The 57,671-nt window shown below is 51.6% G+C and carries 49 protein-coding genes (2 of these 49 cut by a window edge); 11 read left to right on the forward strand and 38 right to left on the reverse strand.

The window, feature by feature from the left end; genetic code table 11:
* The 13 genes from gmd to ABEW34_RS22840 all read right to left on the reverse strand — a co-directional run.
* Window positions 1–970: the 5' portion of a GDP-mannose 4,6-dehydratase gene (gmd, locus tag ABEW34_RS22780; RefSeq protein WP_430161666.1), read on the reverse strand. 38 nt of this gene lie to the left of the window's left edge; only the first 970 of its 1,008 coding nucleotides appear in the window; the start codon lies at window positions 968–970; its stop codon lies off the left edge, out of view.
* A 221-nt stretch (window positions 971–1,191) separates the two neighbouring features.
* The gene (locus ABEW34_RS22785; RefSeq protein ID WP_430161668.1) at window positions 1,192–2,130 is read right to left on the reverse strand and encodes a GDP-L-fucose synthase family protein; all 939 of its coding nucleotides are present in this window, start codon (window positions 2,128–2,130) and stop codon (window positions 1,192–1,194) included.
* 256 nt (window positions 2,131–2,386) lie between these two features.
* Window positions 2,387–3,076 carry a sugar transferase gene (locus tag ABEW34_RS22790; RefSeq protein ID WP_430161670.1) on the reverse strand — a complete coding sequence of 230 codons (690 nt, stop codon included), beginning with the start codon at window positions 3,074–3,076 and terminating at the stop codon, window positions 2,387–2,389.
* 166 nt (window positions 3,077–3,242) lie between these two features.
* Complete coding sequence (gene galU, locus ABEW34_RS22795) at window positions 3,243–4,130, reverse strand: UTP--glucose-1-phosphate uridylyltransferase GalU (protein WP_430161672.1); 888 nt, start codon at window positions 4,128–4,130, stop codon at window positions 3,243–3,245.
* Window positions 4,131–4,413: 283 nt separating this feature from the next.
* On the reverse strand, window positions 4,414–5,106 hold the full coding sequence (locus tag ABEW34_RS22800) for a CpsD/CapB family tyrosine-protein kinase (RefSeq protein WP_338552660.1): 693 nt from the start codon (window positions 5,104–5,106) through the stop codon (window positions 4,414–4,416).
* The gene (locus tag ABEW34_RS22805) at window positions 5,087–5,839 is read right to left on the reverse strand and encodes a YveK family protein (protein WP_430161674.1); all 753 of its coding nucleotides are present in this window, start codon (window positions 5,837–5,839) and stop codon (window positions 5,087–5,089) included. The genes ABEW34_RS22800 and ABEW34_RS22805 overlap by 20 nt, the downstream gene beginning before the upstream one ends.
* Window positions 5,840–6,602: 763 nt before the next feature.
* Window positions 6,603–7,799 (reverse strand): GNAT family N-acetyltransferase, encoded by a 1,197-nt coding sequence (locus tag ABEW34_RS22810; RefSeq protein ID WP_430161676.1) that lies wholly within the window; start codon window positions 7,797–7,799, stop codon window positions 6,603–6,605.
* 230 nt (window positions 7,800–8,029) lie between these two features.
* Window positions 8,030–8,431 carry a nucleoside-diphosphate kinase gene (gene ndk / locus ABEW34_RS22815; protein ID WP_430161678.1) on the reverse strand — a complete coding sequence of 134 codons (402 nt, stop codon included), beginning with the start codon at window positions 8,429–8,431 and terminating at the stop codon, window positions 8,030–8,032.
* Window positions 8,432–8,501: 70 nt separating this feature from the next.
* A complete protein-coding gene (locus ABEW34_RS22820) occupies window positions 8,502–9,095 on the reverse strand; it encodes a suppressor of fused domain protein (protein ID WP_430161680.1) in 594 nt (197 codons plus the stop codon).
* A gap of 15 nt (window positions 9,096–9,110) precedes the next feature.
* Window positions 9,111–10,073 (reverse strand): class II fructose-bisphosphatase, encoded by a 963-nt coding sequence (glpX, locus tag ABEW34_RS22825; RefSeq protein WP_056041492.1) that lies wholly within the window; start codon window positions 10,071–10,073, stop codon window positions 9,111–9,113.
* A gap of 97 nt (window positions 10,074–10,170) precedes the next feature.
* Window positions 10,171–10,971: a pyruvate, water dikinase regulatory protein gene (locus ABEW34_RS22830; protein ID WP_430161682.1), complete on the reverse strand. Its 801-nt coding sequence runs from the start codon at window positions 10,969–10,971 to the stop codon at window positions 10,171–10,173.
* Window positions 10,968–11,693 (reverse strand): helix-turn-helix transcriptional regulator, encoded by a 726-nt coding sequence (locus ABEW34_RS22835; RefSeq protein WP_430161684.1) that lies wholly within the window; start codon window positions 11,691–11,693, stop codon window positions 10,968–10,970. The genes ABEW34_RS22830 and ABEW34_RS22835 overlap by 4 nt, the downstream gene beginning before the upstream one ends.
* A gap of 256 nt (window positions 11,694–11,949) precedes the next feature.
* The gene (locus ABEW34_RS22840; protein ID WP_430161686.1) at window positions 11,950–13,734 is read right to left on the reverse strand and encodes a M3 family oligoendopeptidase; all 1,785 of its coding nucleotides are present in this window, start codon (window positions 13,732–13,734) and stop codon (window positions 11,950–11,952) included.
* Window positions 13,735–14,075: 341 nt separating this feature from the next.
* Between ABEW34_RS22840 and ABEW34_RS22845 the strand changes: the two genes are divergently transcribed.
* Both ABEW34_RS22845 and ABEW34_RS22850 read left to right on the forward strand, forming a co-directional pair.
* The gene (locus ABEW34_RS22845; protein WP_430161688.1) at window positions 14,076–14,276 is read left to right on the forward strand and encodes a YycC family protein; all 201 of its coding nucleotides are present in this window, start codon (window positions 14,076–14,078) and stop codon (window positions 14,274–14,276) included.
* On the forward strand, window positions 14,273–14,515 hold the full coding sequence (locus tag ABEW34_RS22850; RefSeq protein WP_099519088.1) for a hypothetical protein: 243 nt from the start codon (window positions 14,273–14,275) through the stop codon (window positions 14,513–14,515). The genes ABEW34_RS22845 and ABEW34_RS22850 overlap by 4 nt, the downstream gene beginning before the upstream one ends.
* 187 nt (window positions 14,516–14,702) lie before the next feature.
* Here the strand turns inward: ABEW34_RS22850 and ABEW34_RS22855 are convergent, their stop codons facing one another.
* From ABEW34_RS22855 to ABEW34_RS22865, 3 genes are all read right to left on the reverse strand, one after another.
* The gene (locus ABEW34_RS22855; RefSeq protein WP_430161690.1) at window positions 14,703–15,410 is read right to left on the reverse strand and encodes a DUF2225 domain-containing protein; all 708 of its coding nucleotides are present in this window, start codon (window positions 15,408–15,410) and stop codon (window positions 14,703–14,705) included.
* Window positions 15,411–15,424: 14 nt separating this feature from the next.
* Window positions 15,425–15,805 (reverse strand): globin, encoded by a 381-nt coding sequence (locus tag ABEW34_RS22860; RefSeq protein WP_430161692.1) that lies wholly within the window; start codon window positions 15,803–15,805, stop codon window positions 15,425–15,427.
* 205 nt (window positions 15,806–16,010) lie between these two features.
* Window positions 16,011–16,898, reverse strand: a complete 888-nt coding sequence (locus ABEW34_RS22865) for a LysR family transcriptional regulator (RefSeq protein ID WP_430161694.1) — start codon at window positions 16,896–16,898, stop codon at window positions 16,011–16,013.
* 120 nt (window positions 16,899–17,018) lie between these two features.
* Here ABEW34_RS22865 and ABEW34_RS22870 point away from each other — a divergent pair, with 120 nt between their 5' ends.
* Window positions 17,019–18,404, forward strand: a complete 1,386-nt coding sequence (locus ABEW34_RS22870) for an MFS transporter (protein ID WP_430161696.1) — start codon at window positions 17,019–17,021, stop codon at window positions 18,402–18,404.
* 111 nt (window positions 18,405–18,515) lie between these two features.
* On the opposite strand, the gene ABEW34_RS22875 is transcribed toward ABEW34_RS22870, so the two are convergent.
* The 4 genes from ABEW34_RS22875 to ABEW34_RS22890 form a co-directional block, all read right to left on the reverse strand.
* Window positions 18,516–20,030: a DUF3502 domain-containing protein gene (locus ABEW34_RS22875; RefSeq protein ID WP_430161698.1), complete on the reverse strand. Its 1,515-nt coding sequence runs from the start codon at window positions 20,028–20,030 to the stop codon at window positions 18,516–18,518.
* A 115-nt stretch (window positions 20,031–20,145) separates the two neighbouring features.
* Window positions 20,146–21,030, reverse strand: a complete 885-nt coding sequence (locus ABEW34_RS22880; protein ID WP_430161700.1) for a carbohydrate ABC transporter permease — start codon at window positions 21,028–21,030, stop codon at window positions 20,146–20,148.
* 12 nt (window positions 21,031–21,042) lie between these two features.
* Window positions 21,043–21,999 carry an ABC transporter permease gene (locus tag ABEW34_RS22885; RefSeq protein WP_056041257.1) on the reverse strand — a complete coding sequence of 319 codons (957 nt, stop codon included), beginning with the start codon at window positions 21,997–21,999 and terminating at the stop codon, window positions 21,043–21,045.
* Window positions 22,000–22,275: 276 nt separating this feature from the next.
* Window positions 22,276–24,534, reverse strand: coding sequence for a helix-turn-helix domain-containing protein (locus tag ABEW34_RS22890; RefSeq protein ID WP_430161702.1), 2,259 nt, complete (start codon window positions 24,532–24,534; stop codon window positions 22,276–22,278).
* Window positions 24,535–24,732: 198 nt separating this feature from the next.
* Between ABEW34_RS22890 and ABEW34_RS22895 the strand changes: the two genes are divergently transcribed.
* A complete protein-coding gene (locus ABEW34_RS22895) occupies window positions 24,733–26,301 on the forward strand; it encodes a glycoside hydrolase family 43 protein (protein ID WP_430161704.1) in 1,569 nt (522 codons plus the stop codon).
* A 16-nt stretch (window positions 26,302–26,317) separates the two neighbouring features.
* Window positions 26,318–27,739 carry a glycoside hydrolase family 28 protein gene (locus ABEW34_RS22900; RefSeq protein ID WP_430161706.1) on the forward strand — a complete coding sequence of 474 codons (1,422 nt, stop codon included), beginning with the start codon at window positions 26,318–26,320 and terminating at the stop codon, window positions 27,737–27,739.
* Between the two features lie 50 nt (window positions 27,740–27,789).
* On the opposite strand, the gene ABEW34_RS22905 is transcribed toward ABEW34_RS22900, so the two are convergent.
* The gene (locus ABEW34_RS22905; RefSeq protein ID WP_430161708.1) at window positions 27,790–28,671 is read right to left on the reverse strand and encodes an AraC family transcriptional regulator; all 882 of its coding nucleotides are present in this window, start codon (window positions 28,669–28,671) and stop codon (window positions 27,790–27,792) included.
* An 85-nt stretch (window positions 28,672–28,756) separates the two neighbouring features.
* On the opposite strand from ABEW34_RS22905, the gene ABEW34_RS22910 reads away from it, so the two are divergent.
* The 5 genes from ABEW34_RS22910 (at window position 28,757) to ABEW34_RS22930 (ending at window position 34,514) form a co-directional block, all read left to right on the forward strand.
* Window positions 28,757–29,647: a pectinesterase family protein gene (locus tag ABEW34_RS22910; RefSeq protein WP_430161710.1), complete on the forward strand. Its 891-nt coding sequence runs from the start codon at window positions 28,757–28,759 to the stop codon at window positions 29,645–29,647.
* 33 nt (window positions 29,648–29,680) lie between these two features.
* Entirely contained in the window at window positions 29,681–30,787 is a 1,107-nt protein-coding gene (locus ABEW34_RS22915) for a dienelactone hydrolase family protein (protein ID WP_430161712.1), read from the forward strand.
* Window positions 30,744–31,868, forward strand: coding sequence for a glycoside hydrolase family 88/105 protein (locus tag ABEW34_RS22920; protein WP_430161714.1), 1,125 nt, complete (start codon window positions 30,744–30,746; stop codon window positions 31,866–31,868). The genes ABEW34_RS22915 and ABEW34_RS22920 overlap by 44 nt, the downstream gene beginning before the upstream one ends.
* A 481-nt stretch (window positions 31,869–32,349) precedes the next feature.
* Window positions 32,350–33,609: a nucleoside recognition domain-containing protein gene (locus ABEW34_RS22925; protein ID WP_430161716.1), complete on the forward strand. Its 1,260-nt coding sequence runs from the start codon at window positions 32,350–32,352 to the stop codon at window positions 33,607–33,609.
* 107 nt (window positions 33,610–33,716) lie between these two features.
* Window positions 33,717–34,514, forward strand: coding sequence for an NAD kinase (locus ABEW34_RS22930; RefSeq protein ID WP_430161718.1), 798 nt, complete (start codon window positions 33,717–33,719; stop codon window positions 34,512–34,514).
* Window positions 34,515–34,583: 69 nt separating this feature from the next.
* Here ABEW34_RS22930 and ABEW34_RS22935 read toward each other — a convergent pair whose 3' ends face one another.
* The 10 genes from ABEW34_RS22935 to ABEW34_RS22980 form a co-directional block, all read right to left on the reverse strand.
* On the reverse strand, window positions 34,584–34,976 hold the full coding sequence (locus ABEW34_RS22935; RefSeq protein WP_430161720.1) for a helix-turn-helix domain-containing protein: 393 nt from the start codon (window positions 34,974–34,976) through the stop codon (window positions 34,584–34,586).
* A 27-nt stretch (window positions 34,977–35,003) separates the two neighbouring features.
* On the reverse strand, window positions 35,004–36,287 hold the full coding sequence (locus tag ABEW34_RS22940; RefSeq protein WP_430161768.1) for an LLM class flavin-dependent oxidoreductase: 1,284 nt from the start codon (window positions 36,285–36,287) through the stop codon (window positions 35,004–35,006).
* 15 nt (window positions 36,288–36,302) lie between these two features.
* Window positions 36,303–37,463 carry an LLM class flavin-dependent oxidoreductase gene (locus ABEW34_RS22945; RefSeq protein WP_430161722.1) on the reverse strand — a complete coding sequence of 387 codons (1,161 nt, stop codon included), beginning with the start codon at window positions 37,461–37,463 and terminating at the stop codon, window positions 36,303–36,305.
* Window positions 37,460–38,803 (reverse strand): LLM class flavin-dependent oxidoreductase, encoded by a 1,344-nt coding sequence (locus ABEW34_RS22950; RefSeq protein ID WP_430161724.1) that lies wholly within the window; start codon window positions 38,801–38,803, stop codon window positions 37,460–37,462. Before ABEW34_RS22950 ends, ABEW34_RS22945 begins: the two co-directional genes overlap by 4 nt.
* Before the next feature lie 43 nt (window positions 38,804–38,846).
* A complete protein-coding gene (locus ABEW34_RS22955; protein WP_430161726.1) occupies window positions 38,847–40,202 on the reverse strand; it encodes an LLM class flavin-dependent oxidoreductase in 1,356 nt (451 codons plus the stop codon).
* A gap of 26 nt (window positions 40,203–40,228) precedes the next feature.
* Window positions 40,229–41,581, reverse strand: a complete 1,353-nt coding sequence (locus ABEW34_RS22960; RefSeq protein ID WP_430161728.1) for an LLM class flavin-dependent oxidoreductase — start codon at window positions 41,579–41,581, stop codon at window positions 40,229–40,231.
* Window positions 41,582–41,809: 228 nt separating this feature from the next.
* A complete protein-coding gene (locus tag ABEW34_RS22965) occupies window positions 41,810–42,391 on the reverse strand; it encodes a nitroreductase family protein (RefSeq protein WP_430161730.1) in 582 nt (193 codons plus the stop codon).
* A gap of 23 nt (window positions 42,392–42,414) precedes the next feature.
* Window positions 42,415–43,425 (reverse strand): FecCD family ABC transporter permease, encoded by a 1,011-nt coding sequence (locus ABEW34_RS22970; RefSeq protein ID WP_430161732.1) that lies wholly within the window; start codon window positions 43,423–43,425, stop codon window positions 42,415–42,417.
* The gene (locus ABEW34_RS22975) at window positions 43,425–44,411 is read right to left on the reverse strand and encodes a FecCD family ABC transporter permease (protein WP_430161734.1); all 987 of its coding nucleotides are present in this window, start codon (window positions 44,409–44,411) and stop codon (window positions 43,425–43,427) included. Before ABEW34_RS22975 ends, ABEW34_RS22970 begins: the two co-directional genes overlap by 1 nt.
* Window positions 44,412–44,514: 103 nt before the next feature.
* Window positions 44,515–45,543: an ABC transporter substrate-binding protein gene (locus ABEW34_RS22980; protein ID WP_430161736.1), complete on the reverse strand. Its 1,029-nt coding sequence runs from the start codon at window positions 45,541–45,543 to the stop codon at window positions 44,515–44,517.
* A 272-nt stretch (window positions 45,544–45,815) separates the two neighbouring features.
* On the opposite strand from ABEW34_RS22980, the gene ABEW34_RS22985 reads away from it, so the two are divergent.
* The gene (locus tag ABEW34_RS22985) at window positions 45,816–47,408 is read left to right on the forward strand and encodes a helix-turn-helix domain-containing protein (RefSeq protein WP_430161738.1); all 1,593 of its coding nucleotides are present in this window, start codon (window positions 45,816–45,818) and stop codon (window positions 47,406–47,408) included.
* Between the two features lie 140 nt (window positions 47,409–47,548).
* On the opposite strand, the gene ABEW34_RS22990 is transcribed toward ABEW34_RS22985, so the two are convergent.
* The 7 genes in view from ABEW34_RS22990 to ABEW34_RS23020 are tightly spaced (at most 19 nt apart) and all read right to left on the reverse strand, a layout consistent with a single transcriptional unit that may run on beyond the window.
* Window positions 47,549–48,901: an MFS transporter gene (locus tag ABEW34_RS22990; RefSeq protein ID WP_430161740.1), complete on the reverse strand. Its 1,353-nt coding sequence runs from the start codon at window positions 48,899–48,901 to the stop codon at window positions 47,549–47,551.
* Window positions 48,898–50,232 carry an LLM class flavin-dependent oxidoreductase gene (locus ABEW34_RS22995; RefSeq protein ID WP_430161742.1) on the reverse strand — a complete coding sequence of 445 codons (1,335 nt, stop codon included), beginning with the start codon at window positions 50,230–50,232 and terminating at the stop codon, window positions 48,898–48,900. Before ABEW34_RS22995 ends, ABEW34_RS22990 begins: the two co-directional genes overlap by 4 nt.
* 19 nt (window positions 50,233–50,251) lie before the next feature.
* Complete coding sequence (locus ABEW34_RS23000) at window positions 50,252–53,464, reverse strand: IucA/IucC family protein (protein WP_430161744.1); 3,213 nt, start codon at window positions 53,462–53,464, stop codon at window positions 50,252–50,254.
* Complete coding sequence (gene sbnB / locus ABEW34_RS23005) at window positions 53,409–54,446, reverse strand: 2,3-diaminopropionate biosynthesis protein SbnB (RefSeq protein ID WP_430161746.1); 1,038 nt, start codon at window positions 54,444–54,446, stop codon at window positions 53,409–53,411. The genes ABEW34_RS23000 and sbnB overlap by 56 nt, the downstream gene beginning before the upstream one ends.
* Window positions 54,443–55,438, reverse strand: a complete 996-nt coding sequence (gene sbnA, locus ABEW34_RS23010) for a 2,3-diaminopropionate biosynthesis protein SbnA (RefSeq protein WP_430161748.1) — start codon at window positions 55,436–55,438, stop codon at window positions 54,443–54,445. Before sbnA ends, sbnB begins: the two co-directional genes overlap by 4 nt.
* A gap of 5 nt (window positions 55,439–55,443) precedes the next feature.
* Window positions 55,444–57,285 carry an IucA/IucC family protein gene (locus ABEW34_RS23015; RefSeq protein WP_430161750.1) on the reverse strand — a complete coding sequence of 614 codons (1,842 nt, stop codon included), beginning with the start codon at window positions 57,283–57,285 and terminating at the stop codon, window positions 55,444–55,446.
* Window positions 57,282–57,671: the final stretch of an IucA/IucC family protein gene (locus ABEW34_RS23020; RefSeq protein ID WP_430161752.1), read on the reverse strand. The gene runs 1,446 nt beyond the window's last position; 390 of the gene's 1,836 nt are visible here — the last part of the coding sequence; its start codon lies beyond the right edge, outside the window — the gene reads right to left on this strand; it ends in the stop codon at window positions 57,282–57,284. Before ABEW34_RS23020 ends, ABEW34_RS23015 begins: the two co-directional genes overlap by 4 nt.

Below are 57,671 nucleotides of genomic sequence, written 5' to 3' on the forward strand. Positions count from 1 at the left end.
TGTAGGCTGTTTCCGCTCTAACACGCTTCAAGTCCTCATCGACCATCATATGAATCAGCTGCTGAAAACCAACCTCCAGCTCCCAGCCAAGCTTTTCCTTCGCTTTCGTGCAATCACCCAGCAGCAAATCTACTTCTGCCGGACGCACAAATTCAGGATCAATGACGACATATTTGCTGTAATCAAGCCCTACATAGGAGAACGCAACCTCCAGCAGCTCGCGAACGGTGTGCATTTCACCCGTCGAAATGACAAAATCATCGGCTTCATCCTGCTGGAGCATCAGCCACATCGCTTTAATATAATCGCCTGCGAAGCCCCAATCGCGCAGTGCATCCAAATTGCCCATGCGCAGCTCATTTTGCACACCAAGCTTAATACGGGCTACCGCATCCGTTACTTTGCGCGTTACGAACTCAAGGCCGCGCCGCGGCGATTCATGGTTGAACAAAATGCCCGAGCAGGCGAACATATTGAAGCTTTCGCGGTAGTTGACCGTAATCCAGTGGCCGTATACTTTGGCTACGCCATACGGACTGCGCGGGTAAAAAGGAGTCGTCTCCTTTTGCGGCGTCTCTTGCACCTTGCCGTACATTTCACTGCTGGACGCTTGATAGAAACGCGCCTCCGGCTTAACGATGCGTACAGCTTCCAGCATGTTGGTTACCGCAAGCGCCGTCAACTGCGCGGTAGCAAGCGGCTGTGGCCAGGAAGCAGCCACGAACGATTGCGCCGCCAAATTGTATACCTCATCGGGATCGGAAATGCGTACTGCTTCGATCAAAGAAGCAAGATCCGTCAAATCACCGGAAATCCATTCGATCTGATTTTTTATGTGAGCGACATTTTCATAGTTTGGCGTGCTCGTTCTTCTTCTCATGCCGTACACCTTATAGCCTTTTTCCAGCAAAAATTCTGCCAAATACGATCCGTCCTGCCCGGTTACACCGGTTACTAGCGCTCTCTTCATCTTCATTCCTCCAAAGGGATTATTGTATGAATGCCGTTTTAAAAGCATGCTGAAAAAGAAGCTGCGCTGCATGAAAGAATGGGCTTACGATCGCCATTACCCTTGAATTTCTTCGAATGATCCCTAAAGGGGGAATTTCAAGGGTAAAAACGAACGCTGACGCTTCTCCAGCTCCATCCTTTCATTCCGCTGCGCTTTTTTTCATGACACTTTTATCTGCATTAGTGGTTTACTAGAGCTTCCTTCTGATACGCGGCATATACCGCCTTCAGACCTTCTTCCAGCGTAATGCTGGATTTCCAGCCGAGCCTGTTCAGCTTCGACACATCGACCAGCTTGCGCGGCGTTCCGTCAGCAACGGTTGTATTGAATGTAATTTCCCCTTCATATCCCACGATAGAGCCGATCAGCTCTGCCAGCTCTTTAATTGAAATGTCTTCACCTACGCCAATATTGACGATGTCATTGCCTTCATAATGGCGCATTAAGTAGATGCAGGCATCCGCCAAATCATCGGAGTGAAGAAACTCGCGCTTCGGATTGCCGGAGCCCCATACTTCCACAGATGGCTGGCCAGCTTGCTTAGCTTCATGAAATTTACGAATAAGGGCGGGCAATACATGAGAAGTTTTTAGGTCGAAGTTGTCATTCGGCCCATAGAGGTTCGTTGGCATAGCTGAAATGTAGGTTGTACCGTATTGCCGGTTATACGATTGGCACATTTGGATGCCGGCGATTTTGGCAATCGCATAAGGCGCATTCGTTGGCTCCAGCTCGCCTGTCAGCAAATATTCCTCTTTCAGAGGCTGCGGAGCAAATTTAGGATAAATGCAGGTTGATCCAAGAAACAGCAGCTTGCCAACACGCGTTTGATAAGCGGCATCTATAACATTCGTTTGAATGAGCAAATTATCGCGAATAAAGTCGGCTGGGTAATCGTTGTTTGCCACGATGCCGCCCACTTTAGCCGCAGCGAGAAACACATAATCGAAAGCTTCTTGCTGGAAAAAAGCGAGCACCTCATCCTTTTTGCGCAAATCCAGCTCCGCGCTAGTGCGGTAGACAAGATTTTGATAGCCTTGCTCGTGAAGGGCTCTGACGATAGCCGAGCCTACAAGCCCGCGGTGTCCCGCCACATAAATTTTAGCTCCTAGTTCCATCCCTTTATTCCTCTCCCTTTTAGCGGGTGGTGCTTTTTAAAGCCTTATATTTTATAAAAGTATGATGGAAAAGACGAAGCGGAATGAAAAGCCTGGACTGGAGAAGCGTAGCGTTCGTTTTTGATCCACAATTTCCACCGCAGATGCGGTTTAGATGAAGAAATTGGGGATCAATGGCGATCGGAAGCCAGGCTTTTCATGCAGCGAAGCTTCTTTTATATCAATCTTTTAAAATAAAGGTTTATTAGCCCCGCCCCTAATACGCATCCTTTGAGCCGAACATCACCTTAACAGTCAGCAAAATAATTTTTATATCGAAAATAATACTTCTTTGCTCAATATATTGGAGGTCGAGCTCCACCATTTCATGAAAACTCAGCTCATTGCGGCCGCTCACCTGCCATAAACCGGTACAGCCAGGCGTTACGCGCAGACGCAGCTTGTCATAGCTGCTGTAGCTTTCGACTTCCCGCGGCACCGGTGGACGAGGGCCAACGAGCGACATATCGCCGCGCAGCACGTTCCAAAACTGCGGCAGCTCATCAATGCTCGTTTTTCGGATAAAACGGCCAATCTTCGTAATGCGCGGATCTTCCTTCATTTTGAACATCGCGCCTTCTACTTCATTTTGGCTAAGCAAATCCTCCAGCATCTCTTCGGCATTGGAAACCATAGAGCGAAATTTGTACATTTTAAATGTCCGCTCATTACGTCCAACCCTCGTCTGGTAGAAAAAGATTTTGCCGCGCGGGTCCTCCAGCTTGATGAGAACAGCCACGAGAATAAGAATCGGCGATAAAATCATAATGCCTGTAGCTGCCCCAATAATATCCACTGCCCGCTTTGCCATTAAATAGAGGCGTAGCGACTTTCTTTTTTCATAGCTTGCATTAAAACCGCCTTCCAATACGGCCCTGGCATCATTGCGCTGCGGGGATGGGGGCATTCGCAATCACCTCAATTAAATAGTAGAATAACGATTTCAGTACTCCAAGCAAAAACGACTTCGTCGTCCTTCTGGGACGTGCGAAGAGCTTTGTCGAGAAATATAGAGAAAGTATGACGAAATCATATACTTTCTCTATATTTGGACAAACAGCAAGTGCGCTGCGCTAGTTTGCTTTAATCAGCTGCTCTCTGACCAAAATGTCCTCAAGAGCCGTTAGAAGCTGGCCGCGAAGCTCTTGATTTTGCAAGGCGAAATCGAGTGTCGTCTTAATAAAGCCGAGCTTTTCACCGACATCGTACCGAATGCCTTCGAAATCATAAGCAAATACGCCCTGATGCTCATTCAGCTTCTGAATCGCGTCGGTGAGCTGGATCTCGCCGCTGACGCCCTCCTCCTGCTTTTCCAGAAAGCCAAATATTTCAGGGGTTAATATGTATCGCCCCATAATCGCCAAGTTCGATGGCGCCTGGCCTCTCGCCGGCTTTTCCACGAAATGGTTCACCTCATAGAGACGGTCAAATTTTTCTAAAATGTCTACGATGCCGTAACGATCCGTCTGATCATCGGCCACCGTCTGGACGCCAATCACTGATTTTTGCGTTTTTTCATATTGCTCAATCAGCTGCTTCACGCAAGGCACTTCTGCCTGAACGATGTCATCTCCGAGCAGCACTGCAAAAGGCTCATTGCCGATAAAATTACGTGCGCACCATACGGCGTGGCCAAGACCTTTCGCTTCCTTTTGCCGGATATAATGAATGTCAACATTGGAGGAGCGCCTGACTTCATCCAATAGGTCGAACTTGCCTTTGCTGAACAAGTTGTTCTCCAGCTCAAACGCATGGTCAAAATGGTCTTCAATCGCCCGCTTGCCCTTGCCCGTTACGATAATAATATCTTCAATTCCTGATGCCACCGCTTCTTCCACGATATACTGGATCGTCGGCTTATCCACGATAGGCAGCATTTCCTTCGGCATTGCTTTCGTCGCTGGCAGGAAACGCGTTCCGAGCCCTGCAGCAGGTATGATTGCTTTTTTGACCTTCTTCATCATCCATCACCCTATCCCTATTTATTCTTTATCTATGGCTGCCATTCTTAGAAGTTAAAAATGCTAGTTATTGCCTCTTACCTTAAGCAAAAGGCAATAACTATTATTTTTAACAGGGCATTTAACCCTTCCTCACATCACACCCTCGACAATCATGTCTAAGGTCGCTTAACCCACAGCGTGACCGAGTGCCTACCCTGATAAAGGTGTTATAGGCATGACCTGAGCCGATTGGCTCCGCAATTCGTTGCTTCTTTCTGAAAATCAGGCTATGGCAGGCCGCTTAGGATTTAGCTGTTTCATAATATTGCAGCTGAATATCTTCACTGTCCTTCGGATTGATTTTATTCATGACGACTCCAACGATTTGCGCCTGGACGCGGTCCAGATTCGCCTTCATCTTTTTGACCATTTCCTTCTTCACCTTGCCCGCCAGCACAACCAGCACAACGCCATCGCAAAACGCGCTTACGATAAGGGCATCGGTTACAGCGAGCACGGGCGGGGTATCGAATAAAATAACGTCGTAATGCTCTTTCCACTCCTGCACGAGCGACTTCATCTTATTAGAGCCCAGCATCTCGGAGGGATTCGGAGGAATCGGGCCGGAGGTAATGACCGATAAATGCTCGACCATCGTATCCATGACCGCCTCCTGCCACGAAAACTGATTGGATATGGCGCTGCTGAGACCGATGCGATTCGGCTTGTCAAACACTTGATGCAAGGACGGCTTGCGCATATCGGCATCAACCAGCAGCACCTTGCGTTCCTCTTGGGCAATCGTGACTGCCAGATTGGTGATCGTCGTCGTCTTTCCTTCATCCGGCTGTGAGGAGGCGATCATTAGAATTTGCTTGGGCGTATCGATTTCGGCATATTGGATGTTGGTGCGAAGCGTTCGGTAAACTTCCGAAATGGGAGAATTGGGATTCGTTAACGCTACTAAATTCGTCTCACTGGTTAATCGTCGCATGCTGCCCTTCACCTACCCCTTGGTTATTCAATACACGCTTGCGGGAAGGACGGACATCTTCCTTCGTCATCTTCGGTACAGAGGCAATGACCGGAATGCCCAGCACTGCTTCAACCTCGGACTCCATCTTAAACGTGTCATCCAAATACTCAATCAGAAACACAAGTCCAATCGCCAGCATAAGCGCTGCAACAAAGCTAACCAGAATGACGAAAATGGGATTGTTGTTAATGGGATACGCAGCGGCAGATTCATTCGCCTTATCCAGAACTGTAACGTTGTCGACCTTCATAATGAGGGGAATTTGTTCCTTGAACACAGTGGATACCGCATTGACCATTTGCGCGGCCCGTACATACGATTGATCTCGAATCAGCAAATCCATAACCTGCGAATTTTCAGCGGAGGAGACGGATATACGCCCAGCCAGCTGCGCCGGTGCAATGTTCAGCTCGGGATAGCGCTGCGTTACCTGACTAAGTATCGTCTCTGATTTTATAATGACCTTGTACGAGTTGATCATCATAATATTCGTTTGCAGCGTTCCTACACTTGGGGAAAACTGGCCGTCAGGCAGGGCGGTTTGATTGACGAGCAGCCTGGCATGAGCTTGATAGATAGGGGTCGTAAAAAAGAAGCTTTTTACCGCTGCTGCTAAACAGGCGATAAGAACAATGACCGCAACCAGCCCTATTTTTTTTCGGACGATTTTCATATATTGTTTCAACTCCACTTTTATCCCTCCACAGGCTATCCGAATTTCTTTGTCTATTTCGAAAAAGCTGAAACTTGTCTCTTAGAGTCGAGCCTTCTCAGCAGCTGACATAATGATGTCACTCATCCACCCTTTCATTCTGTTATTCTTTTTTTAAATATAGAAAAGGATAAATTTCAACCTTATTCTCCCGCCTATATTTCACCCTCGAAATGTTTGTGTCTGATGATTGATACATTATGTATTTTTACAACCCTAACTTTACGATACAATACGTATCATGTCAATAGCTTTTTCACATATTTTCATAAAAATGCGTCAGAACGTAACTGAAAGCGCAATCCGAATAAAGAGAGCGTTTTCACCGAAAAACTCCGTATTATCTAGGAAAAATGGACTTTTTTATACTACAAACTAACTTATATGTGGAAAATGCATGTTTATTCTTAGAGGAAAGGCGAGGAACAGCCTAAAATGTGGCGAGGTAGATTTATAGACAAAATTCGATACAATTTGTATACAAAACTAGATAGAAAGTCCTGAGGCTAATGACTCCGCCCAAAGCAGGCAAATGGGACGCTCCGTGTTGAAGCAGTGCGAGCCAAATCTATTGTTCGGTGAAAATATAGTATTAGGCTCGTAACATCTGATCCGATCGCCACGACTCCTATTTATTAATGAAGGCTAATAATTATCCATATCATAAAACAGGGCATGGAAACGAATAACGTCCCATACCCTGCTTGCTGCCCTAACTATTGCAAATGCTGTGACACTCCGCTTAAAAAAAGTCCATCAAAAACGTCTTATGCTGTGGTATCCGGCTTTCAAGCACTGCAGCAGCTTTCGCATCTCCCGTTATCCGTCCCGCTTCTGCAAGCCAGGAGGCTTTACGGCCACCAAGCAGCAGCGCTGACAGGGCCTGGATATCCATGGCAAGCTGAGGAGCAGCAGGCGCTTGCTTTTTATCCGACTGTTCTACTTCTATTCTCGTCAAAGATGCCGCCCCATCTGCATTGAATATTAGCCGGAATCGGCCGTTGTTCCACTCGGCGTGCGCATCTGTAATCACAAGCTCTAATGCCTCTTCCTGATCACCAGCAGCGAAAGGATACTGGCTCACGAAAGCTTCCGCATCTACAATCCGCGTCATAAAATAAGACTGCAGCTCCTGCTTGATTCTCGGGTCTGGCAGCAGGAATGGCAGTGGATCATCATTTGGCACCGTCACAGTAACTTCATCCAGCATGGAGTCATGATTGCTAATGAAGGTCCAAATTGCAGTGCGAGCCTCCTCTGTTGGCACAGCTAGCTCGTGAATCGTCATTTTACGGTTTTCAATGTGATAGCTTACATACCCTGCCACCTCATCGGCCGCATTATAATATACAGCTGTGTGACCGGGCTTGCTGAGTACCCGCTGAGCCCACCACTCCGAGGTTCTAACAAGCGTCCCCGTATACCGCGATACAAAATCGGCGTACACCTGATCCAGCAGCGCACTATCTACTTCCGCCAGCCGCTGCATTCGGCCGCTTGTCACTTTACGCAGAGGCAGCTGGCCAGCTGCAATCGTATACATCTTGCGCTCCACCGTCATCTCCCAGCCGAATTTCCGATAGAAGGCAAACGCAAACGGATGAAGCATGCTTACCGTCTGCCCTGCGCCCTTCATTAACTCAAGCGAGCGTTTTAATAACTCGCTTACACAGCCAAGCCTTCTTGCCTCCGGCCATGTCGCAACCCCAGCGAGCCCGCCCATTGCAAACGGCTTGCCTTGCACCCAAATTTCGAGCGGCAGCAAAGTAAGCGCCGAGAGAAGCTGCCCCTGCTCATCAAATGCGCCAAGCTCCTGCTCCGGGCGAAATTTTTGCTCATTCTGCTCCCGCTGACTAGCTGTAAGTTGAAATTGAAAAGCATATTCGGACAGCTTCAATCTTTCCTCAAAATGTTTGGCTTCCAGCGCTCTGATCTCCATCTCCAATAGCCTCCTTGTATCCCCTTTTCTCTATTCGCTCAGCTTGCAAGCGTACCTTAGTCCATCTAGTTCTATCATACATTAGGGAGCGGCCTAGCAGCAAAAGAAAAGCCGCCAGGCCATGAGCCATGACCGGCGGCTTGTGCTAATACAATGACAGCGAGCAGCTTATTTCGCTTGCGAGCTTCGATAGTCGGCGAGAAACCTCTCAATGCCGATATCCGTCATCTCTATTGTTGAAAAAATAATTTGATTTCACGAGCAGCGCTTTCATCTGAGTCTGAGCCATGTATGATGTTGCTTTCAACGGTTAACGCATAATCGCCGCGAATCGTTCCGGGCTGGGCTTCCTTCGGATTGGTTTTGCCAATGATGTTTCTTGCATTTTGCACCGCATCCGGTCCTTCCAAAATCATTGCAAACACTTTGCCGGAAGTAATGAAATCTACCAATTCACCGAAAAATGGCTTTTCGACATGCTCCACATAATGCTGCTTGGCAAGGGCAACATCTACATTCATCAGCTTGGCTTGTACAAGCTCAAACCCTTTTTCCTCAAACCTTGCTACGATATGGCCAATTAGACCGCGTTTAACCCCATCTGGTTTCACCATTACAAAAGTACGACTCATACGCTAACTTCCTCTCTTCTATTCTAAACTGTTATTATCCATTTCATTTCCAGTCTGAACTAATGCTAGATTACGGACGGCAAGGATCAATTATAGAATAATCTGACTTTTCAAAGATTGCGTCGAAATCCTCAATGTCTTTTTCCAAAATAATGGCCGCTTCTTTTTCAGTAATCGGAACTGCCCATAAGAGTGGAAAAACTTCGCTGCCGACCTGCAGTTCCTCCAAGCTATCGCTTTCGCCGCGCAGCTCATCGAGCAACAAAGCTTTCGCATGCCAGTTGTCTGGCGCTAAAGCACTTGAGCCCATGACAAGAGGTACGGACAAGTCGGTGGCGATTTCGATATGATGAGCGATTAAATCGGCAAAATAATTAAAAATCCGTTCTGCCTTCTCTCCGCCCAAATCCGATGGAAGAGCCATCATCCATTCACAGGCTGCGGGCTGCCCGGACTTGTAAACCGTATTGGACAAGCCAATCGTCACAAATCTTGAAACCCCTCCCCGATCGGGAAAAAGATACATTTCAATATAGACGCCGCTCTCCGTCTTGGACATGATTACCCGATATTCGGGCATGCCCCACTGCTCCATATAAGCACTAAGCAAAATGCTTCTGCGAACATCGAAGGCAAACTTATCATTTTTAGTAAAAGAATCCATTTTCATAAAAGCACCCTATCGCAGAAGCGGTTTGTTCGGTAAGTAATGAAGCGACTTCACGTAACGGATTGTACGTGTTTTGGCCCGCATGACGATGGAATGTGTCTCCGCCCGCTGATCGGGCAAATAACGAACACCGCCCATAAACTCGCCTGGCGTTACGCCAGTAGCAGCGAAAATCACATCATCCGTGCCGACCATATCGTTGATATACAAAATTTTGCGAGGATCAGATAGCCCCATAGAAATGCAGCGCTCATACTGCTCTTCATTTTCCGGCATGAGACGGCCTTGAATTTCTCCGCCCAGACATTTAAGTGCGGCAGCTGCCAGTACACCTTCAGGCGCGCCACCAGAGCCTACATACAAATCAATACCCGCTTCAGGGAAGGACGGTGCCATTGCACCCGCTACGTCTCCATCTGACAGAAATTTGATTCGCACGCCTGCTTTGCGCAGCTCTAGAATGGTATCTGCATGACGCTCTCTGTCGAGAATCATGACGGTGAGGTCAGATACTGGCTTATCAAGGGCGAGGGCCGCTTTTTCAAGCGTTGTCACTATCGGATCGCGCAGCGACAGCTTCCCGGCAAGTGCAGGACCCACTGCGAGCTTCTCCATATACATGTCAGGAGCATGCAGCAATTGGCCCTTCGGCGCTACAGCAAGGACAGCCATCGCATTATTCAATCCTTTGGCAACGATTTCAGTCCCCTCCAGCGGGTCTACTGCCACGTCAACCTCAGGACCGTTCATGCTGCCGACCTGCTCTCCGATATACAGCATCGGCGCCTCATCCATTTCGCCTTCGCCAATTACAACGGTTCCACGGATCGATACGGTGTCGAACATGCTGCGCATCGCTTCCGTTGCCGCGCCGTCTGCACTATGCTTGTCCCCGCGTCCCATCCATGGAGAAGCCGCAAGTGCGGCAAGCTCCGTTACTCGTATAAGCTCCAAAGATAATTCGCGTTCCAGCATCTGTTATCTCCCTCTCCTTCGTATTGCCAACTTTTCGTCATCTATACCTTTTCGCACAGCAACCCTGGAAGTTTGGTAAAAAAAAGCTGCGCTGCTAGCCGTTCATCATTTCTATAATAATGCCAGCTGTTTCCTCAATAGCCCGGCTCGTTACATCGATGACAGGACAGCCAAGCTCCTCCATGACGCGTGACGCATGATTAAGCTCCTCCATGATGCGTTCCATGGAAGCGTATTGGGCCGAACCCGGCAAGCCCAGCGTCTTCAGACGCTCGGAGCGAATGTGCAGCAGCTGCTCTGGCTGCATCGTCAAGCCGACAATAAGGCGGCCTGGCAGCGGATACAACTCAGCAGGCGGCTTCACCTCGGGCATCAGCGGCAAATTCGCTGCCTTAATGCCTTTATGGGACAAGAATACGCTAAGCGGCGTCTTCGACGTCCGCGATGCCCCGATCAGCACCACTTGGGCCTGCATAAACCCTCTTGCATCTTTGCCATCATCGTATTTAACCGCAAACTCAATCGCTTCCATTCGGCGATAATATTCATCATCCATTGAATGGAGCAAGCCTGGCTTGCGCTTTGGAAAGCTGCCAAAGGTATCCACGTAGGCTTGCATCATCGGTCCCATCACATCGACTGCACGTACACCCCAGCGTAGAGCTTCTTCCTTCATCAGCTCGCGCAGCTCCGGCTGTACGAGGGTATAGCTGATAAAGCCGCCGGTGCGGGCTGCTTCAGCAACCACCTGAATAACCTCGTCCTCCGTCTTCATATGTCCATAACGTTTAATTTTGACATGCTCCGAAGAAAACTGCCGCAGCGTTGCTTTCGCCACTGCCTCTGCTGTCTCGCCCACCGCATCGGAGCACACGTATATGATTTCTTCTGTCATAAACCTTGTTCCCCCAGTTCCTCTGCTGCTGCGATGTCCGACATCAGACGAATAATATTGGATTTGGACACCCAACCAGTAACCTCGGGACCTTGACCGGACTCGTCCACCGACGTAATAACCGGCAAACAGTCCACTTGATGTAAAATCATTTTGCGAATCGCATCCGCCACCGAATCATCGCTGGAAAGCGTCACGATATTGGGAAAACGCGTCATAACCATGCTTACAGGAATGGATGCAGCTCCCGCATTGCCTAGCGTTATTTTCAGCAAATCCTTGGGCGTTACGATGCCGACAAATTTTTTCTCTTCATTAACAATCAGCAGCGTATCCGCATTTTCGGTAAACAGAGTAATTACAGCATCATGAACGGAAAGCGTATCTGGTATGTTCACTGGTACGCCTTGTATTTCGGCAACCTTCATATGATCAAAGCGCTGCCTCGTTTCCGAATGGTCCACGCCGCGGTAGGCATTGCCTAGGAAATAACCGACTTTCGGCTTGGCATCAAGAAGCCCCAGCATCACGAGCAGCGAAAAATCCGAGCGCAGAGTAGGACGGCTCACGCCTATATAATCTGCAAGTTGCTCTCCGGTAACAGGCGCATGCTTCTTTACCAGCTCAATAAGCTCTAACTGCCTGGATGATAGCTGTATAACCGTTCTCTCCCCCTCTCGACCATATCTATCTATAAGATAGTCATCATATTGAATGGTCATTATCCGCAATTAATATAACACATATAAATATGATGCACAATATATAAGACGTCATTATACTATTAGTGTTTCTGATAGCGGATGAAAGAGAATGATATAATGCTCATAAATCCTCTTTTAGAGAAAAACGCCCCCTATATGACGCCCATTGGCGCGGAAACCTAAATTTAAAATTTAAACCTAAGAAGCCAGCAGGCCTCGGGAAGCTTTTCCCGGCTCTGCTGGCTTCTTTTTCTTCAATAATAAGCGATCTATGTTATTCCTCTGTCATCTCCAAGAACAGCTTTACATCGGCAGTCGTCAAAGCGACCGCTTCACGCCAGAAATCCGGCTCCTCCAAGTTGACGCCCAAATGCTTTTGTGCCAAATCCTCAACCGTCATACGGCCGGTATCTTGCAGCAGCGCCACGTAGCGGTCAGCAAAAGCTGCTCCTTCCTTCACTGCCCGTGCGTAAATGCCCGCGCTGAACAAGTAGCCGAACGTATACGGGAAGTTGTAGAAAGGCACATCTGTGAAGTAGAAATGCAGCTTCGAGGCCCAGAACAGCGGATGCACCTGTCCGAATGCGCCGCAGAACGCTTCACGCTGCGCTTCCTCCATCAGCTTGTTGAGCTCCTCTACGGTCAGCATGCCTTCGGCACGACGCTCATAGAAACGCGTCTCGAATAAAAACCGCGCATGGATATCCATGAAAAAGGACACCGCGCTGCTCAATTTTTCTTCCAGCAGAGCGATTTTCTCATCTTTGTCCGCAGCAGCCTTGAGCGCCGAATCCGATACGATCAGCTCTGCGAACGTTGAGGCTGTTTCTGCTACATTCATCGCATATTCCTGCGAATAGGCTGGCAAATCATTCATGACATGCTGATGGTAAGCATGTCCAAGCTCATGCGCGAGTGTCGACACATTCGATGCCGTACCCGAATACGTCATAAAAATTCTTGTCTCTTTGCTTTTCGGCAAAGAAGTACAGAAGCCTCCAGGACGTTTGCCTGGACGATCCTCGACCTCGATCCATTGGTCTACAAATGCTTTTTCTGAAAAAGCGGCCAGCTCCGGGCTGAACTTCGCAAACTGCTCTAAAATTTGCGCCGCGCCCTCGTCATAGCTGACAACCTTCTCCGCCGTACCGATGGACGCATACATGTCGTGCCAATCCATTTGCTCGACACCAAGCAGCTTCGCTTTGCGCTGCATATATTTAACCAGCTCCGGCTTGCCCTCGTTGATCGCCGACCACATAGCCCCGATCGTCTTCTCGCTCATCCGGTTCATTTGCAGCGGTTCCTTGAGCGCTGAGTCCCAGCCCCGCTTGCCATACAATTTCAGGCGGAAGCCGGAAATCCGGTTCAAGGCGTCTGCGCACAGATCGGCCTGCTCGCCCCATTCCCGTTCCCACTCGGCAAAAGCCGCCTGCCGCACCGCGCGGTCGCTAGCTGACAGCTTATTAAACATCTGTCCTGCCGAAAGCTCCCGCTTCTCGCCATCTGCATCGACATCCATAAATTTCGCTCGCGATACGACGAGATTGTACAAATCTCCCCAGCCATGATAGCCGTCCACCGCCATATCTTCGATTAAAGACTCCAGCTCCGGAGAAAGCTTCTCCTTCGCCTGCTCGCGGCGCTCCGTCAAGCTGAATGCAATCTCAGCCGCTGGCCCCTCGCTGATCCACGCTGCCCAGCTGGCATCGTCCACACTCCGCAGCACATTATCGTAGCGCGTCAGCGCGCCCTGAAAAGCCGCATTCAATGTTTTAATGCGATCATTCAGAGCAGTTGCCGCCTTGTCCTTCATATTTTGCGCGGTCAAGCAAGCTACGAATGAATCCGACTGGCGCATCCGCAGCAAAATCGACTGTACAAGCTCCGTTGCCTTGTTTAAAAATGCGGCTCCCTCCTGTGGTGCTGCAAGCAGCTCCTCAAGCTCCAATAGTTCCTGCTGCACCGCAGCCAGCTCCGCTGCAAAAGCCTCCGAGCTCGCTCCTCCTGCATAAATCGAGTCCAAATTCCATGTTAATGAATAATGACCAACTGACATTCGTCTATCTCCTCTCCTTGCCCAATCTTCCTTAACGACTAAATCAACCAAGGTGAAACGGCTATCGTCGTCCTTTGGTGGCGCAGCGCGTTTCAGTCCGAGAAATATAGAGAAAGGATGAGAAAATCAAATACTTTCCTATATTTCAAGCGTAAACGGCTGAAGCCGTCCTTCGGCGGCAAAGCTGTCGTTTCAAGGGTGAAATATAAGCCTATTGATAGGTGTGAAACTTATAAATGCTCATATTTCATTAAAAACCGCCCGTAAGATTCGCTTTTCATTTGCGCATTCTTCGGAGGCGGTGTATAACTTAATTATATACAGATTGGAGGATTTCTACCATGTCCCAGCCTTTACAAATTTCAGCGGATACCGCAATCAAGCTGTCCAAGCAGCTCGGCATCCCGATTGAGCACTTAATGCATATGCCAAAACATATTTTGCTGCAAAAGCTCGGTGAGCTCGCCAAAGCCGAAGCTGAGGCTAACACAGCCGCTGCGAACCCATCAGAAGATGAAGCTTCAGGAGACAAGCCTGAATGATTCCGTTTGAGAACACCTGGCCCTACGACATTATGATGAATGACATCTATGTACATGATTGCCCGTTTTGCCAGGCCAGCAATGTGCTAATCCCGATTCGTCCCAAGGAAATCCCGCTCATCCAGCAAGGCAAAAAAAAGCTGCTGGTCTTTCCCTGCTGCCACAACCGAGTAACGATCATCGATGTAGATGGCGACTATTTGCTGGCAACCGAGCGCTTGCGCAAGCTGGGCGGCTAACTCGTTAGCGTGGACAGGCCCTATCACATGTCCGATGAATCCTGCTCCCGTTCAACTAATGGAACCCTCGGGCAATTAGCCGCTGGCCTCATAGCAAAAACAAGAAGCTTCCACACCCGCTGCTTACAGCGGAAATGCGGAAGCTTCTTCATTCGTTCCAGACTGCTTCATGCTTGCTTGAAGCGTATTATGCAGATGTCAGCTCGCCCTGCGGCTCTTGCTCCAGCATTCTGCTCGTTTCCTGCTCCTCGCGAATGAGCTGCCATTGCTCGCGGCTCGCCCTTATCATCGCGGCATCCATAATGCGCTTGTCATTGACGATGCGCGAGAACCAGCGAACAGCCTCAACGCGTTCGCCAATGCGTCTGTTCAGCTCGCCAATCAAATACATCAGCTTGGCGCCATTGAGCTCTGCGCCTTCCCCTTCAAAAACTTTCACATATGCTTGCAGCGCAAATCTCAGAAACCGCTGCTCCTCGGCGTGGTTGCCCTCATAGCGGTACAACCATGCAATGTGATGCAATATGCCAGCGATCACACGCGGGGATTCGCCCACCGATTGAGCCGACAACAGCGCCAGCTTGTACGTCGCCATAGCCTGCTGCAGCGTGCGCTCGCCGCTAAACTCACGAGTCACCCAGCGCGAGCCGACATTTTCATAATAGCTCATCTTCTGTTTATCGCTAAGCCGTTCTGTGCCATTCTCTGTCGACGCGTAGCCGCAGGTTGGACATACGCGAACGACATAATAATCGGGATTTATATCCGCTTTATAATAACCGCAGAAGTCTGTGTCTGACTTCACCGCTTTCTTAAAACTAGGACGCACGCGCGAGGTCATAAAGCTTGTCTCACAGCAAATGCATTGTACTTTCGTTTCGTATAGCGGTTCCATACAGACCACATCTCCTATTCTGGTGTGTTTACAAAATGATGGGCAGGTCCTGATAGTCTTTCAATTACAAATTGTCTCAGCTCGTCTTCAATGCCTACTTCCTGAAGTGCTCTATTCATGCAATCCAGCCAAGCTTCGGCACGCTCAGGCGTAATCTCGAATGGCATATGCCGTGCACGCATCATCGGATGCCCGAAAGCATCGGAAAACAGCGTCGGCCCTCCAAAAAACTGGGTGAGAAACATATGCTGCTTCTCCATAACCGGATTAATATCTTCCGGAAACAATGGACCGAGAAGGGGGTGAGCCTGCACCTTCGGATAAAATGCTTCCACAATAAGTCTTAAAGACCTATCTCCTCCAAGCGCTTCATAGAGGCTTATATTCCTATTCATCGTCATTTTCAGCTCCAATTTGTAGGTATTTAGTATTATATCACAGAAAAATTTGGCTGTCTCAACAATTTCGCCTTGTATCACCTTCATTCTGGACTATTAGTCCCAGTTCATACTGGGCCATAAGACTATTATAATATAAATAGGCCTGCTTTTATTTTGTTTTCCCCCTCTAAAAACGGCGAATTCGTGATTATTCATCTGATCAAATCGTCTGTGCAGACAGCCCCCGAAAGTACTCGATAACAACCTCGCGGAATTCCAATGCAGCCCGGGAAAGGTACCGAGTCCTGTGCCGCAATAAAGCGATCTCCCGTACCAATTCGTGATTTTCTACTTGAAGATATTTGATAGCCTCCCGTGAATTCCTTGCCGTGCTGGGTATGAAGGCGATGCCAATCTCGGCTTCCACGAGTGCGCTTAGCCTTGCAGGTTCATTGCCCTCATACACATACGATGGGGCAAATCCAACCGATTCGCATACCGAGTCCACTAAATCTCTAGTTCCATAACCTTTTTTCACACCGACGAACGATTCATTCCTTAGCTCTATTAAGGATATGCTGCTTCGGTCTGCCAGCCGATGCCCCAATGGAACCGCTACGAGGATCGGGTCCATGAACACGATTTCACATTCAATGTCACCTCCATCTATAGGAGGGGACGACAAGCAAAAATCGACCTCTCCTCTATGCAGAAGCATAACCATTTCCTGCGTAGTCAGCATTTGCACATGGAATTGAAGATTGGGCCGCTTTTTTCGGAACTCGCGCAGGATATGGGGCAGCGTACTTGCGGCCGTCACCGCTAATTTCAAGGCGCCATGCTCCGGGCTGGATAAATCGCTAAGCTCCTGCCTCCCTTGCTCCAATTCAAATAAAGCCCTTTCTGCACGCTGAAGAAACCTGTTTCCGTATTCATTGAGCCGCAGCTTCCTTCCGACTCGATCGAACAAAGGGACCCCCAGATTTTCCTCCAAGCGTTGAATCGTTTTGCTTAATGACGATTGAGTAACGTGCAAGCTTTGGGCTGCTTCGGTCATATGTTCCAATCGAGCTACCGTAATAAAATATTGCAATTGAAGAAGTTCCATTTCCGCCCTCCATTCATTCACTCATTCCTTAAAGTGAATGAAATCATAACATAAAATGCATTGGAATGAATAAGAAATTTCAAGTACGATGGCAATAATACATGTTGGGGGTGACCAAAAATGAATGTTCGCAACAGATGGTTGTTGATCTCCGTTGGACTGGGTGTGCTTTTGAACCCATTAAATTCTTCAATGATTGCTGTTGCTATCGCAAGGCTGCAAGATGTGTACCGCCTTGCATTTACAGATGTTTCATGGATTATATTTGTGTTCTACATTGCGAGTGCTGTCGCTCAGCCTGTCATGGGAAAAGCCAGCGATTTATTCGGTCGCAAGAAGATATTTCTTACGGGGCTTGTTGTAGCCTTCATTGCTTCTTTATTAGCTCCATTATCGCAAAGCTTTGGGCTGCTCATTGTGTTTCGCATTGTACAAGCAATCGGAACAAGCATGATGGTTGCGGTTGGCATGGCCATTGTACGGATTCATATTACGGAGAAACAAGCGACTGCGCTGTCCGTTATGTCTATATTCCTTTCAGGAGCAGCGGCAATCGGCCCCTTTATTGGCGGAGTCCTGATTCACTGGTGGGATTGGCATGCGATTTTCTTCGTCAATATTCCGTTCGTAGTAGCAAGCTTTCTATTAGCTTGGAGGACGATTCCAAATGACCAGCCGCCAACAACCGTTACACAGAACATGTCCTTCCGTAAATGGTTTGCTTTGATGGATGCGCCGGGAATTGTGCTCTTCACAGCAGGTCTAGTTGCGCTGCTCGTTGGCTTGCTATCAGCAAAATCAGTAGGGCACGTCTCCGCTTGGAATGTCATTGCCTTGCTTGCAGGACTTACGCTGCTGGTCGCTTTCGTACGACACGAGCTAAAGGCAGCATCACCTTTTATTCCTTTACGCGCATTCGCCAAATATCCTGCGATGACTTGGGTCAATGTCCAATTTATGCTCGTTAACCTGCTTTTTTACTCTGTCTTTTTCGGGCTTCCATCCTACTTGCAAATGGTGCGCCAAATCAATGAATTCCATACGGGCATCCTCATGCTAAGCTTGGGTTTATGCTCGCTCGTCGTTTCTCCAATAGCAGGACGATGGATCGATAAATCAGGTCCTCGCCCCGCCTTGCTAGTATCTGGAATACTGATGGCACTGGGATCCATTTGGATCGTGACCTTGAATGCTTCTTCACCAGTTATTAGTGTGTGTTTCGCTTTAGCCGCATTCGGTGTTAGCAATGGATTGAATAATGTCGGCATGCAAGCCGCTTTGTTCCAAAGCTCTCCAAAAGAAATCATTGGTGTAGCTTCCGGGTTATTTAATACATCAAGATATTTGGGGACCATTCTCTCATCCTTACTGATAAGCATCGTAATGGGAGGTACGTTCAACGCCAGGGGATTTCAAGTGCTTGGCATTATCCTTACGGTAGTTGCAATTTCCTTGGTATTCATGAATCGGCGGCGCTTGGAGTCAGGGCAGCTGGCAAGTCCATAAAACAGGCTGCACATAAAAAAGGCGGTACAGCGCTTGGGTAAGCAGCTGTACCGCCTTTCTCTTTCCTAACTCGCCTCGCACTGTGCGACTGCTTCCCTAGGACAGACTGCCTTACGGCTTGGCAGCGTACCATGCGGAAAATTGCTTCTGGTATTCCGCCATGTATTTGTCAAAGCCTGCGGCCTTCAGCTTATCCAATGCTTTCGGGAAATACGTATCGTAGTCCAGGAATCCGCTGGCTATTGGCGACAACAGCTCCGAGAATACGCCATTGATTTTGGTTTCCTCGTTTTTAACTGGCGTATTATCGAAGTTGAAGCCTGCACCCTTCGAAATAATCGCATCATCGTCCCATGCTTTATACTGGGCAATAAAGTCTTCTGGAACCGTATTGTCGAAACGCATAAAGTTTTTATTCATCAGCAGCCAATCCGGTATAAGCGAATCGGTAGTGGTGCGTGTCAGTCTGCCGTTCTCATCAAGCGTATAGTCCTTATCCTTGATGCCATACGCGAACAAATCGTACAGCTCCTGATTTTTCTGAAGCAAATTGAAGAACATCACATAACGTTCGGGATCAGCAGCATTAGCCGATACAAACCATGCGGTGCTATACGTGCCACGGCTAATCTTTGGCAGATCCTTGCTCAAAAAATAGTTGGCAAGCTTCGCTGTCGGAACAGCCTGCGTTATCGAAGCCGCGCCTTCAAACGGACGCGCTGCTGTTCCAGCCCAGAACATCGCCTTGCCGGAGTTCCAATCGGATTGCAATTGAGGCAGATTAGTCGCTGCATATTTAGGAATAATACCCTTCTGGTACCAGCCCTTCATGATCGCGGCATACGCTTTGAACTCCTCGCTTTCAAACCAGCTGATCACTTTGTCATCCTTGGCCGATTCATCAATAGCGAGCATATCATTTTGCCAGAACAAATTTTTGTCCGTATATTCGTACATCAGCAATCTGCGGGCGTCTGTGCTTGCAAAACCAATCAGCTCAGGATGCTTCGCATGGACTTTGTCATAAAATTGCTCCAGCTCCGCCAACGATGAAAGGCTGGTCATTCCAACCTCCTCCAGCAAATCCTGGCGCGCCAGCACGCTGTAGAACTCCCCCGAGTTCGGCTTATTGCCTACCGGAACTGCATACTGCTTGCCGTTAAGCTGGAAGGCCGTAAAGGAATTGTCATCAATCGATTTCTTCAGATCGCCAGCCGCTTGTTCCATAAATGGCGTCAGATCGGTATAAAGTCCTTTTGCTACGGACTTAACCATATAATTCGTATCCGTATAGGTTGCAAAATCTTCGCCGGTTGACAGCATCAAATCGGTTTTCCCGCCGCCGTATTCTGTCCAGGGCAGAAACTGAAATTCAATGTCGGCGTTGATTTCTTTTTTGATCAGATCCTTAAATTCTGCTTTGGAAAGCTCCTTCATGCGGCTGGACTCGTCGCCGTAAAGGACGATTTTGAGCTTGGCCGGCTTAAGCCCGGTGCCAGCGCTTTCATTATTTGTGCCATTAGCAGGCGATGCAGATTCATTCCCGTTATTGCTTCCCGTGCCGCAGGCGGTGACAAGCAGCAGCGCTGCCAAGAGCAGAGCTGACCATACGCGTTTCTTTACCATGTGTGAACCCTCCTGTATTGTTTTTATGCTTGTATATTGTTCAATGGCAGCATGGACGCTGATCTAATATAAAGGAATTCGTCCATCATACCATGTACAACCGCAAAAAGCCGTATCAGCCCTTGACGGAACCGACGATAATTCCCCTTACGAAATAACGCTGGAGGAACGGATACAAAATCGCGATCGGCAGCACGGTCAGACAGGTCATCGCCATCTTGGCCGTCTCCAGAGGAGGGGCAATGATAGCGCCGCCAATTTGCGCGCTGTTTCCAGAAGCCAAATATTGAATGTTAGCCATCATGTTGTACATCATGTATTGGATCGTATACAGCCTCTCCTCCGAAACAAGCAGCAGCGGCAAGTAGAAATCATTCCAGAACTGCAGCGCATAAAATAAGGAGATCGTCACAAGACCAACCTGTCCAAGCGGCAGCATAATACGGAAAAAGATATGAATATGGCCCGCACCGTCGATTTGAGCGGATTCGATAATTTCATGCGGAATGCTTTTGAAATAATTGGCTTGCAAATACATAAGAAACACGTTGAGCAAGTAAGGAACGAACAGACCAGCAAGCGTATTGTCCAGATGATAATATTTCGTAGCTAAAATATACCAAGGCAGCGTGCCGCCACTGAACAGCATCGTAAAATAAGCCATAAAGGCGAAAAAGTTGCGATAGCGGAAGCCCTTCACCGATATAACGTAGGCGTAGGCTGTTGTAACGAGCACGGCGGACGCTGTGCCGAGTACCGTAACGACTGCAGACGTCAAATACGCTTGCAAAATTTGCTCCGCCTTCGAGCCAAACATAAAGGCATACGTGTCTAGGCTGAAGCCCCGAGGCAGGAAGGAATAACCTTCCGCTGCGAGCCTCGACTCTGTCGAGAATGAGCCTGAGACGGCCATTACGAACGGAATCAGGCAAATAAGGGCGAATAGGCTGATGCCGGCATAAAAAAAGATAATGAGCGTTTTGTTTTCTTGATTAGCCATATCACATGTCTCCTAAAATAGTTTGCTTTCCTTGTCGTACCATCCAGCCAGCTTGTTTGCGATCAGCACGAGCAGAAACCCGAAGACGGACTGATACAGCGTAATAGCTGAAGCGAAGCCGAATTCGCCGGAGCGGATGGCTGTACGGTATACATACACGTCGATAATGTCGGTAGTCGGCAGCAGCAGCGGGTTCAGGAAGGTTACGCCCATAATCATGCTGAGATCGCCCTTGAGCATTCCCCCGATGCCAAGCAAAGTAAGCAGGATGATCGACGGTATTAGCAGAGGCAGCGTAATGCGCGTAATTAGCTGTATGCGCGAGGCGCCATCTATTCGCGCGGCCTCATAATAAGAAGGATCGATGCCTTGCAGCACCGCATAATAAATGATGGCGCCATAGCCTGCACTTTTCCAAATATTAGCAAGTACGAGCACAACTACGAACAGCCACGGATTGGAGTACCAGTCAACGGGCTGCATACCTACTGCCTCGAGCAGGCGGTTCATAACCCCCTTGTCAAAGTCGAGGAAGGAAAACAATATCGCCCCAATGACGATCCAGGAAATAAAATAAGGAAAAAACATGACGCTTTGCGTAATTTTGATAAAAAGCTTGCCTCTCAGCTCATTCAGCACGATCGCGATGGCTACTGAGAAAAACGTACCCGTAAGCATGTACAATACGTTCAGCATGACGGTATTGCGTGTGGCGCGGATCGCATTGTCCATGCTTGAGAAGAAAAATTCAAAGTTTGCGAAGCCTGCCCAAGGGCTGCCGAATATGCCGCCGTTGAAATTGTAGTTTTTGAATACGAGTATGAGCCCGCTCATGGGCAGATAGGCGAATAGTACAAGTACAATAACGCCAGGCAGCGCAAGCAGAAACAGCGAGCTGTCATTGCGCAGCGACTTGAACCGTCGCCTTCCGCCTGCTGCTTTGCTAAGCTGAATAGCTTCGTCTGACATGATGTTTCACTCCCTCTGGTTTTAGTTTCGGTCTGTGGGTCCACTATAGCCCCGCCCAAAATGAAAGCGCAATCACAAATAAATGAAAACGCTTAAACAGTGCGAAATGAGCAGGCTTAAAAAAAGTGAAATCCCTTAAAAAATAAAAAAAGGCCCTGGAAATGCGGCTTTTCAGGGTAGATAGCAAGGCTAAAATAGAAAAAGCGTCCCTTCCTCAATTGAGGAAGGGACGCTTTATATGCTCCCTTTTTCCGTTTGCTCGCCCTGCCATAATCTTCAGTTTTCCTTCTGCAAAATATAATTCAGGCGCCATTTGGATGGCGTTACGCCATAGCGTTTTTTGAATAGCGTTGTAAAATAGGTGCTGCTGTTATAGCCTGATTTTTCAGCAATTTCGCGGATGTCGAGTTCAAGCTCAGCAATGAGGAGGCTTCGGGCATGCTCCAATCTAACCAGATTGACGAAATCGGGAAAGCTGCTGCCCGTCGCTTCTGTAATCAGGCGGCTCAAGTAAGGCGGACTAATCGTCAGCTTCTCTGCAAGACCGTTCAAGGAAAGCGTCTGGTCACCGAAATGGCTGCGGATATACACGATGGCTTCACTAGCCAAATTGCGGGTTTGTACCGTATTTACTTCATTCAGCTTCCCATATGCCTCAGCACACAGCTGCTCCAGCCATGCTCGCAGCTCCGTGTAGCTTCGCATACGCCAGATGCGCTGATAATGATCCAGGAAATCCGTATGCCGCGGCAGGCTTTCGGCAAGACCGGTTTCCGCTATTTTCTGAAGGTCTGAAGCCAGTCTGGACAACGCAACCGTCGCCTGCTCTACTTTGTAGCTGCATGCGACTGCAAGCAAACGCTCGACCGCTTTCGGCAGCAGCTCGCGCTCCTGGCTTCTGACCGCTTGAAGCACAAATTCAAGCGTGCTGTCAGGAACGGAGCTGCTGTTCAAATGAATGATGTCATCTGCAAAGCTGAGAGATAAATGCTCATGCAGCTTAATATATTGAAGGCTGTTGCTGGCTTCGTCATACATTTGCTTCAGCTGCAAGGAATCGGCAGATAGACGGCTTATGCCAATGGTGCATGCAGCCCCATCCCACTGCCTTATGGAGCCATATAACTGTTCCCATCGTTCGCGGAACGTCACATAATCTCCAAAGCTGCCGTTCTCCGTCTCGCTGACAATGAGAACAGCGGCTTCATGATGCGGGAAGAAGCCGCGGCAGGTGCCCGTTCCAGCAAACAGCTGCTCAGTCAGCTCTGGCAAACCGCGGATATGCTCTCTCCACCTTGTCGCAGGCAGGCTGCTATCTCCGCTGGACAAACCGATATGGAGCACAGCCACGCAAAATGTCCCATTGTCACGTGTCTGATTAATCGGCGGCAGTGCAGAAGGCACATGCTCGTCAGCCCGGTAAGGCGACGTTAGCCAGCGCAGCAGCGCGCTGTCTTCATTTTCCTGCTTGAGCGCCTTGACTCGATTCCCAATTTTCTCAAGCTCCCGGTTCGCTTCATCAAAACCGCCACCATGCGGGAAAGCAAGCCGATCGTCGGACAAATTGCGTATCGTCCCAAACAATGTTCCGATTGGCTTATACATGCGATAGGACACAAAGGCAGCAATAGCTGAAGCAGCAGCGATCAGCACAAGACAAAGCCCGACCATTAGATTGCGGGCGCTTGCAATGTCGCGGACGCTGTTTTTATAGGAGGTTTCCGAAATAAACCACAGCCCTCCATTTTGCGACTGATGATACGTAATCAGTTTTTTGTCCCCGCCGTCTGTTTTCCATACAAGCGTGCCCTCCTTGCTTTGTACAGACACAATTTGCTGCAGCAGCCTGCTATCGAACGCTTCCTCCGAAGAGTTGCTCTGCATGAGCACAATGCGGTCTGCATTTAGAACCGCATAGCGTGTATCTCCTTCATTGCTATTAAATAAGTTTTCCTGCAGCTTTCTCAGGTTGATCGTCATCGCGATCGCACCATTATATTCGCTGCTGCTGAAAGCTCGATCGTTATAAAAAGTAGTCATCATCGTTTCGCTTTGCCCATTATTCAGCGTCGCATTCCAGACAAACGGGGATTGCCTGATTTCGCTGTCCCGAACCCGCTCGAACAGCTCCTGCTTTGCAGCCTTACTAAGCGGATTGTTCTCGAACATCATAACGGGAGCGCCCGATCCCAAAATATAAGCGTTTTCAATAAAATTATTGATCGTCAGCGTGCCGCGAATTTGGCTAAGCGCACTATACAGCTGCTCGCTCCAACTGTTGTCTCCGCTCTGCATAACGGTATAAATGTTCGGATTATGGTAAAAGTCCATCGTGTAATTTTGCACCATGTCCATATATTTCATAAATACCGTCTCTGTATTGAGGAGGACGGACTCGTTCGCTTTATTGACATTGTCTATCGTTTTTTCCCGGAACCAGAAAAACAGTACCGTGGACAGAACGAGCACTGAGCAAATCGAAATCAGCGCTAAGCTCATAAAAAAACGGACTTGCAGTTGCTTCTCTCCTGCCATCGCTATCGCCCCTTTATAGTTTCCACTATACACATTTCTTCAAGGAATGTTAACTGCCCTATCAGCTGAAACTAGCTCAACTACGACAAGAATATATAAAAAATATAAAATTGAGCATGAAAGCTTCAAGATTATGATGTTTTTTTGATCTATACTTGTATGGGCTTACATTTTATTTTCTGCTAGGAGGCAAAGCGCATGCGCACATTCCAAAACCCTGTTCTACCCGGCTTTTATCCCGATCCGTCAGCGATACGCGTCGGAGAAGACTATTATTTGGTTACATCTAGCTTTGAGTTTTTCCCCGGAGTTCCGATTTTTCACAGCAAGGATCTCGTCAATTGGCGGCAAATCGGACATGTGCTTGATCGTCCTTCCCAGCTCAATTTGGATGCAATTGCTCCATCAAGGGGCATTTGGGCGCCAACGCTGCGTTATCATAACGGGACCTATTATATGATTACGACTTTTGTAGACAACGACAAGGAATGCCATAACTTCTATGTCACCGCAACCGATCCCGCCGGAAGCTGGTCGGACCCCGTATGGCTGGAGGATGCGCCGGGCATAGACCCCTCCTTGTTTTTTGATGAAGACGGCAAGGTTTATTATACCGGGAACCGCTTCCCCCCAGAAGGCCAGCTTTATCCGAAGCATATGGACATTTGGCTGCAAGAGCTGGATTTGGAGAGCGGGAAGCTGGTCGGACCGAAGACGAGCATCTGGCAAGGCGCACTGAAGGTGGCTCACGCCCAAGAAGGCCCTCACGTGTACAAAATCGGCAGCTGGTACTACTTGCTGATTGCTGAGGGAGGGACCGGCCATACCCATGCGATTACGATTGCGCGCAGCGAATCGGTGGCTGGCCCCTATGAGGGCTATAAGGGCAATCCGATTCTCACACATCGCCATCTGGGCCGCAGCTATCCGATCGTCAATGTCGGCCATGGCGAGCTGATTGAAACCCAGCATGGGGACTGGTGGATGCTGTGTCTCGCCTCCAGACCTTATGGCGGCTATTACCGCAATTTGGGACGTGAAACGTTCCTAGTGCCCGTTGTATGGGAGCGGGAATGGCCGGTCGTCAATCCAGGCAAAGGAATGATAGAGCTGGAGGCTCTGGCTCCAAGCTTGCCGGAGACGCTATGGCCGCAGCTGCCGGCGCGCGATGACTTCGACCAGCCGGAGCTATCGCCGATCTGGAATTTTATTCGCACCCCGCGCAGCGATTTCTGGAGTCTCACAGAAAATCCGGGCTCATTGCGCCTTAAGCTGAAGCCGGACTCCATCGCTGCTGACAGCAACCCTGCCTTCGTTGGACGCAGACAGCAGCATATGAATTTCCGTGCTCAGACCACCATGAACTTTGCACCAGAGCAAGCTGGCGATGTCGCCGGCATCGTCCTGCTGCAAAATGCCGACTTCCAGTTCCGCGCAGAATACGGCAGCTATGAAGGGATCAAGGAAATCCGCCTTACCGAGCGGAGGCAAGGGGAAGAAACCGTGCTCGCCGCCATTCCTTACAGTGGAAGCCATCTGGAATTGAAGGCCGAGGCGCATGGCCAAAGCTACAGCTTCTGCTGGCGAGAAGCTGGGTCGCCAAATTGGCAGCCGCTTGGCGAAGCAGCAGATGGTACGCTACTCAGTACCGATAAGGCCGGAGGTTTTACGGGCGCCTATATGGGGATGTATGCTGCCTGCACCCATGCAGATCGCACACATTTTGCGGATTTCGACTGGTTCAGCTACGAACCGATTGCAGATTAGGCAGGAGGCTTGACGAATGGATACTACGGAAAAGATGCGATATCCGCTTCCGGCCTTGCCGACTATTCCAGACAGAAGCTTCCTCGTAACGGAATTTGGAGCTGCGCCGGGCAGCCTGACGCTGTGTACTGCATCGTTTCAGCAGGCGATCGACGCCTGCTCCGCAGCGGGAGGCGGCCGGGTGATCATTCCACCTGGCCTATGGCGGACAGGGCCGCTGCGTCTGCATAGCCGAATCGAGCTTCATGCGCAGCAAGGCGCACTGGTTATGTTTGAGCCAAAGGCTGACCTGTACCCGCTGGTGGCCTCGCATTTTGAGGGACAATCGGCTGTTCGCTGCCAAGCGCCGCTTGATGGCGAGAATCTGGAAGACATCGCGATTTCGGGTGAAGGCATTTTCGATGGGGGCGGACAGGGCTGGCGTCCGGTCAAGCGCTTTAAGCTGACGAATGAGCAATGGAATGGACTGCTTCAATCCGGCGGGGCTGTTAATGAGGAAGGCGATATGTGGTGGCCGTCGCTTGAGGCGATGGAAGGAGAAGCACTTGCTCATGGGCTGCACCAGCGTGGTGTGACGACTTGCGAGGCGTATTTGCCAGCAAGAGCCTATCTCCGTCCCACCTTGCTTAGTCTGCGCGGCTGCTCCAGGGTAAGGCTTGATGGGCCAACGTTTCAAAATTCCCCGGCTTGGTGCTTGCACCTGTATAACTGTGAGCAGGTAACGATCCGGCGGCTGAACGTGCGCAACCCTTGGCATTCCCAAAATGGGGACGGCCTTGATCTGGAATCCTGCCGCCACTCGCTCATCGAGCATTGCACCTTCGACGTTGGCGATGACGCCATATGCTTGAAGTCGGGCAAGGGCGAGGAGGCCAGAAGGCGGGCACTGCCCTGCGAATTCGTAACGATTCGGCATTGCACCGTCTACCATGGCCATGGCGGCATCGTAATCGGAAGCGAGATGTCCGGCGGCGTCAAAGCCGTATATGCCTCTGACTGCCAGTTCATCAGCACGGATATTGGCTTGCGCTTCAAAAGCGTGCGCGGCCGCGGCGGCGTAGTTGAAGATATTGTCATGGAAAGAATTCAAATGGCGGATATTGTGCGCGAGGCCATTTCGTTTCATTTCTTTTATGCCGGGGTGGAAGGCTCGGAGGGCTGCGATGAGCAGCTTTTTGAGGTGACTGAGGAAACGCCCGTCTTCCGCAATATTACACTGCGCGAGCTGACCTGCCACGGAGCTGCAACAGCTTTGCTCATAAACGGGCTTCCCGAGCTGCCGCTAAGCGGCTTAACCGTTGAGGGGCTGGAGGCAACAGCTGTTAACGGGGTAATTGCCCGCTATGCCGATCATTTAAAGCTGGAGAAATTGAAGCTGCATACGTCAACGCTCCCCGAGGTTCAGCTGTATCAATGTAACCATTCGATCGTTGAGTAGCATTGGCGTAAAAAAGGACGGTAATAGAAGCTCGCAGGCAAGCACCTCCCTTAAAAAGGCTGATGCGGCGGAGCTTGTCCGTTTTTTGCCTGCCTGCGGTACTCCATCGGCGTGAGTCCGGTCGCTTTTTTAAACGTCTTATTGAAATGGGATAAATGCTCGAAGCCTACAGCTAATGCGATTTCCTGAATTTTCTGGCGGGAGCCGCCAAGCAGCTGCTGCGCTTCACGAACCCTGATGTGAATAATGTATTCTCGAAAGCGGAAGCCGGTGAGCTTATGAAAAATTCGGCTGAGATAGGAGCTGCTCAAATAAAAATGCTTCGCCGTATCCTCCAGCGTCACGGCTTCACGATAATGCTCGCGCACGTAAGTCGCGATTTCAGACACTTTATTATGCAGCGAGTAACGAGAAGGATTTGACCGACTTGCCGTATTCTCGAAGCGGCCTAGCAAAATGATCAGCTCCGCCAGCAAGGATAGGCAATAGGATTCGTAATAAGGCTTTTCCTGCCGGCTTTCATCCAGCATTTTGTTAAGGATGCGTTCCATTTCCCCCTGCTCGCGCAGCGAAAGCGGGAAGACGCGAAACCCTCGTCCATGAGGCAGCAGCTCCAGCTTTTGCAGAGCCTGCGGCAAAATGACAGGGTCATAATTAATGAGTATTCGCTCAAATTCCGCTACCTCGGAGCTGGCCGTCGCATGAATTTCATGCCCGGCAATCATAATAAGCTCGCCTTTATGCACGGTAACCACCTGCCCGTCCACAAAATAGACACGCTCGCCATTCAGCAGGTAGTACAGCTCGACCGATGCATGGCTGTGTGGACGAGGCATCGCGGTGGCGCCTTTGCGCTTCATATGCTGAATGCTCAGCTTGCCGTCTTCCATATGATATTTCGGATTGAGGCTGTCGGACGCAGACGCGGTCATGGGCATTCCTCCGTATGGATGCAAGGTTCAATATAATACCCCCCATTATAGATAAAACTTCGCTTATTTGAAAGGAGCGCTCGCTATGCTGATTACCGTATCCAAAGAAGACCATGCTGAATACAGCCGCTTGCAGGCAGCCATTGACTCTATTCCGGCAGAATTTGCCGAAGCGGTCACGATTCGCATCAGGCCGGGAATCTATGAGGAAAAGATCACGATTCCAGCCACTGCCCCGCCTATTCTACTGCTCGGGGAAGACAGTGAGAAAACGATTATTACATGGTCAGACAATGCCCATACGCTGGGACCGGACGGGGAGCCGCTCGGAACGTTTCGTTCGGGCACTTTAAATGTATGGGCAGAAGCATTCACAGCGGAAAATGTGACGATTCGCAACGCCTCGGGGCCCGGCACAGGCCAGGCTGTAGCCGCGTTCGTCGATGCCGATCAAGCTGTATTCCGCCGCGTCAGGCTGCTGGGCGATCAGGATACGCTGTATACGGGCAAAGGCAAGCAATATTACAGCGAGTGCTACATTGAAGGCGATGTCGATTATATTTTCGGGGCAGCGACGGCCGTATTTGAAAGCTGCCACTTGCATAACAAACGCTCCCGAGGCTATATTACAGCCGCCTCGACACCCGAGGATGCCGCGTTCGGCTATGTATTCCTCGACTGCAAAATTACCGGAGCCGCAGGAGTTGAGGACGTTTATTTAGGCAGGCCATGGCGGCCCTATGCCCATGTTGCATTCATCCGCACATCGATAGACGGCTCGATCACACCTGAAGGCTGGCATAACTGGGGGCAGCCGGATCGTGAGGCTACAAGCCGCTATGAGGAGTTTGGCAGCTTTGGCGAAGGTGCAGCTGCGGGAGCTCGCGTTTCTTGGTCCAGGCAGCTTGAAGCAGACGAAGCGGCCAACTATCGCATCATTGCCATCCTTGATGGCTGGCATCCGGAAGGCTACTGACCAATAGGACGATTAAAGAGGGAGGGCAACAGCATGTCCTTAAAGCTTGAGTATTATTTGCAATCGCTTGTACAGCAGGCAGCTGCTAATAGACAGTCCACCCGTGCTGCTGCGAATCCCGAGCAGCGCCGGGAAATAGTTAGGGCTTCGTTTGGACAGCTGCTTGGCCATTACGCTCCGAACGAGCATCAGCCTCTGGAGCCATGCTTGTTGGAACGAACACCATGCGATGGCTATATACGGGAACGTGTGGAGATCGCCACAGTCGACGGGCTGCGGATGGCCATATATGTGCTGCTGCCGGATAATCCCGCGACCCAGCCCGCTCCGGCTGTCATTGCCTGCCACGGTCACGGATACGGCAGCCGGGAAATCGTCGGACTTGCCCCGGATGGCTCGGAACGCTCTGGCGCCCCGGGCTTGCATAAAGATTTTGCCATAGCGCTTGTAAAAGAAGGGTATGTGGTCGCAGCTCCTGAGCTGCTCGGCTTCGGTGACCGCAGGCTGGATGAGGATAAGGCCGCAGACTCGCCTGCAAAAAACTCCTGCTTCATGATAGCTGCGCATTTGCTGCTTACGGGGCGCACACTTGCAGGCTTGCGCGTCTATGAGACTTCGAGAGTCATTGACTATTTGCAGCAGCGCGGCGATGTGGATTCCAATAACATCGCCATCATGGGCATTTCCGGCGGCGGTCTTGTTGCGGGCTTTACGGCCGCTTTGGACGACAGAATCCGCTGCGCCGTAGTCAGCGGTTATGCAAGCCTGTTTGCGGACAGCATTTTGGCACGCAATCACTGTCTGGACAATTATATTCCGGGCGTGCTGCTGGAAGCGGAAATGCCTGAGCTGCTCGGACTCATTGCGCCGCGCGGTCTTTTTCTGGAAGCAGGAGCTGTGGACCACTTATTCCCGCAGCAGTCTGCACGGCAGGCATACGCCGAGCTGCGCAGCATATATAGCACCGCCGGGTCTCCAGATGCTGTGCAAGCTGTCTTTTTTGATGGGGGACATGAAATTCACGGAGAAGCTGCTTACGCCTGGCTGCGAACTCAGCTGCTGGCGCAAACGACAATTGCAGGAGGGGATCATAACGATGACGGAGCAACAACAGGTTCATTTGACAGGATGGGCGGTTAAAATAGCCGAAACCATCATGAGCCAATGCGACTCGGACGGCTTGCACCACTATCCAATGGAGCGTTGGGCCTATGTTCCCGGCATGCTGCTGATGGCGATGGCCCGTGCGGGCATTCAACTGAACGATAAGCGCTATTATCATTTCATGCAGCTCCATATGGATCACTATATCGCAGCAGACGGAACGATACGCTCCTATACGCTGGAGGAATACAACCTGGATCAGATCAACCAGGGCAAAAATTTATTTTTTCAATATGAGAACACGGGTGAAAAACGCTACTCGAAAGCCGCCGATACACTGGCTGCCCAATTGATTAGCCAGCCCCGCACCTCCGAGGGCGGCTTTTGGCATAAGAAAGTATACCCATTCCAAATGTGGCTCGACGGGCTGTATATGGCTTCCCCTTTTCTGGCGGAATATGCGAAAGTGTTTGACCGTCCGGAGCTGCTGAATGAGGTCGCGCATCAACTGCTGCTTGTCGAGCGCAAAACCCGCGACAAGCGCACGGGGCTGCTGTATCACGGCTGGGATGAATCCGGGGAGCAGGAATGGGCAGACTCGCATACCGGCTTGTCTTCGCATTTTTGGAGCCGGGCGATGGGCTGGTATGCGATGGCTTTGGTCGATTGTCTGGAGCATTTCCCGATTGATCATCCGAAACGCGGTACGATTATCGGCATTTTTCAGCGGATGTGCCTTGCGCTTGTTGACGTGCAGGATAAAGACAGCGGCTTATGGTATCAGGTGCTTGATCAAGGCAAGCGTAAAGGCAATTATTTGGAGGCGACAGGTTCGATCATGTTCGTCTACGCGATGGCTAAAGGCTTGCGTCTACGTTATCTGGAGTCCGGCTTGCGTGATGCCATGCTGAAAGGGTACGAAGGGATTATCCGCCATTTGGTCACGGAGGATAGCCAAGGCGTCCACCTTCATCAAATTTGCCATGGTGCGGGGCTCAGCAAAGATCGCAATGGCTCCTTCGAGTATTACATTTCTGAGGCGGTCGTATCTGACCATTATATGGGTATAGGCCCCTTGCTGCTTGTCTCGCTTGAAGTTGAACGTTATTTGGAGTAAGCCTGCCTGGATCGGTTTTACACCCACGCCGCCTTCAAAGTTGAGCTGCAGCCCATAGCTGTATAATCCGTTATATGAAAAAAGGCCCGCATATACCTATGCGGGCTTTGTAAAAGGATTAGGTTTAATTTAGTGGTAGCCTTCGTAGTCCTCTTCTCCTGGTGCTGTAAGCGATTCCCTAATTACATAGACGAAAGCACAGACGAGGATGCCAGCGATTATACTCATTCTCATCACTCCAAGCATTCAAAGGTAATTCCATTGTACCATAAAATAATCCCGCGTCTACCCTTTTTGCAAGCGTTTTCTTTCCGGGACCAAAAATATATTTATAGGCTTTTCCTCCTTTGCAAGTGATGGATGTCCTAGTTTCTGCATAAAGATGATCAAAGGACTTCTGCCAGATCTACGGGCTGCTTGCCTATTTTCCGGGACAAGTCCCTTTGACTGTGAAGCGTCATTTTGAGGGGAGGTCTTGACCATGCTGCGCACGCTCTCGCATCCCGCTGCCCTAACAGGATTAGCTGCTGTGTTCCTCACCCTGTTAATGGCCGTATTTCCTAATGAAGCGCTGGAATCTGCCCTGCGAGGCTTATCGATATGGTGGCAGGTGCTGTTTCCTGCCCTTTTCCCCTTCTTCGTCATATCCGAGCTGCTGCTTGGCTTTGGCATCGTCCATTTTTTCGGCAAGCTGCTGGACCCGCTCATGCGCCCGCTGTTCAAGCTTCCCGGTATTGGCAGCTTCGTTGTGGCAATGGGCTATATATCTGGTTACCCGGTTGGAGCCAGGCTGACAGCAAGGCTCTATGAGCAGCGGCTCATCAACCGTACAGAAGGAGAACGGATTATCGCCTTTACGACGACGTCCGATCCCATCTTCCTAATCGGCGCCGTATCCGTCGGCTTCTTCCATAATGTTGCTTTGGCGCCTGTGCTAGCCGCCGCTCATTATGGCGGCGCGCTCATCATCGGCCTGCTCATGCGCTTCCATGACCCGCATGCGCCGATTACTGAAGCACGGAGCAGCAGCCTGTCCGATTCCGGCACAAAGCCCGGCCCGACAGAGCATCAGCCGCTGCATACAACGGCGTCTGCGCAGTACTCGCAACACTCGCAGCACTCGCAACACTCACAGCACTCGCAGCACTCGCAACACTCACAGCACTCGCAGCACTCGCAACACTCACAGCACTCGCAGCACTTACAGCACTTACAGCACTCGCAGTACTCGCGCTCGCAGCGCCGTTCGCGCCTTGCGGACGCGCTGAAGGCGATGCACGAGGCTCGCCTGCTCGATGGACGGGGCCTCGGCCAGCTGCTGCAAGAGGCGATTCAGTCTGCGCTGCGACTAATGATCGTCGTAGGCGGCCTCGTTGTTTTTTTCTCCGTCATTATGGAAATGCTGACGTCAGCAGGTCTGATCACCATGCTCGCTGCCATGCTGCGGCAGCTGTTCGAGCTGGTTGGGCTTCCGCCCGCCCTCGCTGATGCCGCCATCTTCGGCCTGTTCGAAGTAACGCTCGGCGCCCGCGCCGCAGGTGAAGCTGGCACAGGTCTGCTGCATCAAACGGCAATCGCAGCCTGGGTGCTGTCATGGGGAGGCTTATCCGTTCACGCCCAGGTGGCCAGCCTCGTCAGCAAAACCGATATGCGCTACAAGCCGCTTATGCTCGCAAGGCTGCTGCACGGTTTTATCGCATTTGGGCTCGTTTATGTGTTATGGGGCTGGCTCGGGCCCTAATACCCAGATTTATCGGATGAAATATGCTTCTCGCATTGAATTTACGGCTGTATTCCGATATCATTTAAGGGAACGTAACCAGAAGATTTGAAAAGGGGCTGCATTCCTTGAAATATGCCGTTATCGACAGAGGCGATTCCATATCCCAGTCACTGGCGGAACAGTTCCATACGCTCGCGGCAGAGCGAGGCTTCAACCGAAATGACGACGCGCCTGAAATTGTCGTATCCATAGGTGGGGACGGCACGCTGCTGCAGGCTTTTCACAAATATGTTGATCGCATTATGGATGTCGCCTTTGTAGGGGTACATACCGGACATTTGGGCTTTTATGCCGACTGGCAAAAAAATGAGCTGCCCGAGCTCGTCGCTTTAATGGCCGAGAAGGAGCTTAGCATCGTCCGCTATCCGCTCGCGGAAATCGAGGTCGAGACGGCCGAGGGTAAATTTCATTATATGGCGCTGAATGAGTTCACGCTTAAAGGGGTAGACGGCACGCTCGTCGCTCAAATCAATGTCAATGATGAGCCCTTCGAAATGTTCCGTGGCGATGGCATCGTTATTTCGACGCCTTCCGGCAGTACCGCCTATAATAAAAGCGTCGGGGGCGCTATCGTCCATCCGTCCATTGCCTCGATACAAATTGCCGAAATTGCTTCCATTAACAATCGCGTTTTCCGGACTCTGGGCTCTTCGCTGCTGCTGCCGCAGCATCACCACTGCGACATCATCTCGAAGAAAAACCAGCGGATGCTGCTGACCATTGACCAGCTCAGCATATTGCGCAGCGACATTTTATCGATCCGCTGCAATGTGTCGAGCCGCAAGGTCAGCTTTGCGCGCTATCGCCCATTCCCGTTCTGGAACCGGGTCCGCGACGCTTTCGTGGATATGCACGAGGTGTAAGTCTGAGCAAGCACCGAACAAAAAAAGCTGCCCCGCAGGCAATTAGCCTGCTCGGGCAGCTTCTTTTTATTAATTAATAAACAGCTCCTCGTTCATCACGCTGCCTTCTTCCTTGCCCATCTCCTTCTGCTTGCCATAACGGGATGGCGGTATGCCCACCATACGATGGAAGATGCGGCTAAAATAAAATTCATCGCCATAGCCAACTGCGGCAGACACTTCCTTAACCGGACCTGCATTATGGTAAAGAAGGCGCTTGGCCCGCTCAATGCGCAATCTCGTTAAATATTTGATTGGCGGCTCCTTCATCGTTTGTTTAAACAGCCGGGAGTATGAGCTTGTAGTCAGTCCCGCCATTGAGGATAACGTAACCATATCGATTTTGTCATGAAAATGAGTTTGCATGTAGTGTATCGTCTTCTCAATCAGTCTCTTCGATCCATTCAACGATGTTTCTCCCATAGCGCTCACTCCTCTGGCTAATTAACCTTAGACCTTGCAGTGCTGAGCTGGCGCCTTTAGCCCCAAACGCTCTCGCAATGATGCTCCTTCATAGGCTGTTCGAAACAGCCCTCTATTTTGCAGCTCAGGAATGACTTTTTCCACAAAAGCCTCCAGCCCGCTCGGGAAAATTTGCGGCATCACATTAAACCCATCCGCCGCTCCGCCGTGAAACCATTTTTCCATTTCATCTGCAAGCTGCACCGCCGTTCCCGTAAAAGCAAAGTGGCCGCGCCCATTCGCAAAGCGATGGACAAACTGGCGAATCGTCATCTGCTCCTCCTCGATTAGTTCAAGCAGCAGCGATTGGCGGCTTTTCAGCGAATTCATTTCGTCAGATGATTTTGCCAAATGCAGCGGTACCGGGCCATCGAGCGGGTACGAGGACAAATCCGCGGCAAAGCGCCGCGATAATCGCCTCAGCGCATCCTCCATATGAACGAGCTGATTCAGCTCTTCTTCCAGCTCCCGGGCTTCCCCAAGCGTATCCGCTACGATAGGGCATAGCCCCGGCATGATCAACAGCTCGCCCGCCTTTCTTCCGTATGCCCGAAGACGACCTTTGACGTCTGTATAAAAAGTACGGGCTGCTTCAAAGGTTTGCTGGGCTGTAAAAATAACGTCGGCCATCTCCGCGCCCATCGCTTTGCCGCTTTCCGAGGAGCCCGCCTGGACGAGCACCGGATAGCCCTGGGGCAGACGAGGCGCATGGAGCGGCCCTTTCACCGCATAATGTCGAGCAGCCCCCTCGCCGTTAGTAGAGCCAGCGGCATGAACAGCGACGCCCTCCTCACAGCTGTCCCACAGCTGCTTCGCAACCTCGACAAATTCCTTCGCTAGCTGATAGCGCTGTCCATGCTCGGGATGTGCGGCTCGGCCAAAATTAAAGGCCGTCTCATCGGCGCTGCCCGTCACAATATTCCAGCCTGCCCTGCCGCCGCTAATATGATCAAGCGTTGCCGCTTGCCGGGCAAGATGATACGGCTCATAGTAGGTCGTACCAACTGTGGCAATGAGGCCGATATGCCTTGTGGCAGCAGCCAGCGCCCCCAGAAGCGTAGTCGCTTCCAGCTTATTGATTTTTCCAAAATAGGCATCGCTGACAAAAATAGAATCCATCATTCCGCGCTCGGCCACCTCCGCAAGATGGCGGTAATAGCCGATATCCAGCGTCTGGCGCGGCTGCATGCCGGTATGCCGCCAAGCTGCCTCATGATGACCCGTTCCGTGTACAAATACATTTAAGCGTATTTTGCGATTGTCCTCATTCAGTTGCAACGTCCCCCTTTACCGCATGGCGTGAAATGAATTAATCGGCCTTGGAAGCGCCAGTTGATCCCGCAGCGTCCCGCCATCAAGCGCTGCCTGGCGAAATATCCCTCTTTTCTGCAGCTCTGGAATGAGCCGTTCTTCAACATACCTGAAGCTGTCAAGCGCGGCATGCGGCGGAAGCTCCATATGAAAACCGTCAACCGCCCCTGAAAGCTGCCACTTCCGCATCCAATCCGCTAATTGGTGTGCATTTCCCTCACGGGTATGATGAACCTCTATTGTCCCGCCTTGAAAGCCGCCCCCCAATTGCAGCGAGCATTCCGCATGGTTGTTTGCACTGCTATGTACAAGCGACTTCAGACTAGCCAAAATCCGGCATTGCTCCGGCTGCCTTCCCTGCTCTCGCAGCAGCTCTCGCAGCTCGTATCCTAGCTCGGCTGCTTCCTCCAGCGATTGCGGCTCAATAATGATAACGTCTGCTCCGCTGGCTGCAGCAAGCTTGTCCTCCTGCTCCCTGATTCGAGCCACCAGTGGCGGGTAGCCTTGCGGGGGACGAGCAATATTCAGCGGGCCACGCGTACTGTAATAACGACCTGCATAATGGACCTCGCGCACCTTGGCTTCATCAAATTGCAGCCCCGCCTGCTTATCATACATAAGCGCATCGTCATCCCAGCTGTCCCACAATTGCCGCAAGGCTTCACCAAACTCCGCAGCGGCGGCAGCCTCGTAGCAGGGCAAGCGCATTTGCTGCTGATCGGTTCGAGCGAAATTTGCAGCGGCAGTTTCCTGTCCCGGCAGCACAAGACAGCCTGCTCTGCCGCCGCTCATATAATCCAGTGCAGCCAGCTTGCGCGCCGCGTGAAAAGGTTCATGGAAGGCGGCATGGATCTCCGCAATGAGCCCAATCGTACTCGTCGAAGCCGACAAGGCGGCGAGCAAAGTAAATGGCTCCAGCACGGCAGAAGACGCGGCATAACGATTGGCCGACCCCCTTTGACCGATAAGTCCCGCTGACTCCAGCGGCTTCGGACTCATGCTGCTGTCTGGAACAAGGATAGCGTGCAGACAAGCACGCTCTGCCGCCTCCGCCAGCTGCACGCACTCCAGATAATCAAGGCCATCTATTGAAACGCTCATGTACAGCTGTCGATTCTCGCTTCTGCCGCCCATCATATAGGAGCCTCCAGTTTATGCCTGCCGACGGGACGACTGAACCCGTAATGCTCTCTTAATGTATTTCCCGTATATTCGGTACGGAACAAGCCCCTGTTTTGCAGCTCGGGAATGACCTTGTCGACGAAATCGCTCAGTCCATCTGGCATATGCGAAGGCATTAAATTAAAACCGTCCGCCGCCCTGCCGACAAACCACCGCTCCAGCTCGTCCGCAATTTGCAGCGGCGTACCCGTAAGCGATGCATGTCCGCGCGATCCTGCGGTGCGCATAATCAACTGCCTGAGCGTCAGCTTTTCCTTGCGGGCCATGCCTTCAACGAGCTCAAAGCGCCCTCGATTGCCGTTGATTTCCTCATGACACGGCAGCAGATGGAGCGGTACTGGCTCATCGAGTGGACAATCCGTCAAATCGATCTTGAACAGTGTCGACAGCCGCTTCAGCCCATAGGCAACAATCGTCAATTCATCCAGCTCACGCTGCTTGTCCTGCGCCTCAGCTAGCGTATCGCCGATAATGGGGAAAAAACCCGGCAATATGCATAGCTCGTCCGGGCTCCGCCCAAACTTCTCCATACGCGACTTGATGTCTGTGTAGAAGGCCTGTCCGCTCTCGAAGGTAGGCTGAGCAGTGAATACCGCTTCCGCCACCATTGCTGCGAATGACTTGCCATCTTCGGATGATCCCGCCTGTACGAGCAGCGGGTGGCCTTGAGGGGAACGCGGCATATTTAGCGGGCCGCTTACCGCGAAATGCTCGCCCTTATGATTCAGCGGATGGATTTTCGCCATATCGGCGTATAAACCGCTCGCCTTATCGGCAACGAGCGCATCATCCTCCCAGCTGTCCCACAGCGCCTTCACTACCTCTACGAATTCACCTGCCTTGCGGTAGCGCTTGTCATGCGGCGGCAAAGCCGCATCCGTAAAGTTATAAGCTGCGCTTTCGCTTGCCGTTGTCACAATGTTCCAGCCAGCCCGTCCTGCGCTGATCCAGTCCAGCGAGGCAAATTTGCGGGCAATATGAAAAGGATCGTTAAAGGTGGTTGAAGCTGTGCCAATCAGCCCAATCTTATCGGTAACGGCGGCTATGGCTGACAACAGTGTGAACGGCTCCAGCCCATGCAGCACTTTATGTTCAACTGTTGGAGGCAGCACTAGGGTATCCGCGAGAAATAACGAGTCCAGCTTCCCCCGTTCAGCAATTCGTCCAAGCTCACGATAATAATTCAAATCGGTAATGCGGCGGGGATCTGTTGCCGGATGACGCCATGACGCCTCATGATGCCCGGTGTTCATCAGAAATAAATTAATATGCATGCTCCGCTTCGCTGAAATCATTCCTTCATTCCTTTCCCCATAGCATGTTAGGGCATCACTGCCGTTATCTCTTGGCCGCCATTTGCCCTGACCGCCCATAAATGCTGGCAGGGCGCTGCAGGCCATAATGCTCCCTTAAAGTTGTTCCTGTATATTCACTGCGAAAAATACCGCGGTTTTGCAGCTCCGGCACCACCTTGTCCACGAACAGCTCCAGTCCCTCCGGCAAATAAGGAGGCATGACATTAAAGCCGTCTGCCGCTCCGCCGCGCCACCATTTTTCCATTTCATCGGCAATTTGCACTGGCGTGCCTACCATCGAATAATGTCCGCGCGAGGCGGCCGTTTTGACAATCAGCTGACGCATCGTCAGCTTTTCCCGGCGGGCAAGCTCTACATAAAGCTGGTAGCGTCCGCGGTGGCCATTCACTTCGCTTTGCTGCGCCAGAAAATCGACGGGTACCGGTTCATCCAGCTCAAATCCGGTCATGTCGGTGCTGAACAAATTGGAGAGACGCAGCAAACCGTAATCAAATTGGATATGGTCATGAAGCGCAGCCTCCCTATCCTTTGCCGCAGCTTCTGTATCGCCAATAATCGGGCAGAAGCCCGGCAATATTTTCAGTTCATCTTGCTGCCTTCCATATTTCTTCATCCGCGATTTCAAATCCGTATAAAAGAGGCAGCCGTCCGCGAAGCTGTTTTGCGCCGTAAACACGACCTCCGCTGCATGCGCCGCGAATTCCTTGCCTGTCTCCGAGGCGCCGGCCTGCACCCGGACAGGCTGCCCTTGCGGGGGCCTCGGCAAATTCAGTGCGCCACGCACCGAAAAATAGCTGCCTTCATGGCGTATCTCGTGTATGCTGCCAGGATCTGCGTAAATGCCGCTCACCTTATCCTGCACAAGCGCATCGTCCTCCCAGCTGTCCCACAGCCGCTGCACCACTTCTAAAAACTCGGCAGCGCGCTTATAGCGTTCTCCATGCTCCGGAAGCTTCTCATCAGCAAAGTTGCGGGCAGTGGCATCATTGGTTGATGTCACAATGTTCCAAGCGGCACGGCCGCCGCTAATAAAATCAAGCGAAGCAAACTGCCGCGCCACATGGTACGGATGGCTGTAAGTCGTCGAAGCCGTACCGATTAATCCAATCCGACTAGTCAGCATAGCAAGCGCAGAAAGCAGCGTAAACGGCTCCAAGCTTTGCAGCACCTTGTATCGGATAGTCGGGGGCAGCGCATACGAATCTGCCAAAAATAAGGAATCGAGCTTGCCGCGCTCCGCCGTTTGCAGCAGCTTGACGTAATAGCTGGCATTTGTAACATCCTGCGGGCTGCTTCCCGGCAGACGCCAAGCCGCCTCATGATGGCCGTTGCCCATAAGAAACACATTCAGGTGAAGCTGCCTGTCGGTCGCCTTCATACCTTCCTCCCCTTCCACCTGCCCATCTATTGGGCGGAAATGACCGACTGCCTGAACGAGGAGCGCTCTGGCCGCTCCAGCCCGTAATGCTCCCGCAGCGTCGTGCCTTCATAATCGGTGCGGAACAGGCCGCGATTTTGCAGCTCGGGAATGACCTTCTGGGTAAATTCCTCAAGCCCGCTTGGGAAATAAGGCGGCATCAAATTAAAACCATCGGCTGCCCCCTGCACAATCCAGCGCTCCATCTCGTCGGCGATTTCAATCGGCGTGCCTGACATCGAATAATGTCCGCGCGACGTTGCTGTCCGCAATATAAGCTGCCGGATCGTCAGCTTTTCCCGCTGCGCCAGCTCCAGATACAGCTGATGCCGCGCTTTTTGCGAATTGATTTCATGATTTTTCGCCAGCTCTGCGAAAGGCAGCGGACCATCGAGCGGATAACCGCGCAAATCCATCTTCAGCAAATTGGATAAACGATACACCCCGTATTCCGGCTGGGTCAGCTCATTCAGCTCGCGCTCCTTCTCCTTCGCCTCCGCCGATGTATCGCCGATAACCGGACAAAAGCCCGGCAAAATTTTAATTTGCTCTGGCGAGCGGCCATATTTCGCCATCCGTCCTTTCACATCCGCATAAAAGCTCCGTCCATCCTCAAGCGTATTTTGCGCGGTAAAAACAGCCTCCGCCATACGAGAGGCAAACTCTCTGCCGGTATCCGATGCTCCCGCTTGTACCAGAACGGGATGTCCTTGTGGCGACCTTGGCAAATTTAGCGGCCCCTTAACATGGAAATGGCGGCCAACATGGTTGATTTCATGCAGCTTATCCGGGTCCACATAAAGTCCCTGCGCCTTATCGGCAACGACCGCGTCCTCCTCCCAGCTGTCCCACAGCCCTTTCGCCACCTCCATAAACTCGCCAGCCCGCTCATAACGGTCGGTATGCTCCGGCAGCGGAGCCGCGCCAAAGTTGAAGGCCGTCGCATTGCCCGTCGAGGTTACAATGTTAAAGCCCGCCCGGCCCCGGCTAATATGATCCAGCGAATTGAATTTACGGGCCACATGGAAGGGCTCATTATAGGTTGTCGAAGCCGTCCCGATCAATCCGATGCGGCTTGTTGCAATCGCGAGTGCCGATAGCAGCGTGAACGGCTCCAGCGCCTGCTGCACCAGAAACTGCATCGTTGGCGGCAGGCCGTAGGAATCGGCGAGAAATAGCGAATCCAGCTTGCCCGCTTCGGCCATTTTTGCCAGCTTTATATAATAGTCGATATCCGTCACCCCATTCGGGTCGCTGCCCGGATGGCGCCATGACGCTTCGTGATGCCCTGTATTTCGCAGAAACAAGTTCAAATGCATCTTCTTCTTGCCATAACTCATCTTCTACCACTCCTCAAAAGGATATAGGGTCACCCTGGAACAGGATGGCGACTCTGCATTCTAATATTGATAACGATTTTCAATTACGATTTTAACGAAATACTTTAAGTTAATCCATGTACATTTTTGCCCTATTTTTCTATATTAAAATTATTAAAAGACTCTTAGAATCATTAGATTCCAAGAGTCTTCGAATTTTAAAGAAAATTAAACTAAATTTAATGTGAATTATTTATTAACAATTGTAAGAAGCTCACGCGCTGGAGTGCGCGGGGCAGCATGGGGAATAACTCGCGGATAGCCAATATGGAGCACGGCGACAATTTTTTCACCCGGCTGTACGCCTACCCCAGGCTCGTCGCGAAATTTCGGATTATACATGTAAGGATTCGACTTCCACACCATGCCAATTCCCTGCTCCCAGGCGGCAAGCTGAAGATTTTGAATAAGACAGCATACGGCCGAGAAATCCTCATCCCACTGCTTTTGACGCGGGTCCTCCTTGAGCACGACCATTAAATGCAGCGGGGTATGCATATATTCCTTCATCCGGTGCTCGCCGTACTTTGCCAGCTCCTCCGGCGAGAAGGTGGACAGCACCGCATCTGCGAAAATTTTGCGCCCCTCCCCTTCATACACGATAAAACGCCAAGGCTCGCGCAAATTATGGTTAGGGGCCCAGACCGCAACATCGAGCAGCTCCGTCAACGTCTCCACGGACACCGCATCTTCCTTGAACACCCTCACCGTACGCCTTTCCTTTATGATTTGCGCTACCGTATTCGGCAGAGCGGACTTGTCTGTATGCATCGTTTTCTCCTCCTTGTGTCCAGTTATGGACGATTGCGATTGCGGTACAGCAAATAGATTAAATAAGGAGCTCCAATAGCTGTCGTTATAATGCCTGTAGGGATTTCAATAGGCGGCAGCAGCGCGCGTCCCAGCAGGTCGGCAGACATCACGATCAAGCCGCCAACTAATGCCGATACGCTTAGAAGCCTGCGGCTCGTCTGGCCCACCAATTGCCTCGCAATATGTGGGCCCATCAAGCCAATAAACCCAATGGTTCCGGCCATCGCGACAGATGCGCCAGCCAAGCTTACGCTGATGAGCAATAAAAGGCCCCGTGAACGCTCGACCGAGCTGCCAAGCCCGATGGATAGCTCATCGCCAAGCTTCAAAATATCCAAGGTCCGCGACATAAGAAGCGCTGCCGGAAACAAAATGAGCAGCCACGGAAGCAGCGGCCAAAAATGATCCCATGTTCTTCCATATGTACTTCCCATCAGCCAGATCATCGCCTGCTTAATGTTCTGTACGTGACGCGTCGTCATCCAAAAGGTTATATATGCGTGTGAGGCCGCACCCACCCCTACGCCGACAAGCAGCAGCCGCATAGGTGCAGCTCCGCGTCGCCAAGCAAGAAAATACGTAAGCGCAGCCGCTCCAAGCGCCCCGCTAAACGCAATAAAAGGCAGCAGCGCAATCGGCACCGATGGCAGGGCAATAATGGCGGTAACCGCCATTAAGGCAGCACCTCCGTTAATGCCAATAACACCTGGGGCAGCCAGCGGATTGCGGGTAATCCCTTGTAAAATGGCACCTGACAGCGCCAGCCCGCAGCCGACTAGAAAAGCTACCAGCGACCTTGGAAAGCGCAGCTGATTGACGACAAACTCATATTCAGGCTCGCCGATGCCTATGACCGTTTTCCATGCTTGTGACAGCGGTACAGGGTATTCTCCAATCATAATGCTCATGGAGAGAACCATTAAATTGGCGGCAATCAAGACAACTATGATGGGCCACAAACGGGCGGATGCGGATAAAGTGAAACGGGACATTATCGCTTCTCCCTCCTTTGAGCCAAATAAATGAGGAAGGGAGCGCCTGCCATCGCCGTCACTACACCTGCCGGAAGCTCCTGATAGGGAAAAATAAAGCGAGCGGCGATATCCGCCAGCAGCAGCAAGCCCGCTCCAAACAGCGCAGAATAAGGAATAATCCAGCGATAATCCAGTCCGACCATAAATCTGACGATATGCGGAACCGCAAGACCAATGAAGCCGATTGGCCCGGCAATAGCCACAGAGCCTCCCATAAGGAACATGACGATGAACAGCGCTGCCGTCTTCATTAGACCGATTTTCAGCCCCAGCCCCTGAGCAACCTCATCGCCGAGACTAAGCAAATTAATTTGCCGGCTGAGCGCCAGAGCGCCCGTGATCCCGACCAGCATGTATGGCAGCACGCGCACGAACATTTCCATACTGCCGCCGGTTAATGAACCTGCCATCCAGAAGCGCATTTCATCCAGCGACTCCTCGCTGAAAATAAGAATGCCCTGCACCATAGAGGCAAGCAGCATATTGATTGTGGCGCCCGCCAAAATCAGCTTAATGGACGTAAGGCCTCCCCGGCCCAGCGAGCCAAGCATAAATACGACGAGACAGGCAAGCCCAGCCCCTAGCAGTGCCGCCCACATATGGACAAGCGAAGACGTAAAGCCAAATACAAACATGGAAATGACAAGCAGCAGCGCCGCCCCATAGTTGCTTCCGAGCATCTCGGGGCCCGCCAGCGGATTGCGGCTAATCGCCTGCATAATGCTTCCCGCCATCCCGAGCGATGCTCCGACCATCATCGCCATTAGCGCGCGCGGCACCCGGACTGAGCGAACGATCAGGTGCTCCCTTGAGCCGTCAAATGAGATAAACGCATCGATGACCGTATGAAGCGGAAGCATTGATTTTCCTACAGCGATGCTGGCTGCAAGGCCAAGGATGACAAATACAATACCGAGCACAATGCCCATAAGCCGAATATTCAAATCCGTTCCTCCCTAAAAGCGTGGCGGAAGAGCGCCAGCTCTGCCGCAGCAGAGAAACTGTGCCTACTCACCACGCTTCCACTCCCTTGAACGCAAGCGCTGATTACGCTTTGACCAGGAACTTAGCCAAATCGTCAATCATGATATTGACGGCCTGTATGCCATGACCGCTAAGCCAAACTTCCCAGCTCGCTACGTAGACGCGATCATTTTGCACGCCTTTTAGCGTATTCCATAGTGGATTGCTTTTAATTTTTTGCTCAAAATATTCCTGCTCGCTCTCGCGTCCGAACAAAATAATGACATCGCCGTCCAGATCGGCAATTTGCTCCTCTGTCGCATTAAAGTTAAAATCGTCATCTCCGCTTTGTACAGCTGGACGCTTAATGTCTGCTCGCTCTACTACACCGCCAGTGAACGAAGGCTTCAAGTAAACGGAAACGCGGTCCTTCCTTGGGCGAAGCAGCGAAACCTCCGTCGTATTCAAGCTATCGCCCAGCTTCGCATGCAGGTCTGCAATTTTCGCATCAAATTGCTCAATCAGCTTCTTGCCCTCTGCCTCTTTACCAACAATAGCTGCGTGCACAGCCAGATTTGCCTCCCATTGCGCGCCGCCTACCTCAGTAAATACAGTTGGCGCAATTTGTGAAAGCTGTTCATAGATAGCCTCCTGGGTATCCTTGATGCCGATAATGACATCTGGCTTCAACGAGGCAATCGTCTCCAAGCTCGGCTGCTCCACCGTTCCGATATTCGTAATGCCATCTGTTCCAGTCAAATAAGTGGCGAAACCATCATCCACCGAAATGATCGATGGCGCGCCAACCGGCTTCACGCCAAGTGCAAGTATATTATCAAGTGCGCCATTATCCAATACAACCACTTTCTGCGGATTAGGCGGAACGACTGTTTCTCCCATCGCGTGCTTGAAGGTACGATTTTCTGTCGACCCAGCAGCATTTGCTTCAGCGGTTGGCTGTGCGCTTTCTCCCGCAGCCGGACTAACACTGCTTTGCCCAGGCGATGCACCGCCAGTTCCATTTGCCGCAGCTCCGCAGCCTGATACGACGAGCATCAGCAGCAGCACCAGTACCACGCGCGCCTGCCAATTGATTTGCAACTTGAATAACATTGAAAAAACCCTCCCTGTATGTATCTTTGGCCTTTAACGACCATTTTTATGAGAACTATTCTCAACGAGAATCATAAAACGTTTGGCGCTTTTTGTACATTGATCTTTTTGTCCGATTCCATATAAGATTTTATCATCTAGCCCATAGTTGACAATAACCTATTTTCACAATTGACTATGATAATGATTTTCATTTACAATAAACAGGATCGTATTATTCTTTTTTTAACAACCGATGCCTCTTACCAGACTAAAAGACTGGAGACGCCAAAATGAAACGTACAATGGTTTTTTTATCTTCCATTCATAAATACAGCAAACCAGCTCACACTTCTATCCAGCGAACGGCGCCCGCCCCGATGCTCGTCTTTCTTACCCGAGGCTCTGGCATCCTCTTTATGAACGGCTATGAGCGAAAGCTCGAAGCGCTTGAGCCGCTTCTACTGCTTCCCGGCATGTCCATACGCTTCCAAGCAGGTTGCGGAGACTTTGAATATTATGTGCTGATTCTAGATGCCGTTGGTATCGCCAAACAGCGCGAAAGCCGGAAGGTACAGCTTCCCGAGCTGCCGGCCGAGCTGTTTGGCAGCGGCATGAAGCTGCACAGCCAGCAGCAAATCTACGAGCGCATTGCACGCCTATATGAGACAGCCTCACAAGCCGATAAGTTCGAAAGCAAGCCTGAGCGCGAGCTGATGATCCAGCTGCAATTTCAGGAGCTTTACAGCACAGTCCTGCTGGAGCTGCTGGAGCTTAATCGCATTCCAACATCTGAGAAGGGCATGCAGGAAAGCATCAGCTACCTTCATAAACATCTGCATGAAAAAATCAATCTGGAGCAGCTTGCCAGTATCGCCATGCTGACGCCTACCTCCTACTCGCGCAAGTTTAAGAAGGTAATGGGCATCACTCCCTTTGAATACTTAGCAGAGCTTCGAGTCAAGGAGGCAAAGGCCCAGCTCTCGCTGAGTGGGGCGACTGTCAGGAGTGTCTCCGAGCGAATTGGCTTTGGGAGCGAATTTTATTTCAGCCGGGTGTTTAAAGCAGCGGTTGGCATCTCTCCCAATCTGTATATGAAGCGCCATCAATTAAAAATCGCGGTCGTCGCCTGCTCCAGCTTTGACGACAGCTTGCGCTCACTCGGCATTGTTCCGATAGCCAGCATGAACTGCTTCCGTTATCCCGGCATGGGAGAAGCCGAGCATCTGCGCAAAGTGAGCGGTCATTTACAGACGCTGATGCTGCTTAAACCGGACTTGATTCTCATCGATCGCTATCATCATAACTACGAGGAGCCGCTTAAACAAATTGCCTCCACCGCTTGTCTGGAGCATCATGCCGACTGGCGTATCGCCTTGCACAAAATTGCGGAGATGATCGGCTGCGAGCGAACCGAGCAGACGATGCTCAGCGAGCTGGCGCAGCAGACCGACGACGCCCGAAAGATGCTCGGCCGCTCCGTCGGCAGCGGGAGCCTGACGTTAATGCGGGTTACGCACAACGCCGTGCGCATTCAGGGAGCGCCGGACCATCCGCTCAACGAGCTGCTGTTCACCGAGCTCGGACTAACGGCGGGCAGCTCTTCTCCGGCCATTGACCACAAAGTCGAAATGCAGCCGGAGCAGCTTAGCGGCCTGTCCATTCAATCGGATTATTTGTTCGTACAGAAGCTTCACCATGGACCGAGCAGCGACCAAATTTTGCAGCGAATGCAAAGCAGCCCCTTCTGGAAAAAGCATGAGGCTGTCCAGAGCGGCCGTGTACGCTTCATTCCAAATTGGTATGCCATGTGCTGGACGCCGATCGGTCGCAAAACGATTATGGATTCGCTGCTCCTCTATACGGACGGACAGCATCATGCCTAGTTTTGCAACAAGGTGAAACGGCTGTCGCCGTCCTTTGACGGAGCGGCGCGTTTCATTCCGAGAAATAGAAAGAAGGGATAGCGCTGAGATATCCTTTCTCTCTATTTCAAAAAAAAGCCTATGCGGCCGCGCTAACGCGGCTACATAGGCTTTTTGAATGCTTCGCCCGCAGACCGGGGCGTAGAAGCGTTATTTTCAGGAGTGGCGATCGTGTCAGAAGGAGTTTCGGGATTTACTCCAGCATCGCTTCTGGATTTGCTGCTGCCTCCAAGCATTTTGTAGCTCCATCCGGCATTAAGCAGCATGAGAAAGGCAGACATGAGAAAAACGCCCCTTATGCCCACGTAGCCATAAGCTGCCCCAGACACGATGGGCCCAAGAACGGCCCCCAGACTGACTGCGCTCGTATCAAAGCTGTATGCCCGCGTCTCCATCCCCTTCGGCACATACTGCTTAATGAGCGTTCGCACCGTAGGAATGAGCCCGCCAATGAACATGCCCAGCAGAAACCGCAGCAGAAGCAGCTGCCAATAATAAGCGACAAAATAATGCAGCAGTACGACTACGCATGCGCCGAGCATCGAGTAGCTCAAAATGCGGTGCGGGCCTGTTCGGTCAGAGCGCCTGCCGAGCAGCGGCGCAAAAATCATATTGGACACGCCCGTAACCGAGCTGACCAGCCCTACATATAAAGCCAGCATGCCCGCCTCGCCATGCAGCTCCTTGACGAACAGCGGAATAAACGGCAGAGATCCGGTCAGCGCAAACTGAATCATGACGCTGACCGCCAGCAGCGCCGGAATTTGCCGGACCCGACATAACACGAGAAAGCCGCGGATCGTGGAAACATTTTGCTCGGAGCGCTGATCGGCCTTCACAAAATGATCCTTCACGACGATAGCAGTCAACAGTGCCGCTATAAACATCACCGTGCCCGTTATGAAAAAAACGCTGCGCAGCCCAAGCCACTCTGCCAGCAAGCCGCCAATAAGCGGTCCCATGACCGTACCGGAAATATTGCCGGAATGCAGCGTGCCCATGGCAAAGCCCATTCGGCTGCTCGGCGTATTCGTCGATACAATGGCAGTTGCCGAAGGTGAAAATCCGGCAAAAGCGCCATTGAGCAAACGAAGCAGCAGCAGCTGCCATGGCGCCTCGGCAAAGCCCATCATCGCAATGACGATGGCCATGCCGAAGCCTGCTCGCAGCAGCATCATTTTTCTCCCATAGCGGTCGGCTATTCTTCCCCAGATGGGTTGGCAAATGAATAAGGTCACATAATGGGCGGCGAATATCGCTCCGGCCCAAAATCCCGCCTCACTGACCGAGCTCACGCCCAAATCCTCAAGGAACAGCGGGAGAAAAGGGATGACCATCGTCGCGCTGCCCGTAACAAGAAAATTGCCGAGCCATAAAATGGTGAGATTCAGCCGCCAGTTAACCGCTGCCTGGTCTGCGCCACCTGCTCCGGCTGGCGCCCCTTTCCCCTTCACGCGTGGACGCCAGGCCGTGCCTCTACGCTGCGCCCGTAATGCTCCCGCAGTGTGCTGCCGGTATAATCGGTGCGGAACAAGCCGCGATTTTGCAGCTCAGGAATGACCTTGTCTACAAAGTCATCCAGCCCTGACGGCAGTGAAGGCGGCATTAAATTAAAGCCATCGGCTGCTCCTGCGACTGCCCAGCGCTCCATCGCATCAGCTATTTGTATCGGCGTGCCTGCCATGGAGAAATGGCCTCGTGAAGAAGCGGTGCGCATCATGAGCTGGCGAATGCTGAGCTTTTCCTGCTGCGCCATTTCAATAAACATTTGATGCCGGCCCTTCTGCGAATTGATTTGCTCCGTTTGCGGCAAGTCGGCATAGGGCAGCGGACCATCCAAAGGATAGGCAGACAGGTCTATGCCAAATAAATTAGACAGCCTATATAGTCCATAATCGATTTGCACCAGCTCATGCAGCTCCTGCTCCTTTTCCTTCGCCTCTGCTTCCGTATCGCCAATGATGGCGCAGAAGCCCGGCAAAATGCAAAGGCTATCCGTACTGCGGCCGTATTTAGCCATTCTCGATTTCAAATCGCTGTAAAAGTCGCGCCCGCCCTGCAGCGTATTTTGTGCTGTAAATACGGCCTCCGCCGCCATCGCGGCAAATTCCTTGCCCGTATCCGAAGCGCCTGCCTGCACAAGCAGCGGATACCCCTGCGGCATGCGCGGCAAGTTCAGCGGACCGCGAACCGCATAATGCTCACCCTTATGATCGATCCGCTTAATTCGCTCGGGATTCGCATATACGCCGGACTGCTTGTCAATGATGAGCGCATCATCCTCCCAGCTGTCCCATAGCGATTTGACGACCTGCAAAAACTCCTCGGCCCGGCGATAGCGCATCGAATGCTCAGGAAGCTGCTCGTCGCGGAAATTGAAAGCCGTTGTATTGCCGGTAGAGGTTACAATATTCCAGCCGGCCCGTCCACCACTGATGAGATCCAGGGAGGCGAATTTGCGGGCAATGTGAAACGGCTCATTATAAGTGGTCGAGGCAGTGCCAATGAGCCCGATATGCTTCGTTGCCATCGCAAGCGCAGACAGCAGCGTAAATGGCTCAAGCCCTTGAAGCACCTTGTATTGAATCGTAGGCGGCAGGCCATAGGAATCAGCGAGAAAAATCGAATCCAGCTTGCCCCGCTCCGCGGTCTGCGCCAGCTTTACATAATAATGCACATCGACTGCCCTCTCCGGGCTGCTGTCGGGATGCCGCCATGAAGCCTCATGATGGCCGGTGCTCATCAGAAATAAATTCAGATGCAGCTGCTTTTTCGTCTGGATCATCGCTCTCAGCTCCGTTTCTTTATTCAAGGTAAATGTGCTGCGGCTGCGAGTGGCTTAAAAACTGATGATGCGATATCGCCCAGCCGTAAGCACCTGCATAAGGAAATAACACAATGTCACCAACGCGCACCCGCTCGATATAGCTGTCACGCGCCAGCACATCTTTAGGCGTGCATAGCTCGCCAGCTATTGTTACCCGGCAATCAGACAGCTGGGGACGTTCAAAGGAATAGGGCCAGCTATCCACCGCTATAATGCGGAACGGATGGCTGTGCTGCCAGGATGCCGGCAGCCTGAAATGGTGCGTACCGCCGCGCAGCAGGGCGAAGCGGCTGCCATGATTATTTTTCACCTCGGCCACCTCTGCCGCGTAATAGCCGCAAGAAGCGACAATATAACGCCCGCATTCAAATACGAGCTTGACGCCAGCCGCGCATAGCGGAGCAATCTGCTCCCGCAGCCCGTCCGTGAACCGTTCCCACTCGAATTGGCGCAGCAAATCTGCATAATTGACGCCAATTCCACCGCCTACATTGATGTAAGCGATGTTCAGATGGAACTGCTCGGTCCACTCAGCAGCGCGGCGGCAATAAAAGGCGAGCAGCTCCAAATGCCGATCGACGCTCAAATTATTCGATAGGGAATGGAAATGAAAACCATCGATTTTGATATGGCTTAACGTGCGAGACAGCCCCAGCAGCTCGGGAATTTGCTGCTCATCATTGCCAAACTGCGATTTCCGGCCAGCCATTACGAGCTTTGCATCCGGCAAAGGGATGCTTACATTTACGCGCAGCAGCACCGGCATGATTTTCCCGCGCCTCGCGGCAAGCTCATTCAATCGCAGCAGCTCATGCCTGCTTTCCACATGAATATGGCGAACCTTTCGCTCCATAGCCTCCATTAGCGCTTCATCGGTTTTGACGGGACCCCCATAAATAATCGGAATGGCCGCATCCACCTCGCGCGCTTTGCGGATTTCGCCTGCGGAAGCCGTCTCAAACCCATGAACATAAGGAGCAAGCGCTCCTATAATAGGTGCCTCGGAGTTTGCCTTCAGCGCATAAAACAGCTGGCAGAAGTCCGGCAGGCTGGCAGTCAGGCGGCTAATATGCGTGCGAAGCTCAGCCAAATGGTACAAATAAGCGCAATAGGGCTGATCGGACTGCTCCTGCTTATCCGACATTACCCGCTTCAGCACGGAGGCAGCAATCGGCTCGTCCCTGCGATCTGCCACCGCATAAAGCGGATTTGGCAGCGTAACATAGGACGGATTTTCGCCGCGCTGGCTGAACCAGCTGGACAAATTCGCTTTGGCTGGCAGCTCGGGGGTATGAAATAAATCGGTCATATACGGTTCAGCCCGGCTCAGCCATGAAGAACGGCGAAGCGTATAATGAACGGTTTGCCACAGCGCCAATTCCTCTACATCCAGTGAATAAGCGATGGCATGAATGAGATGGCCGAAATGGTTGACGAGCACATAATATTTAAATCGATCCCATGCCTGCTTGTCTGCATAAAGTGCCGGATGGCCCTGAGGCAGTGTAAAGGCAGTCTGCCCAGTAGAGCTGTTCCCGCGTGCTCCGTTACTGGTCTTTCTACCGGAAGCTGGCTGCCCATGCCGCTCTTCGCTAAGGCTGGTCCCTTCCAAATCACGGACGTAAAAACGTGCCGGCCAGCCCCGCTCTAATGCAACTAGCGAGTTTTGCACATGGGCTTCCATGCTGACTCCATGCTCTGCAAATAGCCAAATCAGCGGTACCAGTGATATTTCAACATACTGCTCCAGCCATTGCTGGGCAAAGGAAAGATCAGGGGCCGCCTGCCGGGCATCTGCGGCAAGCTGGATGAAGGCGCGTATCGGCGCAGACCTCGGTTCCGCTCCCTCCTCAAGCAGCGCGGCGACTACTAGCGGGCTAGCCGCTTCTTCAGGTTCATGGCCCAACTCCATATAGGCCGGATTGCGGCGGAATACGACGCCAAAGCTCGCGGCAAGTTCCGCCGCTTCTGCAGCGCTTATAGCAGCCTCTAGAGATTCAGATGGCACATCCTCCAGTAAATTAATCGTCTGATAGCCTTCTTCAAGGATAATATGGAATGTTTCTCCAAACGGGCTGCTTTGCTCCAGCTGTGCGAGAATTCGGCTGGCCTCAATGGTTCGAACCAGCTGCTCTGTCGGATTATTTCTCACAAAATGAGTAATTCGCACTTGCAGCGGCAGCTTGATCATATAGGGGCTCTGCACATCCCAAACGGTGCGTACAGATGAGGTCGGCACCACTTCATTTCCTAGCGGGCCCAAATGCACAAGTCCGCCTTGCTCCATGAGCCGCTCAACCACAGGCAAGCGGAGCAAATACTCCGCCTGCCAAGGATGGACCGGCATAAGAACGTAGTGCTGGCGAGCAGCAGGCAGCAGCTTCAGTGCAGCAAGGCGCACCTTCTCAGGGGTAACAGGTTTGCCCTTCTCGCCCCTTGCTTGATCTCCAATCCACTGCTGCTGCACGAGCTCCGGCTCTGCGGCAAAATAATGCAGCGTAAACGCAGCGCCAAGCTCCGGAGCGTAGCGGACTTTATCGTCCACCGTAAATCCCTGCGAGCTTTTGGGGGCAGGATGGAACGGATGGCCCTGCAGCATCGACTGCTCTGCCAGCCTTATTCGCCCGCTGCCATGCGTCCTCGCAAGCTGGATTCTGCCACTGCCTGACTCCTCTAAGAAGTGGCTCATATTGCTCAATGAGCTAGCAATTTGCGCCAGGAACGCTTCTTCTTGGCTTGCATCTCGGCTTCCGCTCGCAAGTGCGAGCTCGGCCACAATCATCGCTGCTAACCCAGCTGCATCATCCAGCCTGCTGAACGGGGCATGACGTGCTGCCCTTCCTGTCCCCTCCACCAGCCACAGCGAATCGCCATATTTGTGATGGCCCATCGCCGATAGCCAGCGAATAGAACCGACAATAGCCACGCAGGAATGAGGCAGCTCCAGCATAAATGCCCCAAGGCCTCCTTCACGAGCGACAGCTGCCTGAAGCTCCGTCGGCAGCTGCTGCTCTGGATGAAGAAGCGGGCGAAAATGTCCCGCTTCCCGCATATACGCATTGAGCAGCCGCTCCACATGCGCTTGCTCCGCTATTGCCGGCGGAGCAGCGATTGTTTTCCGCTCACTCATAGCATCACCCTGCAGATGGCGCAGCTTGCTCAGCTCCGAACAATTCCAGCTCGCTGCCAATGCCTGCCTCTCTCGCCTTCCGATAAATTTCCGCGGCGCTGGCAATGTCCTCAATAGCCATGCCCATTGGATTGAGCACGATGATTTCCTCATCGTTCTCGCGTCCTGGCTTGCGGCCAGCAACCAGCTCGCCCAGCTCGCCATACAGCTGCTCACGCGAATAATTGCCCTCCGTGACGAGCTGATGAATAATTTTTTTCTCCCGGTTCGCCTGCTGCCAGTCGTCAACGACGATTTTGTCCGCGCGGAGAAAAACATCCTTTTGCAAATCCATAATCGAAATATTGCTGACGAAGGCGCCTTTTTGCAGCCATTCGAATGGAATATACGGCTGGTCGGCGACCGTGCAGGTGACAATCACTTCGCCGCTGCGCACAGCCTCTTCCGCACTCCCCGCAACCGTAATATCCACATGATTGAAGCGCTCGCGAAGGCGCTGAGCGAAACGCTCCGCCGCTGCAGCGTTCAAATCATAAAGCTGCAGCGTCTTTATAGCAGGAAACTGCTCAAGCATCGCCTGCATCTGCATGCCAGCAATTGCGCCGCAGCCGATGCAGCTTAAAGCGGCAAACTGCTTTTTAGCCAAATAACGGGTGCCAATAACGGTAACGGCTGCGGTGCGCATGCCGCTAATCAAGCTCGCCTCCAGTATAGCTATCGGATAATTGCTCTGTGGATCGTTCAGCACAATGACGCCGCTTGCCCGCTCAGCTCCAAGCCGGGATGGATTGTCATGCTTGCTTCCGATCCATTTAATGCCGGATACCGGCTCGTCTCCGCCCAAATGCGCGGGCATGGCTATAATTCGGTCGGCAATATGGCCGCTTTGTTCATTGACGCGCAGATACGGCTTCAGCGGCTGAACGAAATCCCCTTCCGCATGCAGCGCAAGTGCATGGCTGACCGCCTGCACATACAGCTCTGACGAATCGCCTCCCGCCCGGCGAATATCCTCGCGGTTCAAATACAGCATTTTGTTCATACTAGTGCTCCTCCTGTTTGTTCGAGCATACTGACCCAATCATCGTTATAAATCGTATCCATGTAACGGTCCCCACGATCGGGGAATACGGTAACAATCGTCGAGGACGGAGAAATAGACGGCAGCAGCTTGCCTAATGCAGCAATAATCGACCCCGTAGAGCCTCCTGCAAAAATCCCCTCTTGTCCCAGCAGCTGCTGGCAGCCGGCTACCGATTCCAAATCGCGCACATAGATGACCTCATCAATTTCATCCCTGCTGAGCAGCTCCGGCACGCGGCTTGCGCCAATGCCAGGAATTTCTCTCGTTCCCGGCGGGCCGCCGAATATAACGGAGCCCGCCGCATCCACTGCGATTACTTTCATATGCGGATTCGTCTCGCGCAGCCGCCGGGCAAAGCCCAAAATACTGCCGGTCGTGCTGACCGCACAAACCAAATAGTCTATTTTTTCATCGATTTGCTCGATAATTTCACTCGCCGCAGTAGAATAGTAGGCTTTCCAGTTCCACTCATTGGCGTACTGATTGATCCAGTAGGAATCCTGAATTTGGCCCAGCAGCTCGTTAACCCGCTGAATCCGCGTTTTGAGATAGCCGCCCTGCTCATCCTTGACGGTCACCATATCAATGCTCGCGCCCAAGCTTTTCATAATTTGCAAATTCGTTTTTGATATTTTCGGATCGACAACACAGGTCAGCTTTAGCCCCTTGATCTTCGCCACCATCGCCAGCCCGATGCCGAGATTGCCGGAGGTGCTTTCGATTAAATGCGTATTCGGCCTGATTAAGCCGCTATCGAAGCCCTGCTCAATCATATACAGTGCAGATCGATCCTTCATGCTGCCGCCCGGATTCATCATCTCCAGCTTGGCGAACAGCCGGACGCTTGAGTCTGGAAAAATTCTTTTCAGCCGTACAAGCGGTGTTCCGCCCACACAATCTACTACGGAGGTCACTCCTGACTCTTGCTTGTGCACCGTTTTCACATTCATCTAGTTCACACTCCCGTTTCTCTCATAGGATATAGCGGATTGAAGACAGCATGATTGCGGATTACATGCTCCCCGAACAGCCTGCGCCTTGTTAACTGCCCGACCTCTATCGTTTCAGCAAATAGATCATAGCGCTCTGCCTTATGCGGACCGAATGCGCTCAAATAGCTTTGGATCGGTGCCGCAGCGGCTTGCCAAAACGCTGTTTCCTCCAGCCCGTAATGCTCCTCCAGCACGAGACAAAGGTCAGCAAGCATTATTTGTAAAAAAGAATCCATCAGAAAATTGCGAATCTTATGAACATTATTCGTTTCCATTGGCGACGTGCTGTAGCTGTTAGGATGCAGCGGATCGGAGTCAAGCATTTGCTCAGGTCTCGATTCCCGCTCGCCATCGCGTGTATGGAAACGCACACCGCCGGGCAAATCCCGAAGCGCAATTCGCGAAGGCACGCCTTGCCTGTGGATGAGCACTAAGTTTTGGCCATGCGATTCCATGGCAATTCCGTGCTCGAACAGCAGATGGATGAGCGGAAGCATGCTGATTGAAAGCAGCTTATCCAGCCAGCTTCGAAGTCCTTCGCGCTGCACCCAGCTGTCGATAAATGGCTTGCCGTCTGCGCCAATATGGCATAAAACGGTAAACGGTGCAGCCTCCTCGCCCTCCTCCAGGTGGACATAGACGCTCTCGCGCCATATGGCGCCAAGCGTTCCGTAGCCCGCGGCCCGTACAGGGCCTGGCAATAAATTGTAGCGGAAGGATACGCCAGCATGCTCCTTGAGCAGCACGAGCTTAAGCTCATCGTGCAAATAGCGGTCACCAGCCACAATGCTTTCAAGCCAATCCGATAAAATCGGCGCATTCGTTACATGATGCGTTCCGAGAAGACGTACAGCGGATGTATTGACGATGCTGATCGCGGTTTTGACATTATTTTTGAACCGGTTATTACGATTGGACAACGAACGGATCGACTGCTGCGGAGAATAATAATCTCCATCTTCACCGAGCACAACCATACGCCCGCTGGCCATGAACCGGAAATATAGGGGAGCGATTTTCTCCCGCCACTGCCAAGGATGAACCGGGACGAACGTAAACTCCGCCGCCGCAAGCCCTTGCCGCTCCAGCTTTTGTACAAACCTTGCAACCGTCTCCTCGCCAAGCTCACGGGCAATATGCTCCGTCCATGAACGATCCTGGGAAACGGCAAAAATCAGATCCTCCTTATGGACCGCTAGCCATACCAGCTGGAACCGTCCATGAAATTCGGGGCCATACTGCGCATTATCCTCCAATTGAAAGCCGATTCGCGATTTGAAGCAAGGATGATACGGATGCGCCTCAATAACGTCGCCTTCCAAATCCGCCAGCTCCCGGCTGCCGCTAACCGGATGAAGCAGACGGTGACTGCGGGCAGCCGCTTCCTTGACCAGCGTCTGCTCGATCTCCTGCGTGAAGCGCTCCAGGTGCCGCGGCTCCTCCACCATCGCAGAAACGATTTCCTGCAAAAATAACGCAATATCCTCGGCTTCCTGCCCGATTCCATCCTGATGCTCCGCTGCCTGCCTAAACAGCGGCTGATCGGTTAAGCGAAGCTTGCCGAAGCTCAGCTTGCGCCTGAATGCACAGTGATAATAGACGGGATGCCCCTGGGCATCCGTTCCTGTAATCGTAATTTCTTCCGCTCCATCAGCAGCGATGCGGCTGTCGTAAGCAATCATCTGCTCATACAGAAGCGCCTCCAGCAGCTGACGGAATACACGCCGCCGCGCTGGCGGATAAACCTCCGAATGGACAATCTCCTCTATCCCCGCCTCGGGCTGCGTCAGCTCAAGTGCCTTCATTTCTTGTTCTCCTCCTCTATGCAGTCCGATTGGACACGGCTAGCTTCACAGTCAGCTTTGCGATTACTGTCACGGTAACCAGCCAAGGCATTCGCAATCCAGTGATCCCGCTCTCCGCCATCTCCTCGCAGTCTGCGGGCAGCAAGCAGCCCGACGAAAACTTGATTTTCAAACAGATCATAGGCCTGAAACTGCTCTGCCAGCTGCGGAAAATCCCGTTCATACTGGCCGATCGCACCCGCAACTGCCTGCCAGAAATGCTGCTCCGCGAATGAATAATGCTTATACAAAAACAATGCCAGCTCCGACAAATTCACAAAAAACAAAGCGTTATGCACCACGTCCCGAACCTCATGCTTAACCTCCGTTTCCGGCAAAGCCGCAGG

The sequence above is a fragment of the Paenibacillus algorifonticola genome (genome assembly GCF_050481745.1).
Taxonomy (GTDB): Bacteria; Bacillota; Bacilli; order Paenibacillales; family Paenibacillaceae; genus Pristimantibacillus; species Pristimantibacillus algorifonticola_A.

What these genes read in the sequence shown, in the direction of transcription:
- ABEW34_RS22900 (WP_430161706.1), top strand. Translation starts at nt 26,318, where the DNA reads ATGGATACTACGGAAAAGATGCGATATCCGCTTCCGGCCTTGCCGACT.
- ABEW34_RS22810 (WP_430161676.1), bottom strand. Translation starts at nt 7,799, where the DNA reads ATGGAGATCAGAGCGCTGGAAGCCAAACATTTTGAGGAAAGATTGAAG.
- ABEW34_RS22800 (WP_338552660.1), bottom strand. Translation starts at nt 5,106, where the DNA reads ATGCGACGATTAACCAGTGAGACGAATTTAGTAGCGTTAACGAATCCC.
- ABEW34_RS22790 (WP_430161670.1), bottom strand. Translation starts at nt 3,076, where the DNA reads ATGCCCCCATCCCCGCAGCGCAATGATGCCAGGGCCGTATTGGAAGGC.
- ABEW34_RS22830 (WP_430161682.1), bottom strand. Translation starts at nt 10,971, where the DNA reads ATGACAGAAGAAATCATATACGTGTGCTCCGATGCGGTGGGCGAGACA.
- ABEW34_RS22850 (WP_099519088.1), top strand. Translation starts at nt 14,273, where the DNA reads ATGATTCCGTTTGAGAACACCTGGCCCTACGACATTATGATGAATGAC.
- ABEW34_RS22785 (WP_430161668.1), bottom strand. Translation starts at nt 2,130, where the DNA reads ATGGAACTAGGAGCTAAAATTTATGTGGCGGGACACCGCGGGCTTGTA.
- ABEW34_RS22920 (WP_430161714.1), top strand. Translation starts at nt 30,744, where the DNA reads ATGACGGAGCAACAACAGGTTCATTTGACAGGATGGGCGGTTAAAATA.
- ABEW34_RS22870 (WP_430161696.1), top strand. Translation starts at nt 17,019, where the DNA reads ATGAATGTTCGCAACAGATGGTTGTTGATCTCCGTTGGACTGGGTGTG.
- ABEW34_RS22860 (WP_430161692.1), bottom strand. Translation starts at nt 15,805, where the DNA reads ATGAATAGGAATATAAGCCTCTATGAAGCGCTTGGAGGAGATAGGTCT.
- ndk (WP_430161678.1), bottom strand. Translation starts at nt 8,431, where the DNA reads ATGAGTCGTACTTTTGTAATGGTGAAACCAGATGGGGTTAAACGCGGT.
- ABEW34_RS22880 (WP_430161700.1), bottom strand. Translation starts at nt 21,030, where the DNA reads ATGGCTAATCAAGAAAACAAAACGCTCATTATCTTTTTTTATGCCGGC.
- ABEW34_RS22820 (WP_430161680.1), bottom strand. Translation starts at nt 9,095, where the DNA reads ATGGATTCTTTTACTAAAAATGATAAGTTTGCCTTCGATGTTCGCAGA.
- sbnB (WP_430161746.1), bottom strand. Translation starts at nt 54,446, where the DNA reads ATGAACAAAATGCTGTATTTGAACCGCGAGGATATTCGCCGGGCGGGA.
- ABEW34_RS22960 (WP_430161728.1), bottom strand. Translation starts at nt 41,581, where the DNA reads ATGAGTTATGGCAAGAAGAAGATGCATTTGAACTTGTTTCTGCGAAAT.
- ABEW34_RS22925 (WP_430161716.1), top strand. Translation starts at nt 32,350, where the DNA reads ATGCTGCGCACGCTCTCGCATCCCGCTGCCCTAACAGGATTAGCTGCT.
- ABEW34_RS22955 (WP_430161726.1), bottom strand. Translation starts at nt 40,202, where the DNA reads ATGAAGGCGACCGACAGGCAGCTTCACCTGAATGTGTTTCTTATGGGC.
- ABEW34_RS22855 (WP_430161690.1), bottom strand. Translation starts at nt 15,410, where the DNA reads ATGGAACCGCTATACGAAACGAAAGTACAATGCATTTGCTGTGAGACA.
- ABEW34_RS22865 (WP_430161694.1), bottom strand. Translation starts at nt 16,898, where the DNA reads ATGGAACTTCTTCAATTGCAATATTTTATTACGGTAGCTCGATTGGAA.
- ABEW34_RS22890 (WP_430161702.1), bottom strand. Translation starts at nt 24,534, where the DNA reads ATGGCAGGAGAGAAGCAACTGCAAGTCCGTTTTTTTATGAGCTTAGCG.
- ABEW34_RS22905 (WP_430161708.1), bottom strand. Translation starts at nt 28,671, where the DNA reads ATGACCGCGTCTGCGTCCGACAGCCTCAATCCGAAATATCATATGGAA.
- ABEW34_RS22840 (WP_430161686.1), bottom strand. Translation starts at nt 13,734, where the DNA reads ATGTCAGTTGGTCATTATTCATTAACATGGAATTTGGACTCGATTTAT.
- ABEW34_RS23015 (WP_430161750.1), bottom strand. Translation starts at nt 57,285, where the DNA reads ATGAAGGCACTTGAGCTGACGCAGCCCGAGGCGGGGATAGAGGAGATT.
- ABEW34_RS22970 (WP_430161732.1), bottom strand. Translation starts at nt 43,425, where the DNA reads ATGTCCCGTTTCACTTTATCCGCATCCGCCCGTTTGTGGCCCATCATA.
- ABEW34_RS22995 (WP_430161742.1), bottom strand. Translation starts at nt 50,232, where the DNA reads ATGATCCAGACGAAAAAGCAGCTGCATCTGAATTTATTTCTGATGAGC.
- ABEW34_RS22965 (WP_430161730.1), bottom strand. Translation starts at nt 42,391, where the DNA reads ATGCATACAGACAAGTCCGCTCTGCCGAATACGGTAGCGCAAATCATA.
- galU (WP_430161672.1), bottom strand. Translation starts at nt 4,130, where the DNA reads ATGAAGAAGGTCAAAAAAGCAATCATACCTGCTGCAGGGCTCGGAACG.
- ABEW34_RS22935 (WP_430161720.1), bottom strand. Translation starts at nt 34,976, where the DNA reads ATGGGAGAAACATCGTTGAATGGATCGAAGAGACTGATTGAGAAGACG.
- sbnA (WP_430161748.1), bottom strand. Translation starts at nt 55,438, where the DNA reads ATGAATGTGAAAACGGTGCACAAGCAAGAGTCAGGAGTGACCTCCGTA.
- ABEW34_RS22885 (WP_056041257.1), bottom strand. Translation starts at nt 21,999, where the DNA reads ATGTCAGACGAAGCTATTCAGCTTAGCAAAGCAGCAGGCGGAAGGCGA.
- ABEW34_RS22845 (WP_430161688.1), top strand. Translation starts at nt 14,076, where the DNA reads ATGTCCCAGCCTTTACAAATTTCAGCGGATACCGCAATCAAGCTGTCC.
- ABEW34_RS22985 (WP_430161738.1), top strand. Translation starts at nt 45,816, where the DNA reads ATGAAACGTACAATGGTTTTTTTATCTTCCATTCATAAATACAGCAAA.
- ABEW34_RS22950 (WP_430161724.1), bottom strand. Translation starts at nt 38,803, where the DNA reads ATGATTTCAGCGAAGCGGAGCATGCATATTAATTTATTTCTGATGAAC.
- ABEW34_RS22980 (WP_430161736.1), bottom strand. Translation starts at nt 45,543, where the DNA reads ATGTTATTCAAGTTGCAAATCAATTGGCAGGCGCGCGTGGTACTGGTG.
- ABEW34_RS22895 (WP_430161704.1), top strand. Translation starts at nt 24,733, where the DNA reads ATGCGCACATTCCAAAACCCTGTTCTACCCGGCTTTTATCCCGATCCG.
- ABEW34_RS22945 (WP_430161722.1), bottom strand. Translation starts at nt 37,463, where the DNA reads ATGATGGGCGGCAGAAGCGAGAATCGACAGCTGTACATGAGCGTTTCA.
- ABEW34_RS22910 (WP_430161710.1), top strand. Translation starts at nt 28,757, where the DNA reads ATGCTGATTACCGTATCCAAAGAAGACCATGCTGAATACAGCCGCTTG.
- ABEW34_RS22915 (WP_430161712.1), top strand. Translation starts at nt 29,681, where the DNA reads ATGTCCTTAAAGCTTGAGTATTATTTGCAATCGCTTGTACAGCAGGCA.
- ABEW34_RS22835 (WP_430161684.1), bottom strand. Translation starts at nt 11,693, where the DNA reads ATGACCATTCAATATGATGACTATCTTATAGATAGATATGGTCGAGAG.
- ABEW34_RS22875 (WP_430161698.1), bottom strand. Translation starts at nt 20,030, where the DNA reads ATGGTAAAGAAACGCGTATGGTCAGCTCTGCTCTTGGCAGCGCTGCTG.